Origin of the sequence: Phreatobacter sp. (genome assembly GCF_022843985.1) — a bacterium.
GTDB lineage: Bacteria > Pseudomonadota > Alphaproteobacteria > Rhizobiales > Phreatobacteraceae > Phreatobacter.
This window is the reverse complement of the sequence record NZ_JALHMP010000005.1, coordinates 56,842-111,327: the sequence shown is the minus strand read 5'-3', so window position 1 is coordinate 111,327 and position 54,486 is coordinate 56,842. Positions and strand designations below refer to the sequence as shown.

The following is a 54,486-nucleotide window of genomic DNA, read 5'->3' as shown; positions in this document are numbered from 1 at the left end:
CTTCTTGGCAAAACAGAACCGGACGACCGAGGTGACGGGCGTCTGCGCGTAGAAGGCCGAGACGGGAATCGCCGCCACGCCATGATCGGCCACCAGCGCCTTGCAGAAGGCGACGTCGTCGTGGATTCCCGCCGGTGCCAGATCGACGTTGATGAAATAGGTGGCCGCGCTCGGCAACACGCGGAACCCCGTCTGCGCCAGCCCGGCATGGAACAGATCGCGCGAGCGCTGTAGGTCCTGGCGCATGCCGGCGAAATAGCCGTCGCCCTTGCCGAGGCCATAGGCGACGGCGGACTGCAGGTTCGGCGGCGTCGTGAAGGTCAGGAACTGGTGCGCCTTCGACAGCACCTTCATGATCGCCGGAGAGGCCACGACGAAGCCGACCTTCCAGCCGGTCAGCGAGAAGATCTTGCCGGCCGAGCCGATCTTCACCGAGCGGTTCCTCAGGGACTCGACTGCCAGCACGGAGAGGTGGCGGCGACCGTCGAAGATGACGTGCTCCCAGACCTCGTCGGAGATGCAGGTCGCACCGAAGCGCTCGCAGAACCGCCCGAGCAGTTCGAGGTCCTCGGCCGGGAAGATCGAGGCGGCGGGATTGAGCGGATTGTTGATCAGCACGACGCGGGTGCGGTCGGTAAACACCGCCGCGAGATCCTCCTCGCTGAACCGCCAGTGCGGCGGCCGGAGCGTCACGAAGCGCGGCACGCCGCCCGCCCGCAGCACCAGCGGCAGGTAGGCGTCGTACATGGGCTGGAACAGAACGACCTCGTCGCCGGGCTCGATCAGCGCCATCAGGGCGCCGGCCAAGGCCTCGGTGGCGCCGGAAGTGATCATCACCTCCTGCTGCGGGTCGACCGCCAGGCCCTGGTGGTGGCGGTAATGGTCGGCAACCGCCTGGCGGAGCTCGGGCAGGCCCATCATCGGCGGATACTGGTTCCAGCCGGAGACCACCGCATCGGCCGCCTTCTGGCGCACGTCCAGCGGTCCCGGATCATCCGGAAAGCCCTGTCCCAGATTGATGGCACCGGTCTCGCGCGCCATCTGCGACATGACCTCGAAGACGGTGGTGGGCAGGTCGGCAAAGATCGGATTCATCAGGTCACCGGCACAGACGCGTTCTGTTGAAAGAACGACATGATCGGTATGCCGAAACCGACCCCGCGAGTCAAACCGCGGGCTTGGCGACGAAGGTCATGCGATGCGGCGTGAGGCCGAGATTGGGCCGGTGACGCTGCGCCACGAAGCCGTGCCGTGCCATCAGGGCGATCATGTCCGCCTCGGCATAGGTCGAAAGGCCGATCTCGCTGCGGATCCTGCGATAGGGCGACACGGCGGTCGCCACCAGGCCGATCAGGGCAGCCGGAAGATAGCCGTGCTTGAGGGCGTTGCGCAGCAGCGAGGCCACATCCGCCACCATCCCGGCATCGGGCGGGATGACGTCGGCGACGACCAGCCGGCCCCCGGATTTCAGCAGGGTGCGGAAGCGGTCGAGAAGTCCGGCGAAATCCTCGGCTGCCAGATACTGGATGAGCGAGGAGACCACGACGAGGTCGGCCGTGCCGCCCGCCAGCACCTCGTCGAGTTCCTCCGGCAGGGCGAAGGCGAGGTTCGCGAGGCCCCCGAAGCGCTCACGCAGCTTGGCCACCACCGACGGCGCACCGTCGCACAGCACCAGCCGACCAACTGCCGCGGCAACGCGCGGGGTCTCCAGCGCCTCGCCGCAGGCATAGTCGAGCACGACCGCATCCCGGCCGAGACCCGCTGCCGCGACATGGGCGAGAATGCCATCGGCGATGGCGCGATAGTGCACCGCCTTGTGGCGGTCGCTCACATAGATGGCGTGCTCACCATCCCAGAAGGACCGCCAGTCGGCCATCACTTGGACGAGCCGGCGAGCTTGTCAGTCAGCGCCAGGAACACGCCGGACGCCACGAAGGTCACATGGATGACGACGAGCCAGATCATCTCGCGATCGGTCATGGCGCTGATGTTCATGAAACCCTTGAGGAGATGGATCGCCGAGATGGCGACGATGGAGGCGAGCAGCTTCAGCTTGAGGGCCGAGAAGTCGATCGAGCCCATCCACTCCGGACGGTCCTTGCTCGTTACATGCGCCATCCTGGAGACGAAATTCTCGTAGCCCGAGAACACCACCATGATCACGAGATTACCGGCCAGCGACAGGTCGATGAGGGTCAGGATGCCGAGGATGACATCCGCCTCCTTGGCGGTCGGCACCTTGATGATGAAGCCGACGAGGTCGCGCACGAAGACCACCATCAGGGCGAGGAGGCCGATCATCAGCCCGACATAGAAGGGCACCATCAGCCAGCGGCTGGCGAACAGGCCCCGTTCGAGCACGCGCTCGATCTTCTCGGAAGCGTTGTTGCTGTCGGAAACATTGCTCATGGCGCGGCTCATCGCACGGTGTGGCAGACGGAGGCAAGCGGCGGGCCGCCTACTCGCCCTCGCCGAACCGATCGGCCACGAGGGCCGCGAGCGCCTCGACCGCCTGGGCCGCCTCCGGCCCGCGGGCGGCCAATGTGATGGAGGTGCCGATGCCGGCGGCCAGCATCATCAGCCCCATGATCGAGCTGGCATCGACGGTCTCACCGGCGCGTGACACCTTGATCGAGGCATTGAAACGGTCAGCCAGGGCGACGAACTTGGCCGAGGCGCGGGCATGAAGACCGCGCTTGTTCAGGATGGGCAACTCGCGCACCAGCATGTCGGCCGTCACCGGGGCCTCCGCGGCGTCACCCCCCTCGTCCTGCGCCATGGCGACCTTCCTTGCGATCCTCCCCGCCATCGAAATGACAGGAATGCCTCGAATGCGGGCATGTCGCCGGCATTCTAGACATCGAGCCGATTCAATCTCAATGACCTGGACGGATCAAAACCCGCCGATCTCAATGTCCTGCGAGGACGCGGCTGGCGATGTTGATATATTTCCGCCCCGCCTCCTGGGCATGGAGCACCGCTTCGGCCAGCGGCTTTTCGGCGCGCACCGTGGCGAGCTTCACCAGCATGGGCAGGTTGATGCCGGCGATGACCTCGACGGGGCGGCCGCTCATCACCGAAATGGCGAGGTTGGACGGCGTGCCGCCGAACATGTCGGTGAGAACCGCGACCCCGTCGCCGGAATCAACCTGGTCCACCGCGGCGATGATGTCGCGACGGCGCTGATCCATGTCGTCGCTCGGACCAATGGCAATGGTCTCCACCTGGCGCTGGGGACCCACCACATGCTCCATCGCCTGCCGGAATTCGACGGCCAGTTGGCCGTGCGTCACGATGACGAGACCGATCATCAGGCACTCCGCGCGCGGCTGACCGCGCGCCTGCTCACTCGGGAGGAAGTCATCTTGACCATGTGGCCGGCTCGCGCAAGGGCAGGTTGTTCAAGAATACCGATAGGGGTGCATTGCAGCAAGGAGCGGATTTGTCGAGGAACACCATGAGGATCGGGCGAGCACCAGCGGCAGCGCATCCGCGCCGCGCACAAGGGGCAGGCGCGGCAATGTGACGCCGTACAGGGTCGTTGATGTGCTTTCAGGCTCCGGCATCCGGCTCGCATCGGCCGCATCAAGGTCCACGATCAGCCCGACGACGGCACAGGATTCCGCCGGCTGAGGCACGATCCCCTGCCCGCGGCGCTCCACCAGACCTGCAAGCGAGGCAGGGGCGGCTGCCACCAGCCGGTCGCCGTGGACCGACAATGCGACGCGGTCGTCGGCCACCAGACGCGCGAAATGGATGAGGCCGGCCTCTCCCATGGCGATCAGGGCGAGGGCGAGGCGCGACTTGCCGGACCCCGACGGACCTCTGACCAGAACGGCCTTCGACCCGATCAGCACGGCGGTCGCATGGATCGTCGCCATCACCTGTCGCCTCAGACGGCCGGCAGGCGGACGACGAATCGCGCACCGGCCGGCGCGGGCTGGCCATCCTCGTCGGTCCGGCCGGGACGGTTCTCCGCCCAGATGGTGCCGCCATGGGCCTCGATGATCTGCTTGGAGATCGACAGGCCGAGGCCGGAATTCTGCCCGTAATCCTGATGCGGACGGTCGGTGTAGAAGCGCTCGAAGATGCGCTGGAGCGCATCCTCGCGGATGCCTGGACCGTCGTCCTCGACGAGGATCTCGATCAGGCCCTTCAGCTTGCGGGCGGTCACCCGGACCTCGCCGTCCGTGGGCGAGAAGGAGCGGGCATTGTCGATCAGGTTGGTGACCACCTGACTGATCCGCCCGTCATGGCCCGGCACGACGAAGTCCGAGGGCTTGCCGCCTTCGAACGTCAGCCGGACGGGAACCTGGCCCTGCTTGCGCACCTCGTTGGCGATGGTCACGAGGGTGCCCAGGAGTTGGGTAAGGTCGATCTGCGTCGATTCCTGCCGCTGCAGTTCGGCGTCGAGCCGGCTGGCGTCGGAAATGTCGGTGATGAGGCGGTCGAGGCGGCGGACATCGTGCTGGATGACCTCCAACAGACGCCCGCGCGAGGCCTCGGTCTTGGCCAGCGGCAGCGTCTCCACCGCCGAGCGCAGCGACGTCAGCGGGTTCTTGAGTTCGTGGGCGACGTCGGCGGCGAAACGCTCGATGGCCTCGATGCGGGCATAGAGAGCATCCGTCATGTCGCGCAGCGACCGCGACAGATGACCGATCTCGTCGCGCCGCTGGCTGAAGTCGGGAATCTCCTCGCGCGAGCGGTGGCGCCGGCGCACCTGTTCGGCGCCCTCGGCGAGCTTGCGGACAGGTCCCGCGATGGTCCGCGCCATCAGTATCGACAGGACGACCATGACCAGGGCGGCGACGAGGAAGACCCGCAGCACCTGGAAGCGCTCGGCATCGAGCACCGCGTCGATCTCGCCGCCCCGGGTGTTCAGCAGCAGCACGCCGAGAACGCCACGGAAGCGCTGCACCGGAATGGCCACCGAAACGATCAGTTCTCCGCGCTCGTTGACGCGGACCATGCTGACCTTCTGCCCGTTCAGCGCCTGGCTGACCTCCGGATAGCTGCGGCCGTTGCGCAGCCCGAAATCACGGTAGAGCGGGAAATTGCCGCCACCGCGCAGGAACCGGCGGACCTCGTCCCACCACTTCTCGTAGAAGGGCGGCTTGGTGCCGATCGGCGGCAGGTCGAGCGTCTGGATGTCGCCGCGTCCGTAGAGGTTGCGGTTGTCGAGGATGAGATTGCCCTCGCGGTCATAGACACGGGCCTGGGTGCCGGTCGGACCGGTCAGCCGCCTGAGCACCGGCGCCACACGCTCGGGGTTGATCGGGAAATCGAGGAGGGCGCCGAAATCGTCGACGGGTGAGGCGGCGCCGCCGAGCTGCAGTTCGAACAGCTTGTCCGGGTCGATGGGGATGACCGGACCGTCGACGGAGGCCGAGGCCGCAATGGCGCCGGCGATGATCTCGCCCTGGACGAGGAGGCTCTGCGCCCGCGATTCGATCAGGCCCTCGCGGAATTGCGACAGCCAGAGAATGCCGGAGACCAGGGCGACCAGACCGACGAGGTTGAGCAGGACGATCCGGCGCGTCAGGCTGGAGAAGGACCGGTTCACCACGGCGCGCGCGGCACGGCCGAGAACGCGCACGAACCGGGCCCACGGCCGCAGCGGACGTGATGGGGGCGCAGGCGCCTGCGCAGCCGCAGTCTGGTCGTTCGTCCGGTCCAGCATGGTGACGGTGAGGCGCCGGGGCGTCCTCACTCCTTGAAGCGGTAGCCGACGCCGTAGAGCGTTTCGATCATTTCGAAGTCGTCGTCGACCACCTTGAATTTCTTGCGCAGCCGCTTGATGTGGCTGTCGATGGTGCGGTCGTCGACATAGACCTGGTCGTCATAGGCCGCGTCCATCAGCGCATTGCGGCTTTTCACGACACCCGGGCGCTGGGCCAGCGCCTGCAGGATCAGGAATTCCGTCACGGTGAGGGTCACCGGCTCGCCATCCCAGGTGCAGGTGTGGCGCTCGGGATCCATGCGCAGCTTGCCGCGCTCCAGTGCCTTGGCATCCGCCTTGGCATCGGCGGCAGGGTCCTTGGCGGCCGCCCGGCGCAGCACGGCCTTGACCCGCTCGACCAGCAGGCGCTGCGAGAACGGCTTCCGGATGAAGTCGTCGGCGCCCATCTTCAGGCCGAAGAGCTCATCGATCTCCTCGTCCTTCGAGGTCAGGAAGATGACCGGCATGTCGGTCTTCTGCCGCAGCCGGCGCAGGAGCTCCATTCCGTCCATCCGCGGCATCTTGATGTCGAGAATGGCGAGGTCGGGCGGCGTCTGCTTGAAACCGTCGAGAGCCGACGCACCGTCATTGTAGGTGACGATGCGATAGCCTTCGGCTTCGAGCGCGATGGCGACCGAGGTGAGGATGTTCCGGTCGTCGTCGACGAGAGCGATGGTCGGCATGACAATCCTTCCAAGGAGGGAAGAGGCGAAACTCATCCGTTCCAAATGCGCCAAGCGTGGCAAAAATGCGACTCGGCAAGGATAATGTGTTGTGGCGCCGCTGTCATGAGCGAGATTTCGCCGCCGGGCCGGGTGAGCCATGCCCGCGCAGGGCCGCGAGGACGATGCCCGATGCCGCCGCATGGACGGCCCGCCGGTCGACCCCCGGGGGATCGGCGAAGATCTCCGGCATCACCCGCAGACCCAGCCGCGTGCCTTCGCCCAGCAACTGGTAATGGCCGACCGCCGGTCCGAGCGAGCATAGGGTGCAATGCGGCAGGAGGTCCCGCAGCCAGACGGAACAGGCGTCGAACGGCGCCTCGTCATCCGCCTCGCCGGTGGCGATGGTGACGGCGACCCGGGCCAATCCGCCGAGGCTGGCCGCGCTGAAGCTGCGCACAGGCGGCGCCGGGGCGAGCGCGACCACCCTGGCGACCCGCGGATCGCCGAGCGGCTCCGACTGGCGTTCCCATGCGGCACGGAAGGCGGCGCTGTCGCGCAGCAGCGGGGCGACATGATCGGCGATGTCGGGAAACTCACGCGGCCCGCCGAGGGCCGCGCGGTCGGCGGCCCAGTCGTTGAACAGCCGCATGTCGGTGATGGCACCGGCGAGCGACAGCACCGTGTGACCGCCAATGGAGAAGCCCACTGCGGCGACGCGGTCGAGATCGAGGCGTCCCGTAAAGCGCGGGTCGGTCGTCATCAGGTCGAGGATCGCGGTGAGGTCGCGCGGCCGGTCCCACCAGCACAGAAAGGCTTCCGGCCGATAGGGTTCGGATGCGGTATTGCCGTGATGGTCGACGCCGATCACCACGCACCCGTCCGCCGCGAGCCGGCAGGCGAGCCAGCCGAGGCTGGCGGCCGTCCCCCCGGTACCGTGCGACAGCAGGACCACGGGATAGCCTGGCAAGTCCGGGCTGAGGTCGGCGCCCGGCGCGACGGACCCCATCCAGAACAGCGGGGCGGCCGGCGGCACGCCGAACGGGCTTTCGACCGCACTGTGAACCGCCGGATACCAAGCGGACCATCGCAGCGGCCGCGGGCCATCGCCCGACCAGTGCGGGCGGTGCGCATCGACAGCCTGTCCGGTTTGGAAGCCGACCTTATACATGGCGAGGTCCAGAAACGCAGAAGGCCGGGCACAGGCCCGGCCTCTGTCAACACCGGGGACGTGCCGGTTACTTCGGTACGTCGACCGGGTTGTCCGACTGCTCGCGCAGATAGGCCATGAGGTCAGCGCGCTGCTGTTCCGAACGGATGCCGGCGAAGGCCATGGACGTTCCCGGCAAAGCGGCGCGGGGATTGGTGATGAAGGCGTACATCTCCTCGAGCGTCCAGGGCTGGCTCGCCTTGGCCCTCATCGCCGCGGAATAGTTGAATCCCGAGACCGCGCCGTGATTGCGGCCGACGACGCCCCAGAGGTTCGGGCCCGCGCCATTGGCGCCACCCTTGTTGATCGTGTGGCAGGTGGCGCACTGGCGATAGACCGCCTGGCCATTGGCGGCGTTGGCGGAGGCGAAGACCTCAGCCATCGACTTGGCCGGCGCAGCCGCGGCAGCGGCCGTCTGCTGACCGGCAGGCGGAGCGACCGCCACCTCGTAGCCGGGCTTGGCCGGTTTCTTCGGCCTGAACAGCTCGGTGGTCAGAATGCTGCCGCCGAGGGTCGCCGTGCCGACGAGCAGCACGGCCATCATGACCTTGTTGAATTCCAATCCGTCCATCGGGACCAGCTCCAGAGATCGGCGGCGCCTTGCGATGAGGTGCGCGGGGGCACGCGGGGATCGGCCTGCCGATTTGGGGCGGACACTATCCAATTTGCTCCCCGTGAGGCAACCCGTATATGCACGCCTCTCGCATGCTACTTTTTGCCGCCTCCAAACTGGCCGTCACGCCCGCAAACAGCCCTCCATGACCGAATCCATCGTTCTCGTTCCCGCCCGCATGAGTGCCTCCCGGCTGCCCGGCAAGCCCCTCGCCGATATCGGCGGAATCCCGATGATCGTCCATGTCCTGCGCCGGGCCGAGGCAGCGGGCCTTGGTCCCGTGGTGGTGGCGACCGATTCGCCGGACATTCTGGCCGCTGTCCAACAGGCGGGCGGGCGGGCCGTCATGACCCGCGCCGACCATCCGACCGGCTCGGACCGCATCCAGGAAGCCGCTGACCTCGTCGATCCCGAGAGGCGCTACCAGCGAATCGTCAATGTCCAGGGCGACCTGCCGACGATCGAGCCCGGCATCGTCCGGGCGGCGGCCGACCTGCTCGATGATCCCGCCGTCGATATCGGCACGCTTGCCGCCGTCATCAGCCGCCAGGAGGAAATCACCAATCCCAATGTGGTGAAGGTGGTCGGCACGCCCCTCTCGCAGACGCATCTGCGGGCCCTCTATTTCACCCGCGCCACCGCCCCTACCGGCGAGGGGCCGCTCTATCACCATATCGGCCTCTATGCCTATCGCCGCGCCGCGCTGGAGCGCTTCGTCGCCCTGCCGCCCGCCCCGCTGGAGAAGCGCGAGCGGCTGGAGCAGCTTCGCGCCCTCGAGAACGGCATGCGCATCGACGTCGCCGTGGTCGATGCGGTGCCGCTAGGCGTCGACACCCCGGCCGATCTGGAGCGCGCCCGCGCCCTCATCGCCAAAGCCTGATCCTTCCGCTAAACAGGCCGCCCCATCGGAGTGACGCGTCCCATGATCCTCGCGCCCAAACGGATCGCCTTCCAGGGCGAACTCAGCGCCTTCTCGCACCAGGCGGCCAATGCCGTCTTCCCGCAGGCGGAAGTCCTGCCCTGCCCGAGCTTCGAGGACGCCTTTGCGGCCATCCAGAACGGCGATGCCGATCTCGGCATGATCCCGATCGAGAACTCCATCGCCGGCCGCGTCGGCGACGTGCACCACCTCTTGCCCACCGCCGGGCTCAACATCATCGGTGAGTTCTTCCTGCCGATCCGGTTCCAGCTGATGGGTGTCAAGGGTGCGTCCCTTGCCACGGTGAAGACCGCCCGCAGCCACATCATGGGGCTTGGCCAGTGCCGGCAGATCATCCGCAAGCTCGGCCTCAAGCCGATTGTCGCAGCGGATACGGCGGGCTCGGCCCGCGAGGTCGCCGAGATGAACGACCCGAGCCAGGCCGCCATCGCGCCCCGCCTCGCGGCGGAGGTCTATGGCCTCGACATCCTCGCCGAGGACATCGAGGACGCCGCCGACAACACCACCCGTTTCGTCATCCTGTCGCGCCAGAAGATCTGGGCAGCGCCGGGCCAGAACTGCCTGACGAGCTTTGTCTTCCAGGTCCGCAACGTGCCGGCGGCCCTCTACAAGGCCATGGGCGGCTTTGCCACCAACGGCGTCAACATGACGAAGCTGGAGAGCCACATGATCGGCGGCCGCTTCGTCGCCACCCGCTTCTATGCGGAGATCGAGGGCCATCCGGACGACCGCAACGTGAAGCTGGCACTGGAGGAGCTCGCCTTCTTCGCCAAGGAGCTGACCATCCTCGGCGTCTATCCCCAGCATCCCTGGCGGAACGAGGTCGAGAAAACCGTGGCGGAGTAAAGGCCTCGCCCGATCGCCGCGAATCGCGGCACCCTGGCGCCATGGATCTCCCCCCTCTCGAACTGGACGCCCTGCGGATCGCCATCGGTCTCGCCGATACCGGCGACCTCACGGCGGCCGGTGCCCTTCTCGGCGTCGGGCGGCGCACCGCCGCGGCCCGCATCGCCCAGTTGGAGCGGCGCATCGGGGTGGTGCTCTTCGACCATGCCGGCAAGTCCGTCCGGCTGACGGCAGCAGGAGACGCCTTCGTCGCCGAGATCAGGCTCTCGCTCGCCGCCGCCGCGCGGGCGGCGCGCCTCGCCCGGGAGGTCAGCGACCGCGCTGAGACCATCGGCCTCGGGGTCACCGACGAGGCCATGCTCGGTCCGCTGCGCGATCTCTTCGAGGATCCCGCCTGGAGCGAGGCCAGCTTCCAGCCGCGGCTCCTTCATGCCCCGCTCGACCGCCAGATGGCGGCGCTCGCCGAGGGCCGCCTCGCCATGGTCTTCACCACCCCGCCCCTGCCGGCCCATCCGCGCATCCAGCACAGGCCGGTGGCGACGTCGAAATGGTCGGCCCTGGTACCGGACGCCGAGGCGCGTCTGAGGAAGACCGCCAGCCTGTCGAATCTGGCGCGCAAGCCGCTGGTCATGCTGGCGCGGGAAAAGGCGGCGCTCGCCCATGACGGGGTGCTGGCGGCGCTGCAGGCGACGGGAACCGTTCCCCATGTGGCGCAGGTGGCCGACAGTTGGACCGGCGTCGCCGCCATGGTCAGTCTCGGGATCGGCTCCGCCCTGGTGCCCTCGGTCGTCACCAAGCGCCTCGCCGTGGCGGGCGCGACGGTCCTGCCGCTCGTCGAGGCCGAGGGCCTGCCGGCCTGGACGATCTCCTGCCTGTGGTTGCCGCAGCCGGCGGGCACGGCGGCCGCGGAGGCCATTGCGCTGGTGAAGACGCGGCTCGGATGAGCCGACCCGCGCCGGAACAGCCTCAGCCCGTCTTGCCGTCCACGAAGGCCCGGATCAGGTGGTGCGCAATGGCGAGCGGCGGCGGACAGGAAAGCCGGCCCGGATGCTGCTTCGCCAGCATCATCCAGCACTCCTCGCGCGTGAACCAGCGCGCGTCCTCCAACTCCTCGGTGTCGATCTCGATGTCGCGGCTCTCCGCCTCGGCGAGGCAGCCGATCATCAGCGAGGCCGGGAAAGGCCAGGGCTGGTCGCACAGATAGGTCACCTGCCCCACCTTCACGGCCGCCTCCTCCATGATCTCGCGGCGCACGGCGTCGGCAATGGTCTCGCCCGATTCGAGAAAGCCGGCGAGGGCCGAATACATGCCCGGCGGGAAGCGGCGCTGCCGCCCGAGGAGGCAGCGGTCGCCGTCAACCGCCAGCATGATGACCACCGGGTCGGTGCGCGGGAAATGCTGCGCCCCGCAGGACGGGCAGTCGCGCCGCCAGCCGGCCTGCGACAGCTTCGACTGCGCCCCGCACTTGCCGCAGAAGCGGTGCGTCGCATGCCAGTGCATCACCGACTTGCCCTGGGCCATGGGGCCGAGATGGTGCGGCTCGACCACGCCGGTCATGGCGATGGTGCGCATGTCGGTGATCAGCAGGGTCGGGTCGTCGACCTTGATCTCGGCGATCCGGTAGGCATTGGGATCGGTCTTGGCCAGTTCCGGCACCAGGCGGGCGAAGCGCGGCGCGCCATTGGCGAGGCCGAGGAAGGCAGTCTCCAGCGGCTCGCCGAAGGCTTCCGCCTCCTTCGCCGTGAACAGCGGATCCCCCCGCTCGCCATTCCGGCGCAGGATCGGCGTCTCTCCCGCGAAGACATAGAGCCGGGTGCGCGGATCGGTGAAGGTGGCCTCGAGCCAGGCCGCGTCGCCGCGCTTGGCGCTCATCCGGTCGAGTTCGTTCTCGGTATAGCCGAGCGTGATGGGCGGCAGCGGCGGCAGGGCGTCGGACATGGCGAGGGGGCTTTCCGAGGAAGAGGGCGGCGACGCTCGCATGACCGGCGCGCCTGAGCAACGCACTCAACCGGCGGAGAGCCTTGCCCTCAGCGCGGCGATGAACCCCTCGCGCGAGGCATCGGCATAGGGCCGCGCCGGCGCCTTGCCCCAGACCGGACCGGGCCAGGCAGGGTCGCCGGCGAAACGGCCGATGACGTGGACATGGAGCTGCGGCACCATATTGCCGAGCGCCGCGACATTGAGCTTGTCGCAGCGGGTCATGGCGCGGAGCACATCCGAGACGGTCGCGATCTCCTCCATGAGCTGGACGCGATCCTCGCCGGCGAGGTCGACGATCTCCACCGCTCCCTCGCGCCGGGGAACGAGGATCAGCCAGGGATAGGTCGCATCGTTCATGAGGCGCACCGCCGAGAGCTGCAGGTCGGCGACGGCGAGCGTGTCGGCGGCGAGGCGGGAATCGAGGCTGAAGGCGGCGGTCATGGTCGATGTCTCTTGCAGGCTGGCGGCAGTCTAGCTGCCACCGGCGATTCTGTCCGGCCGGCCCCGGGGACCGACACGCCACGCAGGCGGCTTGCGTCCAGCCCGCCTTCCCGCCATATAGCCGGTGGGAGGTTGGCGGTGGACGAGACTCTCGCCAACCCGGTCAGGTCCGGAAGGAAGCAGCCGTAACGAGCCCGTTTCGGGTCGCGTGTCAGCCTCCCACTTCATCCCCGCGGATGGTTGCCCTCGCGCGCGCGGCGCGCGACATTGGCCAAGCCCTTCGCTTCAAGCCCCGAGCAGGACTGCCATGGATTCCTCGCCCGAGACCGAACCCGGGTTCGCTCTCGGGACCCCGGAACCCGCCGCCAAGGCCACGCCCTATCGGGTGCTCGCCCGCAAGTACCGGCCGCAGCACTTCTCCGACCTGATCGGCCAGGAGGCCATGGTCCGCACCCTGTCGAACGCCTTCGACACGGGCCGCATCGCCCAGGCCTATCTGTTCACCGGCGTCCGCGGCGTCGGCAAGACCACCACCGCCCGCATCCTCGCCCGCGCGCTGAACTACGAACTGCCCGGCGAGGTCGACCGCCCCTCCATCCATCTCGACCGGCCCGGCACTCACTGCCAGGCGATCATGGAGGGCCGCCACGTCGACGTCATGGAGATCGACGCCGCCTCTCACACCGGCATCGACGACGTCCGCCAGATCACCGATGGCGCCCGCTATGCGCCCGTCTCGGCCCGCTACAAGGTCTATATCGTCGACGAGGTCCACATGCTCTCGGAGAAGGCGTGGAACGCCTTCCTGAAGACGCTGGAGGAGCCGCCGGCCCATGTGAAGTTCATGTTCGCCACCACCGAGATCCGCAAGGTTCCGGTGACCGTGCTCTCGCGCTGCCAGCGCTTCGACCTGCGCCGTGTCGAGGCCGACGTGCTCGTGAACCATCTCGCCGGCATCTGCGACAAGGAGGGCGTCACCATCGAGGCGGATGCCCTCGGCCTCATCGCCCGCGCCGGCGAAGGCTCGGTGCGCGACAGCCTCTCCATCCTCGACCAGGCCATCGCCCACGGCGCCGGCGAGGTGACCTCGGAGAACGTGCGCCGCATGCTCGGCCTCGCCGACCGCGCCCGCATCATCGACCTGTTCGAGCACGTCATGAAGGGCGACGTCGCGGCCGCCATGGCCGAGTTCAAGAGCCAGTACGACGACGGCGCCGACCCGGAGATCGTCCTCGGCGAACTCGCCGAATTCGTCCATTTCGTCACCCGGGTGAAGGTGGCGCCGGCGGCGGCCGACGATGTCGCCTTCTCGGAGACCGAACGCACCCGCGGCCGCGATTTCGCCGCCCGCCTCTCGCACCGGGTCCTGGCCCGCGCCTGGCAGATGCTGATGAAGGGCATCGAGGAGGTGGCGCGCTCGCCCAAACCGCTGGCCTCCGCCGACATGGTCCTTGTCCGCATCGCCTATGCGGCTGACCTGCCGACCCCCGACGAGGCCCTGCGCATGCTCGCCGACGGCTCCGGCACCGTGGGCGCGGGAGCCGCCCCCCGCCTGCCCTCCGGCGGCTCCGGCGGCGGCGCATCTGGCCAGGCCGCTTCCGCTGCGGCCCCCCCGCGGCTGAGCGCCGTCGCCAGGCCCGAGGGCGCGCCGATGGCGATGCGCGAACAGGCGGCGCCGCAGGCCCCACCGCATCTGGTCCTCGCCAGCTTCGCCGAGGTCATCAAGCTCGCCGCCGAGAAACGCGATGTCCGGCTGAAGCAGCAGCTCGAGGGCGACATGCACCTGGTGCGCTGCGAGGACGGCCGCCTCGACTTCCGGCCGACGCGCAACGCCGCGCCGACGCTTGCCGGCGACCTGCAGAAGAAGCTCACCGACTGGACCGGCCGCCGCTGGGTCGTCACCATCTCCTCCGAGGAGGGCGAGCCGACCTTGCGCGAGCGCCTCGCCGCCGAACAGGCCGACCGCGAGCGCGGCGTCCTCGCCCATCCCTCGGTCCAGGCCGTGCTGGCGAAGTTTCCGGGCGCCGAGATCGTCGCGGTGCGCCCCCTCGACGGCACGGGCGAACCCGTCCCCGCAACGCTGCAGCCGGCCGACGACGACGATGCGGACGGCCATTGGGAACCCGTCGATCCCTGGGACGACGATTTCTGACGATCACGAAGGATGTCGCCATGAAGGACATTATGGGCCTGATGAAACAGGCGCAGGCCATGCAGGCCAAGCTCCAGGAGGCCCAGGCCGACATGGAGCGCACCGAGGTGCAGGGCACCTCCGGCGGCGGCATGGTCTCCGTCAGCCTCACCGTGAAGGGCGATCTCCGGAGCATCTCCGTCGACCCGTCGCTGCTGAAGGCCGACGAGAAGGAAATCGTCGAGGACCTCATCGTCGCCGCCCATGCCGATGCCCGCCGCAAGGCCGAGATCGTCATGCAGGAGAAGATGAAGAGTGTCACCGGCGGCCTGCCGCTGCCGCCCGGCATGAAACTGCCGTTCTGAGGCTTCCATGTCGCCGCGCCGCGTCGCCATCGCCGATATCGCGCCTTTCGCCTATGCTTTCGAGGCGGGCATCGGCGGCACCATGACCGATATCGGCCGCTCGCTCGGCAGCGACACGATCGGCCTCCTCGTCCAGACGGTGAAGCCGGGCATGCGCTCCTCGCGCCGCCACCGGCACCTGTTCCAGGAGGAGATCCTGGTGGTCATGGCGGGCGAAGCCGCGCTCATCCACGGTGAGGAGCGCCTGCCCGCGACGGCCGGTGAGGCCTTCTGCTACCGCGCCGGCGATCCAGAGCCGCATTGTTTCGAGAACACCGGCACCACGGACCTCGTCATCTGGGCCTTCGGCAACCGCTTTCCCCACGAGGTGTGCCTCTATCCCGACCAGGGCGTCGCCTTCGTCGAAGGGCTCGGCGCCGAAGTGCCGCTGGACACCGTGCGGCAGAGCGACTGGACCGAAAGCCGCCGCAAAAGCTGACGGAGCGGCAGGATGGCCGATGCGGGCGTCGCCCTGTCCGTCATGGCCGGGCTTGTCCCGGCCATCCACGACTTGACCACCGGGGCTGACAAAAAGTCGTGGATGCCCGGCACGAGGCCGGGCATGACGGAGGGGTTGAGGAACCGGTCGATGATTCCTCCGGAGAGGTAGCCCATCCATGTCCAAGAGGGTCACGGGCCCCGAGATCGAGCGGCTGATCCAGCTCCTCGCCAAGCTGCCGGGCCTCGGGCCCCGTTCGGCGCGGCGCGCCGCGCTGCATCTGGTCAAGAAGCGCGAGAGCCTGATGCAGCCGCTGACCGCGGCCATGGCTGAGGCCCTCGACAAGATCGTCATCTGCCGCGTCTGCGGCAATGTCGACACCTCCGATCCCTGCACCATCTGCACCGATCCGCGCCGCGACGGCGGCGTCATCGTCGTGGTCGAGGACGTCTCCGACCTCTGGGCGCTGGAGCGCGCCGGGGCGATCAATGCCAAGTACCATGTGCTCGGCGGCACGCTGTCGCCGCTCGATGGCGTCGGGCCGCAGGACCTCAATATCGAAAGCCTGGTCAACCGGGTCCGCGAGGGCGGCGTGCGCGAGGTGATCCTCGCGGTCAACGCCACGGTCGACGGCCAGACCACGGCGCACTACGTCACCGACCTCCTCGCCGGCACCGGCGTGGCCGTCACCCGCCTCGCTCACGGCGTGCCGGTCGGCGGCGAACTCGACTATCTCGACGAGGGCACGATCTCCGCCGCCATCCGCTCGCGCACGACGTTTTGAGGCGCGCGGGAGCCCTGCAGAACACAAGTGCGTCCTTCGAGGCTCGCCGCCGGAACCTTCACCGTCATGCCCGGCCTTATGCCGGGCATCCACGACTTCCCTTCGGACGGCAGTGTTCAAGTCGTGGATGGCCGGCCCAAGCCCGGCCATGACGGAGGGGGCCGCACCGCGGTCTCTGCGCAGGGCGGAGGGCCCGCCTCTCACAACCGGTAGGCTTCCTTGGCCAGCCGGTAGGCGAGATCGACGGCGAGGTCCTGCGCCTCGTCCTCGTCGAGCCGGCCGTCGCAGACGAGCTCGGCGAGATGGGCGCAGTCGACCCGCCGCGCCACGTCGTGGCGGGCCGGGATGGACGGGAAGGCGCGCGTATCGTCGTTGAAGCCGACCGTGTTGTAGAAACCCGCCGTCTCGATCGCCTGGCTCTTGAAGCGCTTCATACCCTCGACCGAATCGAAGAACCACCAGGGCGGCCCCAGCCGCAGCGCCGGATAATGGCCGGCGAGCGGCGCGAGCTCGCGCGAATAGGCCGTCTCGTCCAGGGTAAAGAGGATGATGGTGAGCGAGGGCTCGTTACCAACAGCGTCGAGCAGCGGCTTCAGGGCGGCGACATAGTCCGTCGGGCCGGGAATGTCGGCGCCCATGTCGCGGCCGAAGCGGGCGAAGATTCCGGCATTGTGGTTGCGCCGCGAGCCCGGATGGATCTGCAGCACCAGCCCGTCATCGAGGCTCATGCGCGCCATCTCCGTCAGCATCTGGCCGCGGAAAAGGTCCGCCTCCACTGCCGTCGCGGTGCCGGCGACGACCTTTGCGAAGAGCACCTCGGCCTCCACCGGAGACAGGTTCGCCGTGCGCGCCGACGGGTGGCCGTGGTCGGAGGCCGTGGCACCATGCGCCTTGAAGAAGGCACGGCGCTGGCGATGGGCCGCGAGATAGCCGGCCCATGTCGCCGTGTCCTCGCCGGTCAGTTCGCCGAACCGGACGACATTGGCTCCGAACCCCTCGAAGTCCGGGTCGACCACCGCATCGGGCCGGTAGGTGGTCACCACGCGACCGCCCCAGCCGGAGGCGGCAATGGCGGCATGCGACTTGAGATCGTCGAGCGCCCCCTCCGTCGTCGCGATCACCTCGATGCCGAAGGTCTCGAACAGCGCGCGCGGACGATAGGCCGGCTGCCGCAGCGCATGGTCGATCAGGTCATAGACGCGGTCGGCATTGGCCGCCGACAGCCGCGCGTCGAGGCCGAACAGGGCGGCGAAGGCATGGTCGAGCCACAGCCGCGTCGGCGTGCCGCGAAAGAGATGGTAATGTGCCGCGAAGCGCCGCCAGATGGCCCGCGGGTCTGTCTCGACCGGCGTGCCATCCTTTGTCGGCACGCCGAGGGATTCCAGGCTCACGCCCTGCGCATAGAGCATGCGGAAGACATAATGATCGGGCACGACGAAGAGCGTCGCCGGATCGGGAAAGGCGGCGTTCTCGGCATACCAGCGCGGATCGGTATGGCCATGCGGCGAGACGATCGGCAGGTTGGCGACGCTGTCGTAGAGCCGCCGCGCCACCGCCCGGGCCGTGGGATCGAGCGGCAGGAGCCGGTCGGGGGCGCAGATCCGGCTCGAGGGCGATGGCAGCCGCGACGGGGTCATGGATCCTCCCGCTCCGGATGGCCGCTTGATGTCGTGCCTTTCCTCCGATAGCCGCAGCAAACTAGTATGGTAGTTTGCGAAGTCAACGTGTCAGGGCTTGTCGCCGTGCCGGCAATGGGGCACGCAGACGGGATGCGCGCCATCACGCTCGTCGGCATCGGTGCCGGCCATCCGGACCACCTTACCCTTCAGGCGGTCGAGGCCATCGGCCAGGCCGAGGTCTTCTTCATCATCGAGAAGGGCACCGCCGCCGATCAGCTCGTCGGCCTGCGCGAGTCGATCCTCGCCCGCTTCGCGCGGAAGCCCGGCTGGCGGCTTGTCCGCATCGCCGATGTGCGCCGCGCGGCCGCGGGCGACTACGGCGCCGCGGTCGCCGACTGGCATGCCGCCCGCGCCCGCCTTTTCGCCGAGGCGATTGCCCGGGAACTGCCCGACGGGAGCCATGGCGCCGTCCTCGTCTGGGGCGACCCGGCGCTCTACGACAGTGCCATCCGGATCCTCGGGGCGGTGGCGGCCGACGGCCTGGCGTTCCGGCTCGACGTCATTCCCGGCATCAGCGCCCCCCAGGCCCTCGCCGCGGCGCACCGCATCCCGCTCAACCGGATCGGCGAACCGGTCCACGTCACCACCGGCCGGCGCATCGCGCAGGGATTACCGCCGGAGGTCGATTCGACCGTCGTCATGCTCGATGACGGCACGGGGCTCGCCTCCATCAATCCACGCGGGCTCGACATCTGGTGGGGCGCCTATCTCGGCACGCCCGACGAAGTGCTGATGGCAGGCCCGCTGACGGAGATCCGCGAGACCATCCTGGCGCTGCGCGCCGAGCGGCGGGCCGCTATCGGCTGGATCATGGACACCTACCTGCTGCGCCGGTCTCAGGCTTGATCTCACCCGGCCAGCCGCGCCATGGCATGGAAGAACGACCCCGACACCTGGCCGCGCACATGGCCTACCGGTCCGAGCAGGGCGCCCTCGGCGTCGCGCGCCGTCCCCAGAGCTCCCTCGGCCGCCGCTTGCGTGATGGTCGCATAGTGGAACTCGTGACCGGACAGCGCCGTTCCCGCCGGCCCCAGGGCGCTGGCCTGCTGCGTCGTCACCAGCCGGTAGCCGAGCGACATCCTGCGCCTGGCGAAGCTCGTCGTCACCGGCAGCAGCACCGCCATGGGATGGGCGATGCCCTCGGCATCGACCAGCGCCTCGCCGAGGACCATGTAGCCGCCGCACTCGCCATGGACCGGACGCGTCGCCGCAAAGCGGCGGAGCCCCGCCATGAAGCCGCCCGCCGCAGCCAGCCGCGGCGCATGCAGTTCCGGATAGCCGCCCGGCAGCCAGCAGGCGTCGCAGTCCTCCGGAGGCGCCTCGTCGGCGAGCGGCGAAAATGGCACGAGCACTGTCCCGGCGGCACGCCAGCCCGCCTCGACATGGGGATAGATGAAGGAGAAGGCAGCATCGCGCGCCACCGCCACCCGCCGGCCGGGCGGCGGCACCGGCGGCCCGGTGACCGGCGCCGCCTCGTGCGTGACACCGCCGGCGGCCGCCAGCAGCGCGTCGAGATCGACCGCCGCCGCCACGGCTTCGCCCAGCCTGTCGAGGCGGGCCTGGAGATCGGTGGTCTCGCCGGCCTGGACGAGGCCGAGATGGCGTTCGGGGAGGATCAGCCCGGCCTCGCGCGGCAGCGCCCCGAAGACCCGCGTGCCGATGCGTTCCATGCCATCGGCGGCGAGCCGGCGGTGGCGCTCGCTCGCCACCTTGTTGAGGATGACGCCGGCAAGGGTGATGCGCGGGTCGTAGCGCTGGAAGCCGAGCGCCACCGCCGCCGCCGACTGGGCCTGGCCGGAGACATCGATCACCAGAACCACCGGCCAGCCGAGCCTAGCGGCGATGTCGGCGCTGGCCCCGGTCCGGCCGGCGGCGGCCCTCACGCCGTCGAAGAGGCCCATCGACCCTTCGGCGATGACGATGTCGGAGCCGGTCGCGGCCTCGCGCGCGAGGGCGGCGACCAGACCGTCCGGCATGGCGAAACTGTCGAGGTTGCAACTCGGCGCTCCCGTGGCGGCGGCATGGAAGGCGGGATCGATATAGTCGGGTCCGCACTTCACGCCGCGCACCGCGAGACCACGCGCGCGCAAGGCCCTCTGGATACCGAGGGTGACGGTGGTCTTGCCGGAACCGGACCGCGGCGCGCCGATCAGGAGGCCGGGGGCGCTCATGCCGTGGGCTCCACCGCTGCCGTGGTGAGATGGGGCAGGATATCCCGACGCAGCGCCGCGATGGCGCCGACCGCGACGATGGCAGGCGAGCGGATCTGGCCGCTCCGCGCCATCCCGGCGAGGTCGCAGAGCCGTGCCTCGGCCACCTCCTCGCGCTCTGTCGTCGCCCGGTGGACGACCAGCACCGGTGTCTCCGCCGCAAGCCCGCCGGCGATGAGCTCGGCGGAGATCGGGCCCATGGTCGACACCGCCATGTAGAGGACCAGCGGCTGGCCGCAGCGGGCGAGCGCCCGCCAGTCCATGGCGGCATCCCCGGCCAGGTGGCCGGTCGCCAGGATCACGGCATGGTTGGTGTCGCGGGCGGTCGCGGGAACGCCGTGGAGCGCCAGGCTCGCAAGGCCCGACGAGACGCCGGGCACGACACGGAAGCCGATCCCGGCGGCGGCCAGGGCCGTCGCCTCCTCGTGGCCGCGGCCGAAGATGAAGGGGTCGCCGCCCTTCAGCCGCAGCACCCGCCGGCCGGCCTGCGCCTCGGCGACGAGGCTGGCATTGATGTCGACCTGACGCGGCGAGGGCTGGTGACCCCGCTTGCCGGCATTGACCAGGCGGGCGCCGGGCCGCGCCAGCATGAGGATCCGCGCATCCACCAGGGCGTCGTGGACCACGACATCGGCCTGGCCGAGCCCGTGCAGGGCTGTCAGCGTCATGAGGCCGGGATCGCCGGGACCGGCCCCGACCAGCCAGACGGTACCGGGCGCCAGATCCGGCAGGAAGGAGAGCGGCTTCGACAGGGCGCTCATACCGCATCTCCACCGCCGGGCCGGAACCTGCGGTCATAGCCGGTGGCATAGAGGGCGCTCTCGCGAAAGTCGCGTGCCGACAGCGCCGGCCCGACGAGGATCAGCGCGGTGCGTTCGACGCCCATTGCAGCGACCGCCGCGGCGAGGCTGCCGAGCGTCGCGCGGATCACCTGTTCGTCAGGCCAGGAGGCCCGAAAGACCACGACGGCCGGGCAGTCGGCTCCGTAGAAGGGCATCAGCTCCGCGACCACCCTGTCGACCACGTGGATCGACAGATGGATGGCGAGCGTCGCACCCGTCGCCCCGAAGGCCGCCAGCGTCTCGCCCGGCGGCATGGCCGTGGCGCGACCCGAGGTGCGCGTCAGCACCACCGACTGGGCGACCTCCGGCAGGGTGAGCTCACGCGCCAGCACCGCCGCCGCGGCGGCGAAGGCCGGAACGCCGGGTGTCACCGTATAGGCGATGCCCGCCGCATCGAGCCGGCGCAACTGCTCGCCCATGGCGCTCCACACCGAGAGGTCGCCGGAATGGAGCCGCGCCACGTCCTGGCCCGCCGCGTCCGCCGCGACGATCTCGGCCATGATGGCGTCGAGGTCCAGCGGGGCGGTGTCGACGATCCGCGCCTGGGGCGGGCACCAGGCGAGCATGTCGCGCGGGATCAGTGAGCCGGCATAGAGACAGACCGGACAGCGGGCGATCAGATCACGGCCGCGCAGGGTGATGAGGTCGGCCGCACCCGGTCCGGCACCGATGAAATGGACGGTCATGGCCGCTCCTGTCGCGGAGGTTTGCGGGCGAGCGCACAGGTGACGGGCCCGAGGGCGATGCGGGTGACGATCAGCACGGCATCCGGGCCCGCCGCGGCCAGTGCGGCGGCCTCCGCCACGGACCCGACGCCATGGAGAGCGACGACACGGGCGGAGCGCGTGACGCAGCCGGCATCCATGCCGGCCAGAGCCGCCTCGGGCAGCCCGAGCAGCGGCAGGCCGAGCCGCCCGGCGAGCGCCGCCAGGCCCGGCTCCGCGACACGGTTGGAGACCGTTGCCAGACAGCCGAGATCGCCGGGGCCAAGCGACAGCCGCGCGAGAGCGAGGTCGAGACAGGCGCGGATGGCGGCCTCGCCGGTGCCGGGCCGCAGGCCGAGGCCGGCAGCGATCATCGCGGGCCCGCTCATGGCTTGCCGACCCGCCACTGTGTGACGGCCATGGCCGGCCGCCAGCCATGCATGGTTCCCACCGCGTCGAGGCGCGACACCTGGATGCGGCGCATGGTGCCGCCATGGCTGAGGAACAGGGCTGCCAGCCGCGCCTCGCCCTCCAGCGACACGGCGTTGGCGACGAGACGGCCGCCGGGCCGCAGCGCCTCCCAGGCAGCGCCGAACAGGCCGGGCGCGCCGAGGCCGCCGCCGATGAACACGGCATCGGGCGCCGGCAATCCGGCGAAGGCGGCGGGCGCCACGCCGCCGATCACTGTCAGCTGCGTGACGCCGCAGCGCGCGGCATTGCGGCCGATACGACCGGCCCGCTCGGCCCGCGCCTCGATGGCGATCACCCGGTTGTCCGGATGGGCCAGCGCCCATTCGATGCCGACCGAGCCGGAGCCGGCGCCGATATCCCAGAGGCATTCGCCCCGCCGCGGCGCCAGCGCCGCCAGCGTCACCGCCCGTACCTCCGATTTCGTCAATTGCCCGTCGCTCTCGAACAGCGCATCGGGGAGCCCCGGCACCAGAGGCAGGACATCGGCGGCCTCGTCGGCAACCACCGCGACGGCGAGCGTGTTGAGCGGGTCGACATCGGTGAGGTCGAAGGTCGCAGCCCTGACCTGACGCAGCCGCTCACGCGGCCCGCCCATGGCCTCGAGCACGGTCAGGCGCGAGCCACCCATGCCGCGGGAGGCCAGCAGGGCTGCGACCTGTCCCGGCGTCGACCCGTCCCACGAGAGAGCGAGAATACGCGCACCGGGCTGCAGGTGCGGGATGATCCGCTCCAGCGCCCGGCCATGCAGCGAGACCAGCGCGCAGTCCTGCTGCGCCCAGCCGAGCCGCGCGCAGGCGAGCGCATAGGCCGAGGGCTGTGGAAAGACCTGCATCTCCTCCGGGGAAATGAGCCCGGCCAATGACACGCCGACACCGTGGTGGAAGGGATCGCCGGTGGCGAGCACGCAGACCCGCCGGCCGCGATGGGCGAGAATCTCCGGAAAGGCCGCATGGAGCGGGCTAGGCCAGGCCAGCGTCCGGGCCGCGAGCGGCGCCGCCAGTGCCAGGTGGCGCTCGCCGCCGACGACCAGATCCGCCGCATCCAGCGCCGCGGCGGCGGCCGGGGCGAGCCCCGCCCGCCCGTCCTCGCCGATACCGACCAGCGCAAGCCAGCGCGCCGTCCCCCCGCTCGACAGCGGCGCCGTCATCCGCGACACATCAGCCATGGCCATGCCTCCCGCCGAACCAGACAGAACGCTGCTCATCCTGGGCGGCACCACCGAAGCCGCCCAGCTCGCGGCGCGGCTCGCCGCGGCATATCCGGGTATCGCCGCGACCGTCTCCCTCGCCGGACGGACGCAGGACCCGCGCCCCCTCGCCCTGCCGATGCGGACCGGCGGCTTCGGCGGCGCAGCAGGGCTCGCCGACTATCTCGCGGCCTCCGGCACGAGAACCGTGATCGACGCCACCCATCCTTTCGCCGCCGTCATGCCCTTCCATGCCGACGTCGCCTGCCGCGCGACGGGCACCGCCCTGCTGGCGCTCACGCGCCGCGCATGGCAGGCCGCGGACGGCGACCGCTGGATCGGCGTCGACACCATGGCGGAGGCCGCGGCGGCGCTGGGCAAGGTCCCGCGCCGGGTCTTCCTGACGATCGGCCGGCAGGAGCTCGGAGCCTTCGCCACGGCACCCCACCACACCTATCTCGCGCGGGTCATCGATCCACCGGACGGGCCCTTGCCGCCGAACCTGACGCTGCTTCGCCACCGCGGCCCGTTCGACACCGAGGCCGAGACCGAGTTGATGCGGCGCGCCGCCATCGACATCGTGGTGGCCAAGAATGCCGGGGGCGAAGCCACCATTGGCAAGGTCATGGCGGCGCGCCGGCTCGGCCTTCCGCTGGTCATGGTCTCCCGCCCGGCAAGGCCCGCCGTGCCGACGGTCGCGACGGTGGAGGAGGCGATGGACTGGCTCGGCGCTCACGGCTGCCTCCCGACACGGCGCGGCGTGTAGAGATGCGAGGCGCCGTCGGCGCCCGTCACCCGCCGGGTCGCCGTGGCACCGACGAGCACCAGCGTTGCCATGTCGGCGTAAGGCGCGCGGTCCACGGCCTCCGGCAGCGTCATGACCGCGACGCTCTCGTCGGGGCGCCCGACGGCCCGGGCGAAGGCGACCAGCGTCTCCGCCGGCTTGATCTCCGCCGCGAGCGCCAGCGCGGCACCGAGCTGCCAAGGCCGCGCCCGCGATACCGGATTGTAGAGGGCGACCACCAGATCGGCTGCCAGGACGGCGCGTAGCCGGCTCGTTACCACGTGCCATGGCTTCAGATTGTCGGACAGGGACAGGGCGCAGAAATCGGCGCCAAGGGGAGCGCCGAGCCGCGCCGCCGCCGCCAGCATGGCGGTGATTCCGGGCTCGATGGTGACGCCGACCCCGTGCCAGCCCGGTCGTGCCTCCTCCAGCGCCTCGAACACCGCCGCCGCCATGGCGAAGACGCCGGGATCGCCGCCCGAGACGACGGCCACCGCGCGTCCCGTTGCCGCGAGATCGAGCGCATGGCGGGCACGGTCGCCTTCGACCCGGTTGTCCGACGGATGGCGGGTCAGCCCCGCACGCTCCGGCACGCGGTCGAGATAGGGGCCGTAGCCGACGAGATCGCTGGCCGCGGCAAGGGCCTCGCTGGCGGCGGCGGTCCAGTAGCGCGGGTCACCCGGTCCGAGGCCGATGACGGTGAGGGTTCCGGTCACAGCCGACGGCCCTCCCCCGGCACCAGCACCATGGCGAAATAAGGTGCATCGTCGTCCAGCTTGTCCTGCAGCGGCAGGATCACCTGACCCGCCATGGCGGCGCGCTCCACATAGATGGCTCGCTCGAGCAGGCCGGCAGCGGCGAGCGCCCGTCGCACCTTGGCGAGGTGCCGGCCGAGCTTCATGACCACCGCCGCATCGGTCCCCGCAAGGCGGCGGATGAGGTCGTCTTCCGCCAGGGTGCCGGGGAGGACGGTGAGCACGTCGTCGCCCCAGGTGATCGGGGCATTGGCCAGCGTCCAGGCGCCCGACATGCCGGTGATTCCGGGAATGACCTCGAAGGGATAGCGCGGCGCCAGCCGGCGCCACAGATGCATCAGCGACCCGTAGAAGAAGGGGTCGCCCTCGCAGAGGATGGCGACCGTTCGCCCCGCCTCGGCCTCGGCCGCGAGCCGCGCCGCGCTTTCGGCGTAGAAGACGGCGATGGCGCCGTCATAGCCCGCCTCGCCGACGGCAACCTCTGTCGTCACCGGATAGACGAGCGCAATCTCGCGGGCCGGATCGGGGCCGAGGATGCGGTCGACGATGGTGCGCGCATGGCCGCGCTGGCCGCGCTTGCAGAAGTGGACGAGACGGTCGGCCGCATCGAGCACGGCCCGCGCCCGCAGCGTCAGATAGGACGGATCGCCCGGGCCAAGCCCGACGCCGTAGAAGACCGGGGTGGACTTGCAGGTCATGTCTCACTCCTGCGCACTGGCGAGGGCATTGACGGCTGCCGCAGCCATCGCCGATCCGCCGCGCCGACCGCGCACGATGAGGAAGGGCACGCGTCCGTCGGCGGCCAGCGCCTCCTTCGATTCGGCCGCCCCGACGAAGCCGACCGGAACTCCGATCACCGCCGCCGGAAGCGGTGCCCCCCCATCCAGCATATCGAGAAGGTGGAAGAGCGAGGTCGGCGCATTGCCGATGACCACGAGGCTGCCGGCCATCTCCTCGCGCCAGAATGCCATCGCCGCCGCCGAGCGCGTGGTCGCAAGCGTCCGGGCGAGCCCCGGCACCCGCGGATCGTCGAGGGTGCAGATGACCCTGTTGCCCGCCGGCAGCCGCGCCGGCGTCACGCCGTTCGCCACCATTTTCGCGTCACACAGGATCGGCGCGCCCCGCGCCAGCGCCGCCTCGGCCGCTGCCGCGAAATCCTCCGACATCACCACGTCGCCAGCGAGATCGGTCATGCCGCAGGCATGGATCATGCGCACCACGACACGTTCTGCGACCCCCCGGAAGGGGGCGAGATCGGCCTCGGCCCGGATGATGGCGAAGGACCGCGCATAGATGGCGGCGCCGTCCTTGATGTGATCGGAACGGGTTGCGGGAGTCATCGGCGCGGCCTTCTGAAAAGTCTCGGCGGGATTGCCGGCCTGCGCCAGCAGTCTGGCGACCGTGGAGGCGTCGAGCCGCAGGCTTGGCGGATCGGATGCGCGCCCGCCGAGAACGATGTCGTAGAGCCCGTCGCGGCCGACCAGCGTGACATCGGCGCGCGCAGGCCGGGCACAGCCCTTGGCGCAGCCGGAGACGTGAAGAGACATGCGCGGGTCCCTGTCCGGGCCCAGGGCGGCAGCGAAACGGGCGGCGTCGTCCTGGGCCGGCATGACGCCGCGGGCGCAGGCCGGCGCGCCGGGACAGGCATCGACAGCCAGGCGGCTGTCCGACGCGTCGACGATGAAGCCGAGACCGGCGAGGTCCACCAGAACCCTTGCCGCGTCAGTCAGGCCCGTCAGCGCCACGCCACGACACGGCGTCAGCCTCAGGTCGAAGACGCCGTGCCGGCGCATCAGCGCGGCGAGATCCGCCAGGCTGTCGGCGGAAAGACGACCGAAGGGCGCGGCGGCGAGAGCGGCCACGGTACCGTCCTGTTCCGCAACGCAGCCGATACCCTTCTGCATGCGGCGGACCTGCGGCACCACGGTCGCCGGCAGGCCGAGGGATGCGACCAGGGCGGCGATCTCACCTGCACCGACATCCTTCAGCCGGCGCACCCCCGGATTGGCCCGATGACGGATGGCCAGCCGGCCGAGCAGCACCGCCACGGCTTCGGCAGCTTCGCCGATGGTGACACGATAGCCGCGCCCGCCCGCCACCAACGCGAGTTGATCGCTGCTGAGCGCAACCAGCCTCAGATCGGCCGAGCCGGCTCCCGGCGAAAGGCCCCCGCCGTCGATCAGGACCAGAGTCTTGGCAGGCAGCCCGGCGACGGACCGCACCCGCGCCTCCACGTCAAGCGCCAGGGCCGCGACGTCGAGGAGGTCGCCGCCATCCCGGCCGGCGAGCGGACCTGCCAGCACAGGCCGGTAGGGGCCCTCCCCTTCATCCGGCGACACCAGCCCCGCCGCCAGAAGCGCGGCGACGAGCGGAGGATGGGTTTCCGGGCGCACGCCGCGGATCTGGAGATTGGCGCGGGAGGTGATGTCGATGAGGCCGTTGCCGTGGTCGGTCGCGAGTTGCGCGAGTTGCTGCAGCGCTTCGGCCGACAGCCGGCCGCCCTGCGGATGGAGGCGCACCAGCCAGCCATCGCCCGTCTCCATCGGCATGAGAGCCCCGGGGCACCAGCCGCGGCGCAGGGGATCGGGGCCGCTCATTCCGCCGCCTCCTGGCGGGGCGCGGCGAGGGACCCCTCGACGGAATTGAGCCGGGTAACCCAGAGCCCCCGCCGCAGGGCCTCGGCGAAGCGCGCGCGGATCGCCGCCAGTGCCGGAGGGTTGGCCGCATCGAGCCGTGCCACCCGCGCGGGATCGCCGAGCCAGGCCAGGAACAGCGTGTCGAAAAGGCCCGCGGGCACCGCGTCAGTGGTCGCCGCATAGACGAACAGCGCGTCGAGTGCCTCGGCGAGTTCGGCGGCGCCGCGCCAGCCATGGGCGAGTTGGCCCTCGATCCAGCGCGGATGGGCGAGGCGGCCGTGGACGATGCGGGAGAGATCCTCGGCGAGGGCGCGGGCGCGCGGCGCCTCGGGGCGGCTCGTGTCGAGGCTGTAGGCGCGCGGCGCGCCGCCGAGGCTCTGTGCAGCGGCGACGAAGCCCCCGACGACGTCCGCGGCGCTCGACGCCTCCAGGAGGTCACGGCCGGCGACGTCGCTGACATGGATGAAGGCATCCGCCGCGGCCACCCGGCCGGCGAAACCGGCACTGGCGATCCCCATGCCTTCGGCGCCACCATAGGCATGGCCGGCTGTGGCGAGATAGGCTGCGGCGAGATCGGCGCGGCTCTGCCAGTCACCGTCGCGGGCCAGGCCTGCGACACCGGCGCCAAAGCGGCCGGGTGCTGCGCCGAAGATCCTTGACAGGTCCTCGCCGCGGCGGCGGGCGGCGGCGAGCGCATTGTCACCATCGTACTCTTCGAGCGCCGCCACGGCCCGCGCGGCGGTATCGAGGAGGGCGATCTGGTCGGGAAAGGTGTCGCGAAAGGCGCCGGAGATCCGCACGGTCACATCGATGCGCGGGTGGTCGAGCCGGGCGGCAGGCAGGATCTCGAAACCGGTGACGCGCGTCGAGGCCGGGTCCCAGGCCGGAACGACGCCCATCAGCGCCAGGACATGGGCGACGTCCTCGCCGCCCGAGCGCAGCGTCGGCGAGGCCCAAAGGTCCATGACCACCCGGCGCGGATAATCGCCCTCGTCCTGCAGATGGCGGGCGATGATGGCCCTGGCCGCCTGGGCACCGAGGGTTGCGGCGGCCCGGGTCGGGATGGCGCGGGGATCGAGGGTCGAGAGGTTGCGACCGGTCGGCAGCACGTCGGGCCGGCCGCGATGCGGCGAACCGGCAGGGCCCGGCGGCACGAAACGCCCGTCGAGGGCGGCGATCAGGCCCTTGCGCTCGCCGGCCGCCGAGGCCGGATCGCCGGAGCGGCCGAAGACATGCAGGCCTTCGCGGAACGGAAGATCGGCGAGGTCGCAGAGATGGGCATCAAGGCGCGACAGAGCCTCGTCCATCGCCATGCCCGCGTCGACACCGGCTGCGGCCGCCAGCCCGCTCGCCCGGGCCCGCGCGCGGATTTCGTCGGCGACCAGTGCGGCACGGCGCGGATCGAGCACCTGCGCCGCGCTGTAATCCTCGACGAGGTCGCGCAGCAGGGCGCCGTCACCGGCGAGGCCGCCTTCCGCCAAGGGCGGCGGCTGGTGGCCGAGCGTCACCGCGGCGAGGCGCCGCTTCGCCGGTGCCGCCTCGCCGGGATCATCGACCACATAGGGATAGACGAGGGGCATGGAGCCGGTGACGAGGCGCGGCCAGCAGGCCGCCGACAGCGCCACGGCCTTGCCCGGCAGCCACTCGCTCACCCCATGGGTCCCGAGATGGATGAGCGCATCGATCTCCTCGCGCGCGCGCAGGGCCGCGTAGAAGGCGAGATGCCCATGGCCCGGCGGCACATCGGGATCGTGATAGGCAGCCTTGCGGTCAGGCGCCGCGTCACGCGGCGGCTGCAGGGCGACGACCAGGTTGCCGCTGCGCAGGACCGGGAAGCGGAAGGCGCCGGCGCGGCAGGCCGGATCGGTCTCCGGCGACCCGTGGGCCGCAATCAGCGCAGCGCGCGCCGCAGCGGGCAGGCGCTCCAGCACGCCGTGGTAATCCGCCAGCGGCAGGACGAGATGGTCGGAGGACGCAAGCAGCGCAGGCATCAGCGCCGCCGCCTCTGGCAGGGTGGCAAGGCCGTAGCCGGCTTCCGCCATGATGGCGTGGATCGCTGCAACGCTGGCCGGAGTGTCGAGCCCGACGGCAAATCCCGCCCGGCCGCCGCGGGCCGGATAGTCGGTCATGACCATCGCCAGCCGCCGCTCGCCTCGCGGCCGCCCGGCAAGGCGCACCCAGGCGGCGGCGAGATCGGCGACTTGGGCGATGCCCTCGGCATCGGGCGCGAAGCCCCGCCGGGTGAAGCCGGCCTCCACCAACTCCTCCTTGAAGGCGACGGGGGCGCCGGCAAGGCGGCCGTCGAATTCGGGCAGGGCCAGTTGCATGGCGAGATCGGCGGCCGAGAGCCCGCGGGGCGACGCCTCCCAGGCCGCGCGCGTGCTGCCGACCGGAATGGCCTGGATGACCGGACAATCGGCGGTGTCGAGGACGAAGCCGGCGCCCTCGCGGGCCGCGAAGGCCGTGGTGGTCATGATGACAACCGGCCGGCGCCGGGCGATCAGACCTGCGAGGGGCGCGACAGCCGCCGGATCCTTCAGGCTGGTCAGCGCCAGCACGAGGGGCGCGAGCCCTCGTGCGGCGAGGGCCTCCGCCAGGGCCGTGGCGACCGCCGTGTCCCCGGACACCACCCCCGACCGGTAGGCGAGAACGAGGGCGAGCGGCCGATCCTGAGCGAGTGCGGCAAGGGCAGCCATGGGCTCGGTGATGCCGTCCGTTCCGAGCGCCAGGAGCGAGGGCAGCGCCACCGGCGCCTCCCCTTCGCCCTCGCCCGCCAGATGGCGGCCGATGGCGTCGATGAACCGCGCCATGTTCTCCGCCCCGCCGCCGGCATGGAAATAGCCGAGCAGCCGGTCGGCGAACGCCGCCGGCACGGTGTGATAGGCGGCGAGCCTGTCGTCCGGCCGGTCGTCCCCCGGCAGCACCGCGAGGGCGATGCCGCGAGCCCGGCAGGTGGCATGGACCTGCTCGATGCCGTAGCGCCAGTAGTCGAGCCCGCCGAGACAACGGATCACCACGCAGCGGCTCGCCGCAATGGTCCTGTCCACCAGGAGATCGACCGAGAGCGGATGCCGCAGCCGGCGGAGGCTGGCGAGCGACACCGTCAGACCGCCCCGTTCCGCTGCTGCCAGCGCTGCGAGGTCGCTGTCGGCAAAGGACAGCACCACGAGGTCGGCAGCCGGCAGGGCCAGGTCGACGGCCGCCCCGCCCTCGTCCAGCGTCACCGTCGTGGTCGGCAACAGATGCATGCTCCGGCGTTCCCTCAGGCCGCGAGTGCAGCGGCGACGGCGGCGCGGTCGAAGCCCTTGAGGCCGGTGACCACGAGCGTGCCGTCGCGCGCCTCGCCGGGGGCGAAGGGCCGGTCATAATGGTGGCTGAGCCGGCGGCCGACGCCCTGGATCACCAGGCGCATCGGCTTGTCAGCGACGGCCGCGAAGCCCTTGACGCGCAGCACACCCTCGGCCTCGGCGACCCGTGCGACCCGCGCCGCGAGGTCCTCGGCCGAGGCGACCTGCGGCAGGGCGAAGGCGGCGCTGTCGAAATCGTCGTGGTCGTGGTCGGCCTGGCTCTCGTGGTGCGAGGGCCGGGCGGCGAGATCGGTCTCGGCGGCGGCACCGAGCCCGATGACGAGGGCCGGCTCGACGCGGCCATGGGAGGCCTCGACGATCTTGATCGCTTTCGGCAGATGCGCGGCAATCTCGGACCGTACCCGCAGGCGGTCGGTCTCGGAGAGGGCGTCGCATTTGTTGAGCAGGATGAGATCGGCGCAGAGGATCTGGTCCTCGAAGACCTCCTCCAGCGGATTGTCGTGGTCGACAGCCGCATCTCCGGCGCGCTGCGCCGCCAGGGCTGCCGGGTCGTCGGCGAAGGTGCCGTCGGCGACGGCCGGACCGTCCACCACCGCGACGACGCCGTCCACTGTGACCCGTGCGCGGATCGCCGGCCAGTTGAAGGCGCCGACGAGCGGCTTGGGCAGGGCGAGGCCGGATGTCTCGATCAGGATATGATCCGGCGGGGCGGCCCGCCCGAGCAGCTTTTCGAGGGCCGGGACGAAATCATCGGCGACCGTGCAGCAGATGCAGCCATTGGGGAGCTCGACGATGTCCTCCTCGGTGCAGCCGGCAATGCCGCAGGCGGCGAGGAACGAGCCGTCGAAGCCGAGGTCGCCGAACTCGTTGACGAGCACGGCGAGCCGGCGGCCGCCGGCATTCTCGAGGAGATGGCGGACGAGGGTCGTCTTGCCGGCTCCAAGGAAGCCGGTGACGATGGTGCAGGGGATTTTGGCGGGCATCATGGCGGGCCTCAGCGCAACGGGGGAATGCGGGCGACGACGCCCTTGCGAATGAACTCTGGCCGCTCGCGCCAGGGCACGAGCCCGTCCGCGGTGGCGCGATACTGGTCGACGAAGGCGAGCAGCGGCGCGGCATGGGAAGCCGGGTCGACATCGCCATAGACATAGGTCCAACGGCCCGGCGCGGTGATCGAGACGGTGCAGGGACGCTTGCACACCGACAGGCACTCGACCGGCTCGACGATGACCGTGGCCGCGGCCTGCGGATCCGCCGCGACGGCCTCGCCGAGGGCGGCGAGGAGCTGGGCGCCGGGGCGGGGCGCCTCGGGATCGCCGCCGACGGCGCGGCAGCTGGTGCAGACCATCAGGCGCACGGGCTCGGGTCCGGCGTCAGCCGGATGGGCGGGAGACGGGGTCATGATGGCCTCGATGTCAGGCGAGGCTGCGGGCGGCGATGACGAGGAAGACGAGGCCGACCGCCCCCATGGCGCCCGCCGCCGCCCGGAAGGCCGGGGCATCGGCCGCGGCCGGGAACAGGCGCCGGGCCGCGACGGCGATCCCCGTGGTGATGGCCGCCTGGATGACGACGAGGCCGATCAGATGGGCGGCGAGCGGCATGGGCTCGGCGCCGATGACGGTCTCGGCCAGGGCATGGCCGTGGGCGAAGCCGCCGACGGCGAAGGCGGACCCGGTGACGGCCAGCGGCAGGGACGGATTGAACACGCCGATCAGGGCGATGACGAGGAGGCTGCCGGCGACCAGAAATTCGGCGCCCGGCAGGTCGACGCTACCCAGATGGGCGACCACGCCGAGGCCCATGGCGGCGATCCACAGCGCCGGGAGAATGAACCAGCCGCGGCCAGCCCGGGAGGCGAGAAGGCCAACGACGACGAGAGCGGCGAGGTGGTCGAGGCCGAGAACCGGATGGCCGAAGCCGGACAGCAGGCCCTCGAGGAAGGTCGTCGGGGTCGCACCTCCCGTCGGGTGGTGGGCAAAGGCGGGATTGATGGTGAGGACAGCCGCAAGGGCGGCGAACATGGCCAGGCGAACGATGGTCGGCATCGTGGCAACTCCGTCAGCGGCCGGACGAATCCGGCAAAGCTCCCACAGACGGAGCCGGACGCCATGGACGTCCGGACACAGCCGCCAGCGGAACACCCCGTCCGATGGGCCTATGAGAAGCACGGGTGACGGCAGGTCTCCTGGCTCGCGGCTCAAACCCTCGCTCCACCTTCCCGGGCTTTGGGCCCAGTGGCATCCGGCGCGAGGAATCGCCGCTTACAGTTGCGGGGGCAGCCGCGGTATCGCACCGCGTTCCCTTTTCACCCCCCGGGGGAGGCACCGTCACGCGATTAGGAGTATCGAGGCTGCGGGAGATTTGCAATGGAGCCGTTTGCATGGGACCCCGCGTCGGGCGATATCCCCGTCCATGAGCCTGTCCCCGACACCCCTTCCGCCCCTGACCCTGGTTCTCGGCGGCGCCCGTTCCGGCAAGAGCCGCCATGCCGAAAGCCTGATCGAGGCGACACCCGGGCCCTGGACCTATATCGCCACGGCCGAGGCCTTCGACGCCGAGATGCAGGCGCGCATCGCCACCCACCGTGACCGCCGCAGCAGCGCGTGGCATACGGTGGATGCACCGCTGGACCTCGCACCGGCGATTCGCGCCGCACCGCCCGGCCGCGCCGTGCTGGTCGATTGCCTGACCCTTTGGCTTACCAACGTGCTCCTCGCCGACCGCGATGCCACCGCCGCATCGGTGGCGCTGGTCGCCGCCTGCCGCGAGGCGCCGGGGCCGCTGGTTCTCGTCGGCAACGAGGTCGGGCTCGGCATCGTCCCGGACAATGCGCTCGCCCGCCGGTTCCGTGATGCGGCCGGCCGGCTGCATCAGGACCTTGCCGCCGTCGCCGACCGCGTGGTCTTCATGGTGGCCGGCCTGCCGCTGCAGGTGAAATGAGGATGACCATGCCCGCCGATGCCGACGAGGCCGCCCGCCACAAGGCGAAGATGGAGAAGCGCAAGGCCGTGCAAGATGCCGAAGTGGCCTCCAAGACCCTCGAAAAAGGGTTGCTCATCGTCCATACCGGCCCGGGCAAGGGCAAGTCGACCGCGGCCTTCGGCCTTGTCCTGCGCGCCCTCGGCCACGGCTGGCGCGTCGGCGTGGTGCAGTTCATCAAGGGCGCCTGGGACACCGGCGAGCGCCGCGCGCTGGAGGTCTTCGGTGATCGCGTCGCCTGGCACACGATGGGCGAGGGCTTCACCTGGGAGACGCAGGACAAGGCGCGCGACATCGCCGCGGCGGCCCGGGCCTTCGACAAGGCCCGCGAACTGATGGCCGATCCGACCATCGGCCTGGTCGTGCTCGACGAGCTCAATATCGCGCTGCGCTACGACTACCTGCAGCTCGATTCCGTCGTCGCCGCATTGTCCGGCCGGCGCGACGGCCTGCACGTCGTCGTCACCGGCCGCAATGCGAAGCCGGAGATCATCGCCGCCGCCGACCTCGTCACCGAGATGGGACAGGTGAAGCACCATTTCGCCGCCGGCGTGAAAGCGCAGAAAGGCATCGAGTTTTGACACCCGCCCTGATGATCCAGGGCACCGGGTCGGATGTCGGCAAGTCGCTGATGGTGGCCGGCCTCGCCCGCCTCTTCGCCCGGCGCGGCCTGAAGGTGCGCCCGTTCAAGCCGCAGAACATGTCGAACAATGCCGCCGTCACCGCCGATGGCGGCGAGATCGGCCGGGCCCAGGCGCTGCAGGCGCGCGCCGCCTTCGTCGCTCCGTCTGTCCACATGAACCCGGTCCTGCTCAAGCCCCAGAGCGAGACCGGGGCCCAGGTCGTCGTTCAGGGCCGGCGCATCGGCAATGCCGGCGCACGCGCCTTCCAGGACTGGAAGCCGCGGCTGATGGAAGCCGTCCTCGACTCCTTCGCGCGCCTCTCGGGCGAGGCCGATCTCATCCTCGTCGAGGGCGCCGGCTCGGCCTCGGAGGTCAACCTGCGCGCCGGCGACATCGCCAATATGGGCTTTGCCCGCGCCACGGGGACGCCGGTCGTTCTCCTCGGGGACATCGAGCGCGGCGGCGTCATCGCCAGCCTCGTCGGCACCCGGGCGGTCATCGACCCGGCGGACGCCGCCATGATCCGCGGCTTCATCGTCAACCGCTTCCGGGGTGACCCCACCCTCTTCGCCGAGGGCATGACCTTCATCGCCGCACGCACCGGCTGGGCGCCCATCGGCCTCGTTCCGCATTTCCCGGAGGCGGCACGCCTGCCCGCCGAGGACATCATGGGCCTCAAGGCCGGCCTCGGCTCCGGCGAGGGCGGATGCCCGGTCATCGCCGTTCCGGTCATGCCACGGATCGCCAATTTCGACGATCTCGACCCGCTGAAGGCCGAGCCCGGTATCGCCGTGCGGCTGGTCGAAGCCGGCACGCCCCTGCCCGCCGGGGCGGCGCTGATCCTCCTGCCCGGCTCCAAGGCGACCATCGACGATCTCGCCTTCCTGAGGGCCCAGGGCTGGGACATCGACATCGCCGCCCATGTCCGCCGCGGCGGACGCGTCCTCGGCATCTGTGGCGGCTACCAGATTCTCGGACGCACCATCGCCGACCCTGAAGGAATCGAGGGCGAGCCGCGCGCCGTCCCCGGTCTCGGTCTCCTCGACGTCGAGACCGTGCTGACGGCCGACAAGCGCCTGACGCCGGTCACCGGCACGGCGGCAGGCGTCTCCTTCGCCGGCTATGAGATGCATGTCGGCGTGACACGAGGTGCTGCGACGGAACGCCCCTTTGCCATCCTCTCGGACGGCCGCGGCGACGGTGCCGTCTCGCCCGACGGGCGGATCGCCGGCACCTATGTCCATGGGCTGTTCGGGCAGGATGCCATGCGGCGCGCCTTCCTCGACGGGCTCGGTGCTGCCCCCTCCGACCTCGCCTGGGAGGCCATGGTGGAGACGGTCCTCGACGGACTCGCCGCCCATCTGGAGCGCCATCTCGACATCGACCGGCTCTGGCAGATCGCCGCGAGCGTCAGAGGCTGAGGGCGAGGGCGACCAGCGCCGCGACCAGGGCCCAGCCGAGGGCGAGCGCCCGGCGATAGAGCCTCAGCGCCGCCCGGATGTCGCCGGGATGGGCCTCGATCCGCCCGTCGCCCATGTAGGCGTCCGTCACCAGTGTGGTGCCATAGACGCGCGGGCCGGCGAGCCTGAGGCCGAGCGCCCCAGCCATGGCCGCTTCGGGCCAACCGGCATTGGGCGAGCGGTGGCGCTTCGCGTCCCGCCTGACTGACCGCCAGGCCCGGCGCGCCGGCTCTGGCCCGTCGAGCGCGGCCGCCGCGATGATCAGCCCGGCGGTGAGCCGCGAGGCCGGCAGGTTGACGAGGTCGTCGAGACGCGCCGCCGCCCAGCCGAAGGCCTCGTGGCGCGGATTGCGGTGGCCGATCATCGAATCGGCCGTATTGATCGCCTTGTAGAGGACGATGCCGGGCAGGCCGAGGAGGCCGAGCCAGAAGGCCGGGGCCGTCACCCCGTCCGAGAAGTTTTCCGCCAGGCTCTCGATGGCGGCGCGCGACACGCCAGCCGCGTCGAGCCGGTCCGGATCCCGGCCCACGATCATCGACACGGCCCGCCGGCCGGCCTCAAGCCCGCCCGTTTCCAGCGCCTCCGCCACCGCCGCCACATGGTCGTGCAGGCTGCGCTGGGCGAGGAGGGTCGAGGCGAGGATTGCCATGAGGATGCCGCCAAGGATCGCCAAGGGGGCGAGAATGGTCTCGATCAGCAAAGCGACGCCGCCGGTCACGGCCAGGAGTACGAACAGGGCCACCATCCCGGCGCGGCGGCGCGCATCAGGCGGCTGGTCCTCCCTGTTCATCCCGCGGTCGAGAGCGCCTATAAGACGGCCGATCCACGTGACAGGATGCCCGATGCGGCGGAACAGACCCTGCGGATAGCCGGCGACGGCCTCGATGACGAGGGCGAGGGCAAGGACGGCGAGAGGCGAGACGGGCGACATGAGCGAGCCAGAACCCCTGTGGCACGGCGGTGATCTCGGCGAGACGCGCCGGCTGTTCCCGGAGGCGCCCGAACCGCGGATCGACCTGTCGACCGGGATCAATCCGGTTCCCTACCCGCTTCCCGCGCTGCCTGCCAGCCTCTGGCAGCGCCTGCCGGCCGCCGCCGACGAGGAGGCTCTGCTGATGGCGGCGCGGCGGGCCTACCGCGTCCCCGACCGAGCCGGCCTTGTCGCCGCACCGGGCACGCAGATCCTCATCGATCTTCTGCCGCGCCTCGTTGCCCCGGGGACCTGCGCAGTGGTCGGGCCGACCTACGGCGAACATGCCGCTGCCTGGCACCGGGCGGGCCACGCCGTGCGAGAGATCACCACGCCCGGTGACACCGGCGATGCTACCGTCGTCGTCGTGGTCAATCCCAACAATCCCGATGGGCGTGTCGTCGCGCCGGAGGCCCTCGCCACCCTCGCCGCCGGCCTCGCCCACCGCGACGGGCTGCTGGTGGTCGACGAGGCCTTCGCCGACTTCACACCGGCGATCAGCCTCGTTCCTGACCTGCCGCCCGCCACCCTGGTGCTGCGCTCCTTCGGCAAGACCTATGGCCTCGCCGGCCTGCGCCTGGGCTTCGCCATCGGCGATCCCGTCCTCGCCGCCCGGCTGAAGGAGGCCCTGGGACGCTGGCCTGTGGCCGGACCTGCCCTCGCCGTCGGCGCCCTCGCCCTCGACGACGGGGCCTGGCTGGCGGCGGCTCGGCAGGACCGATCCCGCGATGCCGCGCGGCTCGACAGGCTCCTTGCCGACATTGGCACGGTGGTCGGCGGCACGCTCCTCTACCGGCTCGTGGACACGCCGGAGGCTCCCGCCTGGTTCGCCCGGCTCGGCGCGGCAGGCCTGCATGTGCGCCGCTTCGCCGGCCGGCCGCATCTCCTGCGATTCGGACTTCCGGGCGACGAGGACGGCTGGCGGCGCCTCGCGGCGGTCGTCAAAAGCCGCTGACGGCGGGCACAAGGGTCAGGTCCGTCTCGACCGAATCAGCCAGCTGGCAGACCATGACGGTCGATGATCACCCTCGCGACAGCCGCCCAGCGCGCCACCATCAGCCTCACCGGCGCCGAACTGAAGGCCTGGTCGGTCGGCGGCCATGAGCTCCTCTGGCCGGGCGATCCCGCCTGGTGGAACCAGTCCGCGCCGGTCCTCTTTCCCATCGTCGGCTGGGCCCGGGACGGGCGCATCCGCGTCGACGGTACCGAGCGCCCGATGGGCGTGCACGGCTTTGCCGCCACGCGCCTTTTCCGCTGCTTGGCCGCGGACGAAGCCTCCTGCAGCCTTGAACTGGCCGCGGATGCGGCGACACGGGCGCTCTACCCCTTCGCCTTCCGCCTGACCGTCACCCATGCGCTGACCGACGAGGGCCTGGTCACCACCCTTTCCGTCGCCAATGACGGCAACCGGCCCATGCCCTACGCGATGGGCCTGCATCCCGGCTTCCGCTGGCCGCTGAGCGGGGAGCGCCGCGAAGGCCATGTCATCCTCTTCGCCGAGGCGGAGGGCCCCACCGTACCGGTCATCGCGGCCGGCGGGCTGTTCTCGGATGACCGGCGCCCGGTACCGCTCGACGGCACCCGCCTTGCCCTCGGCGACGCGGTCTTTGCTGCCGAAGCCCTCTGCTTCCTCAAGGCCCGCAGCCGCTCATGGGCCCTGGAGGCTCCGGACGGGGCGCGGCTGACCATGGCGCTCGACGGCTTTCCGCATCTGGCGCTGTGGTCGAAGCCGGGTGCACCCTTTCTCTGCATGGAGGCCTGGACGGGCCATGGCGACCCCGTCGGCTTTGCCGGCGACCTCGCCGACAAGCCGTCGATGCGGCTTCTCGCCCCCGGAGCCTGCGACACCGCCCGGATGCGGCTCGCCTTCACGCCGCGCTGACGCCTGTCTCGACAGTCCGCCCACCGGCGAGGTCGATACGGCGCAGCGGCCCGAGGCCCTGCGGGGCGCGGTGGGCGATCACGAGGAAGGCGGTCTGCGGCAGCGCCGCATGCAGGGCGGCGAAGACCATCGCCTCGGCCTCGTGGTCGAGGGCGCTGGTCGGCTCGTCGAGCACCGCCCAGTCCGGTCGGTGCACCAGCAGCCGCGCCAGCATCAGTCGCTGCCGCTCGCCCCCCGAGAGCCCAACTGCGCCGGCCGCCGCGTCGAGGGTGTCAGGCGCCGCGAGGCGCGCAAGGCCGACCGCCCGCAAGGCCACCTGGATGGCGTCATCGCCGATATCATCGCGATGGGCGGGATAGGCGATGGCGTCGGCAATGCTGCCGAGCGGCAGGTAGCTCTGCTGCGACAGGAACAGGATCGAACCCGGCGGCGTCGCGACCTCGCCCGCGCCATGGAGCCAGAGAGCCGCCACGGCACGCACCAGGGTCGTCTTGCCCCAGCCGGAGGGCCCATTGAGCCATACGACCTCGCCCGGTGCCAGGACGATGTCGGGGATCGCTGCGATGTCACGCCCGTCGGGAGCGCTGAGGCTGAGATTGCGCAATGTCAGCCGGTCGCCCGTATCCCGGGTCCGGATCACGCCGCCGGCCGGGACGGCGGCGGCCTCGCAGGCATCGAGGAAGCCGTCGAGACGCCGGGCCGTCGCAACGAGTTCGGCAAGGTCCCGGTAGGAGAAGATGAACCAGGAGAGGGTGGTCACCACGTTCTGGAAGGCCGAGGCGATCTGCATCAGTCCGCCGAAGGTCAGCCGCCCGGCGAGATAGGCGGGCAGGGCGAGGAAGAGCGGAATGCGCAGCACCGTCTGCATGTAGGGCCGGGTGAAGAGGCCGAGGATGAGCTCGCGGTTCATCAACTGGCGCCAGTTGCCGGCAACCGCGGCGAAGCGCGTATCGAACAGCCGTCGCTCCGCCGGCTCCCCGCGCGCGAAGGCGACGGGCTCGCCGTTCTCACGCAGGCGCGCGAGCGCGAAGCGGAAGTCCGCCTCGGTCTTCTGCTGCGCGACGTTCAGGGCGATGAGCGGCCTGCCGAGCCAATGCGTCACGCCACTGGCGATTGCCACATAGAGCGGCGCCGCCCAGACCATGTAGCGCGGAATGGAGACCTCCATACCGAAGAGGCTGAAGGCCAGCGGAAAGGTCGACAGCGACCACAGGATCGCGCCGTAGGAGACCAGCGCGACGACGTTGGTCATGAGTTCCAGCGCCTCCGTCGTCAGCCGGTAGACGAAGATGCGGCAGTCGTCGGCGATGCGCTGGTCGGGATTGTCGAGCCCGTTCTCCTGCCGCTCCCGCAGGTGCCAATAGGCCTTGCCCCTCAGCCAGGCGTCGAGCGCGGCATCGGTCAGCCCCTGACGCCAGCGGATCTGCAGGAGCTTGCGCAGCCAGCCGGCTGACAGGTTCAGGGCAGCGCTGATGGCCACCAGAACGAAGAACACGCCGATCTGCTGCGTCGCCGCCGGCACATCGAGCTTCTGCAGCGCCGTGAAGAAATCATTCGTCCAGCGGATCAGCCGCACGGTGACGTGCACCCCGGCGAGGCCGAGGGCGAAGATGGTCGCGAACAGGACGATGCCGAACCGGCCGCCGGGCCGCCAGGCGCAGAGGACAGCGAGCCGCCAGATCTGCTTCAGGCTGGTGCGCACAGCGAAACCGCCGGATCACAGGACAGCGGCCGGCCCGGTGAGGGTCAGGCCGAGCGGCAAGCCGCCAGTGTCGAAAGCCTCCAGCCTTGCCGCCCCGTCCGTCTCGACCCGCGCCCAGCGGGCGACGGCGCCCGCCTTCAGGTGCAGGTGGAAGTCGGGCTGGATGATGTTGATGAATCCCATGGCTGGCCTGAGGTCGGCGACCGTCCCCTGCCAGCGCTGGACCAGACCGGGTGCCGCAAGGGCGATGCCGATCGTTCCGGCATGCGCCTTCGCTGCCTGGAGCGGCAGCGCGCCCGGATCGGTGTCGGACACCTCGGTGGACGCCTCGCCGGACGGCGCCTGCCGCTCCTTCTCCGGCAGTGCCAGCCCGGTGGCCAGGCCCGCGACCGCCCCCTCGAAGGGTTCGAGGCCGTCGAGCGCGATCATCGCGAACAGCGTCTCCCCCGCCGCGTTCTGGAACTCGATGCGCGGCATGACGCGGTCCTTCATACGGCCGGACCGGTCCGCCACCAGCCCGGTGACGACGGCGAGGTCGATCCGGGCGTCGTGGGCACCGCCGGCGAGCCGGACATGCCCGTCCTCCAGCAGCACCTCGCTCACTGTCCCGATCCGCTCGTGGGTCGCCCCGTTGGCGGCGGCGGACAGCATGACGCGGCCCATGGCACGGGTCGCCTGGGCGGCCTCCAGGACGGAACAGGCGAGCCGCTGGCGGATCGGCGGGAGGGGGGTCATGGCGGAAATCCTCTGGGGTCCATGGAAGACGGGGGCAGGCGGCCGATCCCGGGAGGGAGATCGGCCGCCTGGCTGCTCCACCGGGGCACCGGCGGGGCTCAGGAGGTCAGAAGTCGATGGTCAGGCTGGTCTTGAAGGTGCGACCGGGGGCAACCTGCAGCTCCAGCGGGTTCTGCTGGGCGACGGCGGTCGTCGGCACGATCGCATAGGTCGTGCCGGTTCCGAGGTTCTGGAAGTAGCGGGCGTCGAGGATGTTCTGCACGCCGGCGCGCAGCGTCACGTTCTCCCGCGGCTTCCAGTTGACGAAGGTGTCGAGGGTGAACCAGCCGCCCGGCTTGTAGAGCGTCGCGGCGCTCGCCCGCGACACCGGCGCGGAGAAGCGCGCCAGGATCTCGCCGTCGAGGTTCCACGCGCGCTTGAACCAGCGCAGGCCGATGACACCATTGAACGGGCTCGCCGCGTCGAAGGCGGTGACAGCCGAGGTCGGTGTCGCCCGCTGGTTGCCGAACTGGTAGGAGAAGCCGGCATTCAGGATCAGGTCGTCGTTGAGGCGATATTCGGCAGAGCCCTCGATGCCCCAGAGCACCACGGAGGACAGGTTCAGCGAGGTGAAGTTGTTGGTCCCCGGCACCTGCTGCAGGCTGGCGATGAAATCCTTGTAGCTCGAGTGGAAGACGCCGAGCGAGAACCAGCCGCGCTCGAAGCGACCACGGAAGCCGGCCTCCCAGGTCCGCGAACTCTCGGGCTTCAGATCAGGGTTGGGGATGAGATTGAACGTGGTGCCGGGCAGCGACATGTAGAGCTGCTGCGCCGTCGGCATCTTGAAGCCCTCGGCATAGCGGGCATAGACCGCGTAGACGTCCGTCAGCTTGAAGATCGTGCCGACCTGCGGAATGAAGCGGCTTGAGTTCAGCTCGCGCGGCGGGGCGACCGGGCTCACCACATAGCCGGCGCCGATGCGCGGGGTGATCCGGTAATTGGCAAGGCGACCGCCCGGCGTGACGGTCCAGCGCCCGTCGAGGAGCTTGATCTCGTCCTGCAGGTAGAAATCGGCGCGCAGCGTCGTCGCATTGGCGAAGTTGAAGCCGCTGGCGATGGTCGTGGTGGAGACGTTGGTGGTCAGGTTCGTCGTCGTGCTCTGGCGGAAATAGTCGGTGCGGGCGATGTCGCCCTGGAAACCGTAGGTCAGCGTGTGGACCGAGGGACCGAGATTGAAGCGCGAGGTGAACTGCACGTCGCCCTGATAGAAGGTCTCGGAATAGTTCAGGATGTCGCGCACGGTCCGCGTCTGCCCGGCATTGGCCGTTCCCGTGGCCCCTGTCTGGGTGCGGGTGCTGTCGAGGTCGCGGCGCTGCGGCGACCAGGTGAGGTTCCAGCGGACAGCGTCGATCCAGCCCCAGCCCGGTGTCCAGGCGTGGGAGAAGGTCAGCCGCTGACGTTGGAGGTCCTGCACACGGGGATAGGTGCCATTCACCCAGCCTGCCGAGGTCAGGCCGAAATCCCACATCTGATGGGTGGTCGTGGTCTTGGTATAGTGCTCGTAGGCGAGGCGGAATTCGTGGTCGTCCAACGGGGTCCAGACCAGCTTGCCAAAGCCGTTCCAGCGGTGGGAGCGGAAGGGATCGGTGATGTTGCAGGGGATGGAGCGGATCGCCGGGCAACCCCAGAGGCCGCCATCGGCGCGCGCGGTGGAGAAGGTCGGCTGCAGCGCCGTCGTGTGGCTGAGCGAGACCAAAGCCTGCAGCACCGGCGTAACCTGTACCCCGGCCATCCCGGTCTTGGCGATGGAGCGGTCGAAACTGTCGAAGCTCGTGTGTAGCCGCACGGCCCATCCCCGTGGATTGCCGCGGATCAGGTCCTGCGGGTCGAGGGTCCGGAAGGCGACCAGGCCGCCGAGGGCATCGGCACCCCAGAGCACCGAGGCCGGGCCACGCATGATCTCCACCGAGCGCATGTAGGGCAGGTCGATGAGGTCGCGGGTGCCGTCGCTGATGCGCTCGATGGTGCGGGCGCCGTCGACGGTGATGGCAACGCGGTTGCCGGTCATGCCGCGCACCGTGAAGCCACCGAGATTCTTCCAGGGATCCACACCCGAGGTGACGCGCTCGACCGAGACGCCGGGCGTGTAGCGCACCACATCCTGGATGTCGCGAACCTGGCGCTCCTCCATCTGCCGGCGGGAGATGACGTCGACAGTCGCCGGCACATCAAGCCTCTGGCGCTCCTCCCGCGTCGCCGTGACGGTGATTTCGTCACCGCCCGAAGCCTCCTGCGCCAGTGCGCCCGCGGCCCCCACCAGCATGGCGACGAGCGAAACCGATGCGCCGAAAGGCGCCAACCCTTTGCGAGACATGAGCCCACACCCCAAACCGACCTGAACAATGGCTGGCTGGCGTGAGACGAAGGCGTTCAGCTGGCTGGCGCGAAAGCCACGCACCGCGAGCGGAGGGGCCGGAACCGTGATTAGTTATGTTGACTTTATCTGTCAACATAACTTCGCCTCATGGCAGATCAATTCCCGCCATGATCGCTACGCGGCGACGGACTCTGGAATCATTCAGAAAAACACGCGTGTCCTGACGAAATCAAGCAGGGTCGCATCAGGCGCAGCAAGCACCGCCCGACCCAGTCGCTCCGCCCAGTAAGGCTCGGAGCCATAGCGCAGCCGGCCGCGGCGCAGGCGATCGGAGAGGAGGTGCAGGTCGAGTTCCTCGGTCATGCCGATGGCGCCATGCACCGCATGGGCGATGGCGGCAACCTCCATGGCTCCCTCGCCGATGGTGACCTTCGCGGCCGCGACGGCTTCCATGCTGCCGGGTGCAGCGGCGGCGAGATGGGCGGCGGCCCGCGCGCCATGGACCAGTTCAGTCATCACGGCGAGTTGCTGCTGCACCGCCTGGAACTTGCCGATGGGCTTGCCGAACTGCGCACGGTCATTGGCATAGCGCAGGGTGGTGGCGCACAGCGCCTCCATCGCCCCGACCATTTCCGCGGTCTCAATCCGGGCGCCGCAGAGCAGTGCGTCGAAGCCGGGGAGCCGCGGGCCGTTGGCGGCGCGCCAGCGCATCCGGCAGAACGTGCCCTCGCCGGTCGCCTCGCGGTGCGCCGCATCGGCAGCCAGCAGGATCGCGCCGTCGCCGTCAGGTACCAGGACCATATCGGCGAATTCCCCTGCCGGAACCTGGGCGACCAGGGCGCCGTCATCCGCGCGGGCCGCGGCGGCGATGGCGATGATCCCCTCCGGGATCGTCTCCCTGGCCGCCGCGATCGCCGTCCGCGCCGCCATGGTGGCGGCCAGCGGCAGGGGCAGGGCATGCCGGCCGGCGGCGAGCAGCACGGGCAGCGTCTCGGCCGCGGAAAGGCCCGCGCCGCCCTGCGCTTCGGCGACAAGGGCGTCGAGAAAGCCGGATTCCGCGAGTTGCATCCATACCGGCGCGGCCGAGGCGCGGTCCTTCAGGCCCCGCACCGCGGCGGGGGTGACGACCTCGGCCATCAGGCGATCGGCGCTATCGGCGATGAGGCTGTCGGTCATGGCAGGCTCACCGCAGGCCGATGCCGCGGGCAATCATGCCGCGCAGGATCTCGCGCGTGCCGCCGCGCAGGGAGAAGGAGGGGGCCATGCTGACCGTATAGGCCAGGGTCCGCAGGAGGGCATCCGGCGGCGATGCGCCGGGATCAGCCGCGATGGCGGCGGCGATCGCCTGCGGGATCATCTGCTCGTAGGTGGTGCCGAGGTCCTTGACCAGGGCGGCATGGACCACCGGGCTGTCTCCCGCGACCAGCCGCGCGGTGACGCTCAGTGACAGGGCCCTGAGCGCGGCGAGATGGGCCGCCAGCCGGCCGACCAGCACGATGTCGTCGCGGCCATGGGCCGGAAGGCTCTTGAGATAGCCGAGCCAGGTATCGACCAGCACCATTGACGAGAGGATGCGTTCCGGACCCGAGCGCTCGAAGGCGAGTTCCGCATTCACCTGCTCCCAGCCGGCGCCCTCCTCGCCGATCAGGGCCTCGGCTGGCATCAGGACGTCGTCAAAAGTCACCTCGGCGAAATGCGCGTCGCCCGACAGGTCGCGGATCGGGCGGATGGCGATGCCCGGCTGCCGGAGGTCGATGATGACCTGCGACAGGCCCTTCTGCCGGTCATCGGGAGTGCCGGAGGTGCGCACGAGTGCGATCATGTAGTGGCAGATCGCCGCATTGCTGGTCCAGATCTTCCGCCCGTTGAGGCGATAGCCACCGCCTGGCAGCGGCTCGGCGCGGGTGCGCACGCTGGCGAGGTCCGAGCCGGAATTCGGCTCGCTCATGCCGATGCAGAAGAAGATCTCCCCGGCCGAAATCTTCGGCAGGTAGAATGCGCGCTGCGCCTCGGTCCCGTAGCGCAGGATCAGGGGTCCGGACTGCCGGTCGGTGATCCAGTGGGCCGCCACCGGGGCCCCGGCGGCGAGCAGTTCCTCGGCGATGACAAAGCGGGCGAAGAAGCCGCGCTCGGCGCCGCCATAGCGCTTCGGCAGGCTGAGGCCGAGCCAGCCGCGCTGGCCGAGCGCCCGGCTGAAGGCCGGGTCCGAACCCATCCACGAGCGCGCCCGGCGTTCGGGCGGCATATCCTCAAGCTGTTTGGCGAGGAAGGCCTTGACCTCAGGGCGCAGGGCCTCGTCCTCGGGCGGGATGGCGGCTGGGGGTAGCGAAGCGAGGCTCGTCACGGCTGAAGCAGATCCTGATCGTCACCCGTCCTCTAGGAACAGGTGCAGCACTGGTCGATGTCATCTCGTCATTTCAATGAATGAAATGGCCTTTCGGGCATCCGAGCAGACCATGCTGCCGAACCGGCGGTCAAGCAAGGCAGCCCGATCTGTTCGGGGGATGGAACAGCCCGTTCGGCCCCTCATGCGTTCCTACGCGGCGCGGAGGCGATTGGTCCTGCTCAGGCAGCATAGCGGCTCATCGCGAAATCGCCGGTGTCAATCTCCGGCCGGCGCGCCGAGAGCATGTCAGCCAGGATGCGGCCCGAACCGCAGGCCATGGTCCAGCCCAAGGTGCCGTGGCCGGTATTGAGGTGCAGGTTGGCGTAGCGCGTCGGACCGATGACCGGCGTGCCGTCCGGCGTCATGGGGCGCAGCCCGGTCCAGAAGGTCGCCTCGCTCAGGTCGCCCCCGTGCGGGAACAGGTCGCCGACCGAATGGGCGAGGGTGGCCCGCGGCCCGTCGCGCAGGGTCATGTCGAAGCCGCCGAGTTCGGCCGTTCCGCCGACGCGGATACGGTCGCCAAGGCGGGTGATGGCCACCTTGTAGGTCTCGTCCATGACGGTCGAGACCGGTGCGGCCGCCGCATCGGTCACGGGCAGGGTCAGCGAATAGCCCTTCACCGGATAGACGGGGATCGAGATGCCGAGCGGCCGCAGCAGGAAAGGCGAGTAGCTGCCGAGCGCCACCACATAGGCATCGCCCGTGATGGTTCCGGCGCTGGTGCGCACGCCCGTCACCTGGCCGGCGTGCGTGGCGATGGCCTCGATCGGCGTCCGGTTCATGAAGGTCACGCCGAGGTCGGCGGCAAGTGCGGCGAGGCGCTGGGTGAACAGGTGGCAGTCCCCCGTCTCGTCGCCGGGAAGCCGCAGCCCTCCGGCGATCCGGTCGCGCCGCAGGCCGAGGCCGGGCTCCGCGGCGACGCACCCGGCCGCATCGAGGACCTCGAAGGGCACGCCGCTGTCGTGCAGCACGGCGATGTCGGCGGCGGCGCCGTCGACCTGGGCCTGGGTCCGGAACAGTTGCAGGGTGCCCTGCTGGCGTTCGTCATAGGCAATGCCGGTTTCGGCACGCAGGGCCTTGAGGACGTCGCGGCTGTATTCGGCCAGGCGCACCATGCGTCCCTTGTTCAGCACATAGCGTGCCGGGGTGCAGTTGCGCAGCATCTGGAGGATCCAGAGCCACATCCGCAGATCGGGGTTGGGGCGAATGACCAGCGGCCCGTGCTTCATCGCGAGCCATTTGATCGCTTTGAGCGGCACGCCGGGTGCGGCCCAGGGGGCGGAATAGCCGGGCGAGATCTCGCCGGCATTGGCGAAGCTGGTCTCCAGGCCGGCGCCGTCCTGCCGGTCGATGACCACGACCTCATGGCCGTCGCGCGCGAGGAAATAGGCGGTGGTGACACCGATGACGCCGCTACCGAGAACGATGACCTTCACAGCAGACCCCTCCCGCCGCGCCGGGAGCCGCTGGCATGCCCAGAAGGATAGACACAACAATCATGTGCATCATTGCAAAATGAGGCATATTCTTGCTTGAAATTGAAAATATTGAAGTAGTCTGGCGTCTTGACGCAAGGATCCGCCACATGGACCTCGACGCCTTTGACCATCGCATCCTGCGCGTGCTGCGGGTCGACGGCCGCATCAGCAATGCGGCGCTGGCGGCCGAGGTCGGCCTGTCGCCGTCGGCCTGCCTGCGGCGGCTGCGGGCCCTGGAGGCGGGGGGCGTCATCCGCGGCTATGCCGCCCTCGTCGACGACCCCACAGAAGCCCTGCCGACGGTCGTCGTCATCCAGATCACGCTCGAGCGGCAGACCGAGGACCACCTCAACCGCTTCGAGGCGGCGGTGAAGCGGTGTCCCGAGGTGCGGGAATGCTACCTGATGGGCGGCGCGGCCGACTATCTCCTGCGGGTCGAAACCGACGGCACCGCCGGCTACGAGCGCATCCACAAGGAGGTGCTGTCGCGCCTGCCGGGCGTGGCACGCATCCATTCGAGCTTTGCGATCCGCACCATCGTCAGGGGACGCGGCACGTCCTGACCGCCTATTGCACCAGCTTGACCGGCTTCTCCAGCACGGCCAGCACGCGCCGCAGATCATGTCCGCGCTTCAGGACGAGGCCGGCCGTGTTGATCACGGCATAGGGGCCCTGCTTCGCCTCGGGGTTCTTCTCGACGCGATAGAGCGGCATTTCCGAAGCACGCCTGAAGATGGCGAAGACCGCCTTGCCCTTGAGGAAATCGATGGCGTAATCACGCCATTCCCCCGCCGCGACCATGCGCCCGTAGAGCTGAAGGATCGCCTGCAATTCGCGACGGTCGAACGAGACCCGGGAGGGGGCGGCGCCGACGTTCAGGGGAACGACGGTGCCGGTCATAAACGGCTCGCTGTCGGACATGAGGCTCCTTCCGGCGCTCCGGCTCGCGTCACGGTCCGGTCATGATCGACCGGGTCGGGGCGATTGGCAAGACGGGGACCGCCGACCGGTCCGGCGGGCTCAGACAGGCTTGGCCGTCCGCTCGAACAGCGGCAGGGTCTTGTACTGGCCCTTGGGCGTCAGGAGCCCCTCCTCCACCATCTTGTCATGCTGGATCTTGGCGATGTCATAGGCATAGGAGCCGGCATAGAAGGCGACGGTCCCGCCCGGTCTGGTCTGGCCGACGAGGAGCTTCACCATCGCATAGTCGGTCAGTCCGCCATAGGCGTCGTTCGCCTCGGTGCGGAACTCGCCCACATGGAACAGGGTGACAATGTCGAACATCGGCAGCAGCCGCGCATCGAGCTGGTAGATATCGCCGAAATAGGCCTTGTAGCCCCAGCCAAGCTCGGGATTCTCGACGATCATCGTCTCGTAGGTGCGGATCTCGCCGGGCGAGGCGGTGATGCCGAGAATGACATTCTTGCGGTCCTTCTCGACATTGTGCAGGCCGAGAATGTGGTGGCCACCGGTGCCGAAATGGAAGATGGCCTTGCCCGAGATCTCGTTCTCGTCGAGCCAGTCACAGAAGTGGACGTCGCAGGGGCATTCCTTGACCCGGAGGTCCCAGAAGTGGTCCCAGATGTGCAGTGACATGGTTTTGGTCCTTGTGACGTCGCGATCGCGGCGATGGGCCTAGGGTGAGGAAGTCGCCACCGCCACCGGCGGCCTGAGGGCGACGGAGGCGAGGTGGGCCCCGTGGTCGCTGCGCGACAGCTGCAGCTTGCGGTCGTGCAGGGCCTCGAGCCCCGGCCGCAGACCGACACTGATCAGCGTCGAATGGTCTAGAGCGGCGACCAGGGTCGCCATCAGCCGCGCCTCGCCACCCTCGTCGAGCGCGCTGGTGGCGCCGTCGAGAATGACGAGGTCGGGACGCTGGACCAGCAGGCGTGCAATGGCGAGGCGCTGGCGTTCGCCGTTGGACAGGGTCTGGTCCCAGCGGTCGACCTCGTCGAGGCGGCGGCTGAGATAGCCGAGCCCCGCCTCGGTCAGTGCCTCGCTGAGGACGGCGTCGTCGACGGCGAGGCTCTGGGCGGGATAGAGCAGCGCGTCGCGCAGCGTCCCGGCGGGCAGATAGGCCCGCTCCGGAACGAAGGCGATGGTGCCGCCGGCCGGCAGGGCGATGGTGCCGGCCCCCCATGGCCACAGGCCAGCAAGCGCGCGCACCAGCGTCGACTTGCCGGTGCCGCTCTCGCCCGAGACCATGACCTTCTCGCCGGCCTCGATCCGGGCATTGGCCTGGTCGATGAGCACGCGCCCCGAACGGTCGGCGATTGTCAGGGCGTCGAGCCGCACCGCGCCGGACGTGGACGGGGTGAGGACGACGCCGCCCTGGCCGCCTTGACGGTTGCGATCGAAATCGCCGTCGATATCGTCGATGGCATTGGTCAGTTCGGTGACGCGCTGCATCGACGCATAGCACTGGGCGAGCGCACGGAAATTGTCGACCAGCCAGGCGATGGCCACCTGGACCTGCAGGAAGGCGCCGGCGAGCTGCGTCACCTGGCCGAGGGTGAATTCGCCCGACAGATATTTCGGCGCCGCCAGCAGCAGCGGCAGGACAGGCACGAAGACGCCGCTGCCGTTGGTCAGCCAGGTGATGTGTCCATGCCGGCGCACGACGCCGAGCCAGCGGCGCACGAGCTCCTGATAGGTGGTGCCGAGGGCCCGACGTTCATCCGCCTCGCCGCGGATCAGCGCGACGCTCTCCGAATTCTCGCGCAGCCGTGTCAGCTCGAAGCGCAGCTTGGCCTCAGCCTCGTTGCGACGGGCCACCGCGCCGGGCAGACGATGGCCGACCCACAGCATCAGGAGCGACATGGAGATGCCATATACCAGGGCCGCCAGCACCATATAGCCGGGGATCCACAGCGTTGCGCCGCCGACCTGGACCGTCAGCGCCCCGCCCACCACCCAGAGGACGCCGACAAAGGTGAGGGCCGAGACGATGGAGGAGAGCAGGCCGATGGCGAAGTCGACGATCGGTTCCGTCGCCAGGCGGGTATCGTCGGCGATGCGGTATTCGGGATTGGCCGGCTCGGTCCGCGCCAGGCCCATGCGGTAATAGCGCTGACCGCCGATCCAGCGGTCGATCAGCGACCCGATCAGCCACTCGCGCCAGCGCACTTGCAGCGTCTCGCGCGACAGGACGATGCCGACGCCGATGGCGGCAGCGCAGACCACGAGGCCGAAGAAGACGATGACAGCCCAGAACACCGTCTGGGTGTCGGTATTCTCGAGGGCGTCAAAGAACCGGCGGTTCCAGGTATTGACTGCGAAATTGATGCCGACATTGACGATCAGGCAGGCGGCCAGCGCCGCCGTCAGGAACCAGGCCCGACGCGCCGTCGCTCCCGTCCACCAGCCCGCGGCGAGGACGAAGAAGTCACGGAAGACCTTGCGGTCGAGACCGTCAGCTGCGGAGGCGGGTGTGAGATTCAACGCTGGGGCACCCGCGAACGGCTGAACACGAAATCGTGAGCGTCACAATCCACCATCCGGAGACCTGACGCAATTCCCCCGATTTCGCCTTGCGGCGCATGAACTGGCGATGAACCGTCTCAGCCGATACCGAGCACCCGCAGCCAGACGAGTGACGTCAAAGCCGACAGCAGGGTGGACAGCGCCACCGTCGTCGAGGCGATGCCGACGCCCTGCCCGTAGCGCGCCGCGAACAGATAGGCGTTGATGCCCGCGGGCATGGCGGCGAAGAGCACGACGGTCCCGGTCCAGGACGGCGGCAGCGCGAAGACGTGATGGGCGACGACATAGGCGATGGCGGGATGCACCAGAAGCCGCAACAGGCAGATCATCAGCGCCACCGGCACGTCGGCGCGTACACCATAGGTCTTCAGCGACAGTCCCAGCGCGATGAGGGACAGGGGGATGGTCGTGTTGGCCACCATGTCGAGCATGGTTGCCGCGACGCCGGACGGGCGAATGCCGAGAAACTGGAAAGCGACACCTGCTGCCATGGCGATGATCAGGGGATGGGTTGCCAGCCCCCGGCCGAGCTTGGCGAAAAGCGCGCCGCCGGTGGCAGCCCGGGTGCCCTCCAGCATCAGGGTCGCCAGCGTCATGGTGATCGGCAGGTTGACCGCCAGCAGCATGGCAATGGGGAAGGCTGCCTCATCGCCATACGCCTTGAGGATGATCGGGATGCCGATCAGCACGGTATTGGCCTGGCCTGCGGCAAGGCCGGCGATCACTGCATCGCCGCGGGAGCGGCGGAACAGGCCGGCAGCCAGGACCGTCGCGAGGCCCCAGACGAGGGCCATGCCGGCATAGTAGGCGATCCAATAGCCCCAGGGGAAAACACCGGGAAAGACGGCGGCGGTGAGCAGCTTGAACATCAGCGCCGGAGCACCGATGACGAAGAGATAGGACGTCAGGCCTTCATTGGCCCGCTCGCCGATCAGCCCGGCCAGGGCCGCCGCGTAGCCGAGGGCGACGAGCCCGAAGACCGGGGCGACGAGCAGCAGGAGTTCGACCATGGGGATGCGCAACTCCCTGAACGGAAACCGCGCAATAAACCATTTCTTCGTCATTCGGCGTTAGGGCTGTCGCATGCCCGCCATGCCCGCCGGAAAAGCCGCGACCGCCGCGAGGGGACCGTCCCTGAAGGTTCTGATCGCCGATGACCATGCCTTCTCGCGCGAGGTCGTGGCACGCATTGCCAGCGCGCTCGGGCATCAGGTGACCTCGGTCGAAGGCGGTCATGCCGCCCTTGAAGCGGCCGCCGCCAACCATTTCGATGTCGCCGTCATCGACCGCCGGATGCCCGACATGGACGGCACCGCCGTCGCCCTGGCGATGCGGGCCCATCCCCGCCATCCCCGCCTCGTGGCGCTCTCCGGCGACGATCCTGCCGACATGCTGCCCGGCCTTTTCGACATCGTGCTGCAGAAACCTGTCGAGGCCGCTGTCCTGGCCCGGGCGCTGGCAGGCTGAGCGTCCCTCTGTGACAGTTGTGCAACGCACATCTGCCATTTGTTCAGCCATCTTTAAGCAAGCCCATCATTTCATCACACTGACGGCCGTTGATCAGGCCCCGAGGTGATTCCGCGCCATGTCCGTGCGTCCCCTGTTGCGACCCGACGCGACGATTTCCGGACCGCTGGTGCCGGTCGTGCAGAAACGGTCGGTGTCCCGCGCCGGTCGACCGAAGGACATCCTCATCGTCCTGCACCAGGAGCATTCGACGCCCGGCCGGGTCGGCCGCCTGCTTGAGGAGCGCGGCTTTCGCCTCGACATCCGCCGGCCGCGTTTCGGCGACCCGCTGCCGACCGACACGCGCAGTCTCGCCGGCGCCGTCATCTTCGGCGGTCCGATGAGCGCCAATGACCCCGACGACTTCATCAAGGCCGAGACCGACTGGATCGGCGTCGCGCTGAAGGATGAGTTGCCCTTTCTCGGCATCTGCCTCGGCGCGCAGATGCTGGCACGCCATCTCGGCGCCAAGGTCGCCTTCCACCCCGAGGGCCAGGTCGAGGTCGGCTATTATCCGCTCCACGCCACCGAGGCAGCGCAACGGGAACTGCCCTGGCCGGACCATGTCTACCAGTGGCACCGCGAGGGCTTCGACGTGCCGGCGGGCGCCGAACTGCTCGCCACCGGCGACTGCTTCGCCAACCAGGCGATCCGGGTCGGCAAGGCGGCCTATGGCATCCAGTTCCACCCCGAGGTGACGCACTGGATGATGAACCGCTGGACGACGCGGGCGCATGAGCGGATGGCATCCCCCAATGCCCGCCCCCGGCAGGACCATTTCGACGGGCGCTATCTCCATGACCCGGGCGTGCGACTCTGGCTCGACGCTTTCCTGGATCACTGGACGGCGCTGAAGGTCGCCTGATCGATCGGCGCCATGACCGCGTCATGGTCATGACATCGAGCGGGACGAGCGTCACACTCGACGGGTCCCGCAGCCGATTCGCCGGGGGCCGCGTCGCCGGACGGTTTCGCCGGGGGCGCGCCCGCGGCGGCGGTCGGGAACGAAGGGTTGCGCCGCCCGCAAGGGCGGCGACGTGCAGCGCAGGGAGGTCGCCATGCCCCGCATCTTCACCGGTCTCGAGGTTCCCGAGGCCTTGCGCGAGGATCTGGCGAGTTTGCGCGGCGGCCTGATGAGCGCCCGGTGGATAGAACCGGAGGACTATCACCTCACCCTGCGCTTCGTCGGCGACGTCGATGAGCGCACCGCCAACGAGATCGCCGATCTGCTCTATGCCGTGCGCAAGCGCTCCATCGAGGTGACGCTGACCGGGCTCGGCGCCTTCGGCGGTGACCGTCCGCGCTCCATCTTTGTCGCGGTCCGGCAGACCCAGCCGCTGATGGAACTGCAGGCCGAGCACGAGCGCATCATGCGCCGCGTCGGCCTGTCGCCCGAACCGCGGAAATTCGTGCCCCACATCACGCTGGCGCGCCTCGGTCGCGACGCCACCGCCCGCACCGTGGCCGACTGGCTGGCGCTGCGCGGCCTGTTCATGAGCCGCACCTTCATCGTGCCGAGCTTCGCGCTCTTCTCGTCGAAGGAATCCGTCGGTGGCGGCCCCTATCTCGTCGAAGAGACCTATCCGCTGGCGGCGTGACGGGGTAGCCGGCCCGCAGGCCGCCTTGTCATGACTTTGAACAGAAGGAAACCGCTCAGTTGCGGGCGGACCCCTGGTTCGCCACCTGCGGCGCCACCTGCTGCTGGGCCGGCGCAGTCTCGGCATTGCCGCCGCCAAGCGCGCCCATGGCACGCGAAAACCAGTTGCCCTGGGGCTGTGCCGGCTGAGCCACCGGCTGGACGGGAGCGAAGGCAGAGCCCGGCAGCACTTGCGACGCCTCACCGCTGCTCTGCCGCTGGGCGATCGTCGTGCGCATCGGCGAGGGCTGCGGCACCGGCGCGCTCATCATGGTCGTGGCGATGGAGGCTTCCAGGGTCACCGGCGTCGATGTGGCGGCAGCAAGGGCGGGGGCCGCAGCCCCAGCGGCCGGAGCGGGGGCCGGTGCCGCCTCCGCAACGATCGGCGACCGTGCCGAGACCAGCGTCACCGGCTGGCTCTGCTGGCTGGCAAGCGAGAAGTGCGGCTCCGACGAGCCGACGCGGATCTGGCGATGAGCAAAACGGTCCGCGAAGGTGCGATGCGTGCCGCCATCGATGCCGGAGCGAGCCGGGGCGGCCGGCAGC

Annotated in this window: 55 protein-coding genes, 1 other RNA gene, 1 pseudogene and 1 riboswitch (2 of these 58 cut by a window edge); of the genes and pseudogenes, 19 read left to right on the top strand and 38 right to left on the bottom strand. The window is 69.9% G+C overall.

Translation table 11 applies throughout. From position 1 onward, the window contains the following. The 10 genes from Q0C57_RS05070 to Q0C57_RS05025 all read right to left on the bottom strand — a co-directional run. Positions 1-1,095, bottom strand: the 5' portion of a protein-coding gene (locus tag Q0C57_RS05070; protein WP_296572947.1) for an aminotransferase. 60 nt of this gene lie to the left of the window's left edge; the window shows 1,095 of its 1,155 coding nt (coding positions 1-1,095); it begins with the start codon at positions 1,093-1,095; the stop codon falls past the left edge of the window. Positions 1,096-1,165: 70 nt separating this feature from the next. Continuing rightward, the gene (locus Q0C57_RS05065) at positions 1,166-1,876 is read right to left on the bottom strand and encodes a methyltransferase (RefSeq protein WP_296572945.1); all 711 of its coding nucleotides are present in this window, start codon (positions 1,874-1,876) and stop codon (positions 1,166-1,168) included. Beyond that, a complete protein-coding gene (locus tag Q0C57_RS05060; protein ID WP_296572942.1) occupies positions 1,876-2,409 on the bottom strand; it encodes a TIGR00645 family protein in 534 nt (177 codons plus the stop codon). Before Q0C57_RS05060 ends, Q0C57_RS05065 begins: the two co-directional genes overlap by 1 nt. A 49-nt stretch (positions 2,410-2,458) precedes the next feature. Continuing rightward, entirely contained in the window at positions 2,459-2,779 is a 321-nt protein-coding gene (locus Q0C57_RS05055; protein ID WP_296572940.1) for an HPr family phosphocarrier protein, read from the bottom strand. Between the two features lie 130 nt (positions 2,780-2,909). Beyond that, positions 2,910-3,311 carry a PTS sugar transporter subunit IIA gene (locus tag Q0C57_RS05050; RefSeq protein WP_296572938.1) on the bottom strand — a complete coding sequence of 134 codons (402 nt, stop codon included), beginning with the start codon at positions 3,309-3,311 and terminating at the stop codon, positions 2,910-2,912. Positions 3,312-3,401: 90 nt separating this feature from the next. Next, the gene (locus tag Q0C57_RS05045; protein WP_296572935.1) at positions 3,402-3,881 is read right to left on the bottom strand and encodes an HPr kinase/phosphorylase; all 480 of its coding nucleotides are present in this window, start codon (positions 3,879-3,881) and stop codon (positions 3,402-3,404) included. Between the two features lie 11 nt (positions 3,882-3,892). Further along, positions 3,893-5,680, bottom strand: coding sequence for a sensor histidine kinase (locus Q0C57_RS05040; protein WP_296573192.1), 1,788 nt, complete (start codon positions 5,678-5,680; stop codon positions 3,893-3,895). Between the two features lie 26 nt (positions 5,681-5,706). After that, positions 5,707-6,402 carry a response regulator transcription factor gene (locus Q0C57_RS05035; protein WP_296572933.1) on the bottom strand — a complete coding sequence of 232 codons (696 nt, stop codon included), beginning with the start codon at positions 6,400-6,402 and terminating at the stop codon, positions 5,707-5,709. A gap of 103 nt (positions 6,403-6,505) precedes the next feature. After that, positions 6,506-7,552 (bottom strand): dienelactone hydrolase, encoded by a 1,047-nt coding sequence (locus tag Q0C57_RS05030; RefSeq protein WP_296572932.1) that lies wholly within the window; start codon positions 7,550-7,552, stop codon positions 6,506-6,508. A 67-nt stretch (positions 7,553-7,619) separates the two neighbouring features. Further along, the gene (locus Q0C57_RS05025; RefSeq protein WP_296572930.1) at positions 7,620-8,162 is read right to left on the bottom strand and encodes a cytochrome c family protein; all 543 of its coding nucleotides are present in this window, start codon (positions 8,160-8,162) and stop codon (positions 7,620-7,622) included. Positions 8,163-8,349: 187 nt separating this feature from the next. Here Q0C57_RS05025 and Q0C57_RS05020 point away from each other — a divergent pair, with 187 nt between their 5' ends. The 3 genes from Q0C57_RS05020 to Q0C57_RS05010 are packed head-to-tail and all read left to right on the top strand — an operon-like array spanning position 8,350 to position 10,934. After that, complete coding sequence (locus tag Q0C57_RS05020) at positions 8,350-9,084, top strand: 3-deoxy-manno-octulosonate cytidylyltransferase (protein ID WP_296572927.1); 735 nt, start codon at positions 8,350-8,352, stop codon at positions 9,082-9,084. Positions 9,085-9,126: 42 nt separating this feature from the next. After that, positions 9,127-9,990: a prephenate dehydratase gene (locus tag Q0C57_RS05015; protein ID WP_296572924.1), complete on the top strand. Its 864-nt coding sequence runs from the start codon at positions 9,127-9,129 to the stop codon at positions 9,988-9,990. Between the two features lie 41 nt (positions 9,991-10,031). Beyond that, a complete protein-coding gene (locus Q0C57_RS05010) occupies positions 10,032-10,934 on the top strand; it encodes a LysR family transcriptional regulator (protein WP_296572922.1) in 903 nt (300 codons plus the stop codon). Positions 10,935-10,956: 22 nt separating this feature from the next. On the opposite strand, the gene nudC is transcribed toward Q0C57_RS05010, so the two are convergent. Further along, positions 10,957-11,928: an NAD(+) diphosphatase gene (nudC, locus tag Q0C57_RS05005; protein ID WP_296572919.1), complete on the bottom strand. Its 972-nt coding sequence runs from the start codon at positions 11,926-11,928 to the stop codon at positions 10,957-10,959. A gap of 66 nt (positions 11,929-11,994) precedes the next feature. After that, entirely contained in the window at positions 11,995-12,411 is a 417-nt protein-coding gene (locus Q0C57_RS05000; protein WP_296572917.1) for an HIT family protein, read from the bottom strand. A gap of 126 nt (positions 12,412-12,537) precedes the next feature. On the opposite strand from Q0C57_RS05000, the gene ffs reads away from it, so the two are divergent. The 5 genes from ffs to recR all read left to right on the top strand — a co-directional run bounded on the left by ffs (position 12,538) and on the right by recR (position 16,169). Beyond that, an RNA gene (ffs, locus tag Q0C57_RS04995) (signal recognition particle sRNA small type) lies at positions 12,538-12,635 on the top strand. 83 nt (positions 12,636-12,718) lie between these two features. Then, entirely contained in the window at positions 12,719-14,563 is a 1,845-nt protein-coding gene (locus tag Q0C57_RS04990) for a DNA polymerase III subunit gamma/tau (RefSeq protein WP_296572915.1), read from the top strand. Between the two features lie 20 nt (positions 14,564-14,583). After that, positions 14,584-14,907, top strand: coding sequence for a YbaB/EbfC family nucleoid-associated protein (locus Q0C57_RS04985; RefSeq protein WP_296572913.1), 324 nt, complete (start codon positions 14,584-14,586; stop codon positions 14,905-14,907). Between the two features lie 7 nt (positions 14,908-14,914). Then, positions 14,915-15,385 (top strand): cupin domain-containing protein, encoded by a 471-nt coding sequence (locus Q0C57_RS04980; RefSeq protein ID WP_296572911.1) that lies wholly within the window; start codon positions 14,915-14,917, stop codon positions 15,383-15,385. A gap of 178 nt (positions 15,386-15,563) precedes the next feature. Further along, a complete protein-coding gene (gene recR, locus Q0C57_RS04975; protein WP_296572908.1) occupies positions 15,564-16,169 on the top strand; it encodes a recombination mediator RecR in 606 nt (201 codons plus the stop codon). Positions 16,170-16,369: 200 nt separating this feature from the next. On the opposite strand, the gene uxaC is transcribed toward recR, so the two are convergent. Further along, entirely contained in the window at positions 16,370-17,806 is a 1,437-nt protein-coding gene (uxaC, locus tag Q0C57_RS04970; RefSeq protein ID WP_296572906.1) for a glucuronate isomerase, read from the bottom strand. 132 nt (positions 17,807-17,938) lie between these two features. Here uxaC and cobF point away from each other — a divergent pair, with 132 nt between their 5' ends. Next, a complete protein-coding gene (gene cobF, locus Q0C57_RS04965) occupies positions 17,939-18,694 on the top strand; it encodes a precorrin-6A synthase (deacetylating) (RefSeq protein WP_296572903.1) in 756 nt (251 codons plus the stop codon). 2 nt (positions 18,695-18,696) lie between these two features. Here the strand turns inward: cobF and Q0C57_RS04960 are convergent, their stop codons facing one another. Genes Q0C57_RS04960 through cbiE form a run of 5 tightly spaced genes read right to left on the bottom strand, consistent with a single transcriptional unit; the run spans position 18,697 to position 23,240 of the window. Continuing rightward, positions 18,697-20,019: a cobyrinate a,c-diamide synthase gene (locus tag Q0C57_RS04960; protein ID WP_296572901.1), complete on the bottom strand. Its 1,323-nt coding sequence runs from the start codon at positions 20,017-20,019 to the stop codon at positions 18,697-18,699. Then, the gene (gene cobA / locus Q0C57_RS04955; protein WP_296572898.1) at positions 20,016-20,819 is read right to left on the bottom strand and encodes a uroporphyrinogen-III C-methyltransferase; all 804 of its coding nucleotides are present in this window, start codon (positions 20,817-20,819) and stop codon (positions 20,016-20,018) included. The genes Q0C57_RS04960 and cobA overlap by 4 nt, the downstream gene beginning before the upstream one ends. Beyond that, positions 20,816-21,586 carry a precorrin-4 C(11)-methyltransferase gene (cobM, locus tag Q0C57_RS04950; protein WP_296572896.1) on the bottom strand — a complete coding sequence of 257 codons (771 nt, stop codon included), beginning with the start codon at positions 21,584-21,586 and terminating at the stop codon, positions 20,816-20,818. The genes cobA and cobM overlap by 4 nt, the downstream gene beginning before the upstream one ends. Then, a complete protein-coding gene (locus Q0C57_RS04945) occupies positions 21,583-21,993 on the bottom strand; it encodes a cobalamin biosynthesis protein (protein WP_296572893.1) in 411 nt (136 codons plus the stop codon). The genes cobM and Q0C57_RS04945 overlap by 4 nt, the downstream gene beginning before the upstream one ends. Then, the gene (cbiE, locus tag Q0C57_RS04940) at positions 21,990-23,240 is read right to left on the bottom strand and encodes a precorrin-6y C5,15-methyltransferase (decarboxylating) subunit CbiE (RefSeq protein ID WP_296572891.1); all 1,251 of its coding nucleotides are present in this window, start codon (positions 23,238-23,240) and stop codon (positions 21,990-21,992) included. The genes Q0C57_RS04945 and cbiE overlap by 4 nt, the downstream gene beginning before the upstream one ends. Here cbiE and Q0C57_RS04935 point away from each other — a divergent pair. Then, a complete protein-coding gene (locus Q0C57_RS04935; RefSeq protein ID WP_296572889.1) occupies positions 23,239-24,027 on the top strand; it encodes a cobalt-precorrin-6A reductase in 789 nt (262 codons plus the stop codon). The two genes, cbiE and Q0C57_RS04935, sit on opposite strands and share 2 nt — an antisense overlap. On the opposite strand, the gene cobJ is transcribed toward Q0C57_RS04935, so the two are convergent. The 8 genes and pseudogenes from cobJ to Q0C57_RS04895 form a co-directional block, all read right to left on the bottom strand. Further along, positions 23,994-24,761 (bottom strand): precorrin-3B C(17)-methyltransferase, encoded by a 768-nt coding sequence (cobJ, locus tag Q0C57_RS04930; RefSeq protein WP_296572886.1) that lies wholly within the window; start codon positions 24,759-24,761, stop codon positions 23,994-23,996. The two genes, Q0C57_RS04935 and cobJ, sit on opposite strands and share 34 nt — an antisense overlap. Next, positions 24,758-25,498 carry a precorrin-2 C(20)-methyltransferase gene (locus Q0C57_RS04925; RefSeq protein ID WP_296572884.1) on the bottom strand — a complete coding sequence of 247 codons (741 nt, stop codon included), beginning with the start codon at positions 25,496-25,498 and terminating at the stop codon, positions 24,758-24,760. Before Q0C57_RS04925 ends, cobJ begins: the two co-directional genes overlap by 4 nt. Positions 25,499-25,501: 3 nt before the next feature. Further along, on the bottom strand, positions 25,502-26,140 hold the full coding sequence (locus Q0C57_RS04920) for a precorrin-8X methylmutase (RefSeq protein ID WP_296573189.1): 639 nt from the start codon (positions 26,138-26,140) through the stop codon (positions 25,502-25,504). A 144-nt stretch (positions 26,141-26,284) separates the two neighbouring features. Beyond that, positions 26,285-27,397: pseudogene (gene cobG, locus Q0C57_RS04915) on the bottom strand (precorrin-3B synthase); the annotation flags it as partial. Further along, positions 27,394-30,684, bottom strand: a complete 3,291-nt coding sequence (gene cobN / locus Q0C57_RS04910) for a cobaltochelatase subunit CobN (RefSeq protein WP_296572882.1) — start codon at positions 30,682-30,684, stop codon at positions 27,394-27,396. The pseudogene cobG and the gene cobN, both read right to left, overlap by 4 nt. A 14-nt stretch (positions 30,685-30,698) precedes the next feature. Beyond that, the gene (gene cobW, locus Q0C57_RS04905) at positions 30,699-31,730 is read right to left on the bottom strand and encodes a cobalamin biosynthesis protein CobW (RefSeq protein WP_296572879.1); all 1,032 of its coding nucleotides are present in this window, start codon (positions 31,728-31,730) and stop codon (positions 30,699-30,701) included. An 8-nt stretch (positions 31,731-31,738) separates the two neighbouring features. Continuing rightward, positions 31,739-32,146, bottom strand: coding sequence for a DUF1636 domain-containing protein (locus tag Q0C57_RS04900; RefSeq protein WP_296572876.1), 408 nt, complete (start codon positions 32,144-32,146; stop codon positions 31,739-31,741). A 13-nt stretch (positions 32,147-32,159) separates the two neighbouring features. Then, the gene (locus Q0C57_RS04895; RefSeq protein ID WP_296572873.1) at positions 32,160-32,789 is read right to left on the bottom strand and encodes a HupE/UreJ family protein; all 630 of its coding nucleotides are present in this window, start codon (positions 32,787-32,789) and stop codon (positions 32,160-32,162) included. Between the two features lie 112 nt (positions 32,790-32,901). Continuing rightward, positions 32,902-33,088, bottom strand: a riboswitch (cobalamin riboswitch). Positions 33,089-33,156: 68 nt separating this feature from the next. Between Q0C57_RS04895 and cobU the strand changes: the two genes are divergently transcribed. Genes cobU through Q0C57_RS04880 form a run of 3 tightly spaced genes read left to right on the top strand, consistent with a single transcriptional unit; the run spans position 33,157 to position 35,767 of the window. Further along, the gene (gene cobU / locus Q0C57_RS04890) at positions 33,157-33,684 is read left to right on the top strand and encodes a bifunctional adenosylcobinamide kinase/adenosylcobinamide-phosphate guanylyltransferase (RefSeq protein WP_296572870.1); all 528 of its coding nucleotides are present in this window, start codon (positions 33,157-33,159) and stop codon (positions 33,682-33,684) included. An 8-nt stretch (positions 33,685-33,692) separates the two neighbouring features. Further along, positions 33,693-34,304 (top strand): cob(I)yrinic acid a,c-diamide adenosyltransferase, encoded by a 612-nt coding sequence (gene cobO / locus Q0C57_RS04885; protein WP_296573188.1) that lies wholly within the window; start codon positions 33,693-33,695, stop codon positions 34,302-34,304. 11 nt (positions 34,305-34,315) lie between these two features. Then, entirely contained in the window at positions 34,316-35,767 is a 1,452-nt protein-coding gene (locus Q0C57_RS04880) for a cobyric acid synthase (RefSeq protein ID WP_296572869.1), read from the top strand. Here the strand turns inward: Q0C57_RS04880 and cbiB are convergent. Then, entirely contained in the window at positions 35,757-36,737 is a 981-nt protein-coding gene (gene cbiB, locus Q0C57_RS04875) for an adenosylcobinamide-phosphate synthase CbiB (protein ID WP_296572866.1), read from the bottom strand. The genes Q0C57_RS04880 and cbiB overlap by 11 nt on opposite strands. Between cbiB and cobD the strand changes: the two genes are divergently transcribed. Continuing rightward, positions 36,736-37,731: a threonine-phosphate decarboxylase CobD gene (cobD, locus tag Q0C57_RS04870; RefSeq protein ID WP_296572863.1), complete on the top strand. Its 996-nt coding sequence runs from the start codon at positions 36,736-36,738 to the stop codon at positions 37,729-37,731. The genes cbiB and cobD overlap by 2 nt on opposite strands. A 63-nt stretch (positions 37,732-37,794) precedes the next feature. Next, positions 37,795-38,658 carry an aldose 1-epimerase family protein gene (locus tag Q0C57_RS04865; RefSeq protein ID WP_296572861.1) on the top strand — a complete coding sequence of 288 codons (864 nt, stop codon included), beginning with the start codon at positions 37,795-37,797 and terminating at the stop codon, positions 38,656-38,658. Here the strand turns inward: Q0C57_RS04865 and Q0C57_RS04860 are convergent. The 6 genes from Q0C57_RS04860 to Q0C57_RS04835 all read right to left on the bottom strand — a co-directional run bounded on the left by Q0C57_RS04860 (position 38,645) and on the right by Q0C57_RS04835 (position 47,273). Next, on the bottom strand, positions 38,645-40,360 hold the full coding sequence (locus Q0C57_RS04860) for an ABC transporter ATP-binding protein/permease (RefSeq protein WP_296572858.1): 1,716 nt from the start codon (positions 40,358-40,360) through the stop codon (positions 38,645-38,647). The genes Q0C57_RS04865 and Q0C57_RS04860 overlap by 14 nt on opposite strands. A 15-nt stretch (positions 40,361-40,375) precedes the next feature. Continuing rightward, positions 40,376-41,095 (bottom strand): hypothetical protein, encoded by a 720-nt coding sequence (locus tag Q0C57_RS04855; RefSeq protein WP_296572855.1) that lies wholly within the window; start codon positions 41,093-41,095, stop codon positions 40,376-40,378. 106 nt (positions 41,096-41,201) lie between these two features. Further along, positions 41,202-43,448, bottom strand: coding sequence for a TonB-dependent hemoglobin/transferrin/lactoferrin family receptor (locus Q0C57_RS04850; RefSeq protein ID WP_296572852.1), 2,247 nt, complete (start codon positions 43,446-43,448; stop codon positions 41,202-41,204). Between the two features lie 204 nt (positions 43,449-43,652). Further along, positions 43,653-44,627, bottom strand: a complete 975-nt coding sequence (locus Q0C57_RS04845; protein WP_296572849.1) for an acyl-CoA dehydrogenase family protein — start codon at positions 44,625-44,627, stop codon at positions 43,653-43,655. Positions 44,628-44,634: 7 nt separating this feature from the next. Then, positions 44,635-45,795, bottom strand: a complete 1,161-nt coding sequence (locus Q0C57_RS04840; protein WP_296572846.1) for an acyl-CoA dehydrogenase family protein — start codon at positions 45,793-45,795, stop codon at positions 44,635-44,637. Between the two features lie 221 nt (positions 45,796-46,016). Continuing rightward, positions 46,017-47,273, bottom strand: a complete 1,257-nt coding sequence (locus Q0C57_RS04835) for a D-amino acid dehydrogenase (RefSeq protein WP_296572843.1) — start codon at positions 47,271-47,273, stop codon at positions 46,017-46,019. A gap of 149 nt (positions 47,274-47,422) precedes the next feature. Here Q0C57_RS04835 and Q0C57_RS04830 point away from each other — a divergent pair, with 149 nt between their 5' ends. Next, positions 47,423-47,878, top strand: a complete 456-nt coding sequence (locus Q0C57_RS04830) for an Lrp/AsnC family transcriptional regulator (protein WP_296572840.1) — start codon at positions 47,423-47,425, stop codon at positions 47,876-47,878. Positions 47,879-47,882: 4 nt separating this feature from the next. Here the strand turns inward: Q0C57_RS04830 and Q0C57_RS04825 are convergent, their stop codons facing one another. The 4 genes from Q0C57_RS04825 to Q0C57_RS04810 form a co-directional block, all read right to left on the bottom strand. Beyond that, positions 47,883-48,236, bottom strand: a complete 354-nt coding sequence (locus Q0C57_RS04825) for a DUF2794 domain-containing protein (protein WP_296572837.1) — start codon at positions 48,234-48,236, stop codon at positions 47,883-47,885. Between the two features lie 99 nt (positions 48,237-48,335). After that, positions 48,336-48,911 carry a hypothetical protein gene (locus Q0C57_RS04820; protein WP_296572834.1) on the bottom strand — a complete coding sequence of 192 codons (576 nt, stop codon included), beginning with the start codon at positions 48,909-48,911 and terminating at the stop codon, positions 48,336-48,338. Between the two features lie 39 nt (positions 48,912-48,950). Continuing rightward, complete coding sequence (locus Q0C57_RS04815) at positions 48,951-50,756, bottom strand: ABC transporter ATP-binding protein/permease (RefSeq protein ID WP_296572832.1); 1,806 nt, start codon at positions 50,754-50,756, stop codon at positions 48,951-48,953. 119 nt (positions 50,757-50,875) lie between these two features. Continuing rightward, the gene (locus tag Q0C57_RS04810; protein ID WP_296572827.1) at positions 50,876-51,808 is read right to left on the bottom strand and encodes an AEC family transporter; all 933 of its coding nucleotides are present in this window, start codon (positions 51,806-51,808) and stop codon (positions 50,876-50,878) included. Positions 51,809-51,881: 73 nt separating this feature from the next. Between Q0C57_RS04810 and Q0C57_RS04805 the strand changes: the two genes are divergently transcribed. The 3 genes from Q0C57_RS04805 to thpR all read left to right on the top strand — a co-directional run bounded on the left by Q0C57_RS04805 (position 51,882) and on the right by thpR (position 53,902). Continuing rightward, a complete protein-coding gene (locus Q0C57_RS04805; protein ID WP_296572825.1) occupies positions 51,882-52,265 on the top strand; it encodes a response regulator in 384 nt (127 codons plus the stop codon). Between the two features lie 118 nt (positions 52,266-52,383). Beyond that, complete coding sequence (locus Q0C57_RS04800; protein ID WP_296572821.1) at positions 52,384-53,169, top strand: glutamine amidotransferase; 786 nt, start codon at positions 52,384-52,386, stop codon at positions 53,167-53,169. Positions 53,170-53,362: 193 nt separating this feature from the next. Continuing rightward, positions 53,363-53,902, top strand: a complete 540-nt coding sequence (gene thpR / locus Q0C57_RS04795; protein ID WP_296572818.1) for an RNA 2',3'-cyclic phosphodiesterase — start codon at positions 53,363-53,365, stop codon at positions 53,900-53,902. Between the two features lie 55 nt (positions 53,903-53,957). On the opposite strand, the gene Q0C57_RS04790 is transcribed toward thpR, so the two are convergent. Beyond that, positions 53,958-54,486 carry the 3' end of a murein L,D-transpeptidase family protein gene (locus Q0C57_RS04790; RefSeq protein ID WP_296572816.1) on the bottom strand. Its footprint extends 1,130 nt past the window's final position, so only the last 529 of its 1,659 coding nucleotides appear in the window; its start codon lies beyond the right edge, outside the window; it ends in the stop codon at positions 53,958-53,960.

Bases quoted from the DNA above. Each gene is read 5' to 3' on its own strand.
- Q0C57_RS05030 (WP_296572932.1), bottom strand. From the start codon at position 7,552: ATGTATAAGGTCGGCTTCCAAACCGGACAGGCTGTCGATGCGCACCGC.
- cbiB (WP_296572866.1), bottom strand. From the start codon at position 36,737: ATGTCGCCCGTCTCGCCTCTCGCCGTCCTTGCCCTCGCCCTCGTCATC.
- Q0C57_RS04820 (WP_296572834.1), bottom strand. From the start codon at position 48,911: ATGTCACTGCACATCTGGGACCACTTCTGGGACCTCCGGGTCAAGGAA.
- thpR (WP_296572818.1), top strand. From the start codon at position 53,363: ATGCCCCGCATCTTCACCGGTCTCGAGGTTCCCGAGGCCTTGCGCGAG.
- Q0C57_RS05035 (WP_296572933.1), bottom strand. From the start codon at position 6,402: ATGCCGACCATCGCTCTCGTCGACGACGACCGGAACATCCTCACCTCG.
- cobD (WP_296572863.1), top strand. From the start codon at position 36,736: ATGAGCGAGCCAGAACCCCTGTGGCACGGCGGTGATCTCGGCGAGACG.
- Q0C57_RS04920 (WP_296573189.1), bottom strand. From the start codon at position 26,140: ATGACTCCCGCAACCCGTTCCGATCACATCAAGGACGGCGCCGCCATC.
- cobU (WP_296572870.1), top strand. From the start codon at position 33,157: ATGAGCCTGTCCCCGACACCCCTTCCGCCCCTGACCCTGGTTCTCGGC.
- Q0C57_RS04900 (WP_296572876.1), bottom strand. From the start codon at position 32,146: ATGACCCCGTCTCCCGCCCATCCGGCTGACGCCGGACCCGAGCCCGTG.
- Q0C57_RS05020 (WP_296572927.1), top strand. From the start codon at position 8,350: ATGACCGAATCCATCGTTCTCGTTCCCGCCCGCATGAGTGCCTCCCGG.
- Q0C57_RS04990 (WP_296572915.1), top strand. From the start codon at position 12,719: ATGGATTCCTCGCCCGAGACCGAACCCGGGTTCGCTCTCGGGACCCCG.
- cobM (WP_296572896.1), bottom strand. From the start codon at position 21,586: ATGACCGTCCATTTCATCGGTGCCGGACCGGGTGCGGCCGACCTCATC.
- Q0C57_RS04805 (WP_296572825.1), top strand. From the start codon at position 51,882: ATGCCCGCCATGCCCGCCGGAAAAGCCGCGACCGCCGCGAGGGGACCG.
- cobA (WP_296572898.1), bottom strand. From the start codon at position 20,819: ATGAGCGCCCTGTCGAAGCCGCTCTCCTTCCTGCCGGATCTGGCGCCC.
- Q0C57_RS04865 (WP_296572861.1), top strand. From the start codon at position 37,795: ATGATCACCCTCGCGACAGCCGCCCAGCGCGCCACCATCAGCCTCACC.
- Q0C57_RS05025 (WP_296572930.1), bottom strand. From the start codon at position 8,162: ATGGACGGATTGGAATTCAACAAGGTCATGATGGCCGTGCTGCTCGTC.
- Q0C57_RS04825 (WP_296572837.1), bottom strand. From the start codon at position 48,236: ATGTCCGACAGCGAGCCGTTTATGACCGGCACCGTCGTTCCCCTGAAC.
- Q0C57_RS05045 (WP_296572935.1), bottom strand. From the start codon at position 3,881: ATGGCGACGATCCATGCGACCGCCGTGCTGATCGGGTCGAAGGCCGTT.
- Q0C57_RS04935 (WP_296572889.1), top strand. From the start codon at position 23,239: ATGGCCATGCCTCCCGCCGAACCAGACAGAACGCTGCTCATCCTGGGC.
- Q0C57_RS05060 (WP_296572942.1), bottom strand. From the start codon at position 2,409: ATGAGCAATGTTTCCGACAGCAACAACGCTTCCGAGAAGATCGAGCGC.
- cobO (WP_296573188.1), top strand. From the start codon at position 33,693: ATGCCCGCCGATGCCGACGAGGCCGCCCGCCACAAGGCGAAGATGGAG.
- cobF (WP_296572903.1), top strand. From the start codon at position 17,939: ATGCGCGCCATCACGCTCGTCGGCATCGGTGCCGGCCATCCGGACCAC.
- uxaC (WP_296572906.1), bottom strand. From the start codon at position 17,806: ATGACCCCGTCGCGGCTGCCATCGCCCTCGAGCCGGATCTGCGCCCCC.
- Q0C57_RS05015 (WP_296572924.1), top strand. From the start codon at position 9,127: ATGATCCTCGCGCCCAAACGGATCGCCTTCCAGGGCGAACTCAGCGCC.
- Q0C57_RS04845 (WP_296572849.1), bottom strand. From the start codon at position 44,627: ATGACCGACAGCCTCATCGCCGATAGCGCCGATCGCCTGATGGCCGAG.
- Q0C57_RS04850 (WP_296572852.1), bottom strand. From the start codon at position 43,448: ATGTCTCGCAAAGGGTTGGCGCCTTTCGGCGCATCGGTTTCGCTCGTC.
- Q0C57_RS05055 (WP_296572940.1), bottom strand. From the start codon at position 2,779: ATGGCGCAGGACGAGGGGGGTGACGCCGCGGAGGCCCCGGTGACGGCC.
- Q0C57_RS05040 (WP_296573192.1), bottom strand. From the start codon at position 5,680: ATGCTGGACCGGACGAACGACCAGACTGCGGCTGCGCAGGCGCCTGCG.
- recR (WP_296572908.1), top strand. From the start codon at position 15,564: ATGTCCAAGAGGGTCACGGGCCCCGAGATCGAGCGGCTGATCCAGCTC.
- Q0C57_RS04980 (WP_296572911.1), top strand. From the start codon at position 14,915: ATGTCGCCGCGCCGCGTCGCCATCGCCGATATCGCGCCTTTCGCCTAT.
- Q0C57_RS04985 (WP_296572913.1), top strand. From the start codon at position 14,584: ATGAAGGACATTATGGGCCTGATGAAACAGGCGCAGGCCATGCAGGCC.
- Q0C57_RS04810 (WP_296572827.1), bottom strand. From the start codon at position 51,808: ATGGTCGAACTCCTGCTGCTCGTCGCCCCGGTCTTCGGGCTCGTCGCC.
- Q0C57_RS05050 (WP_296572938.1), bottom strand. From the start codon at position 3,311: ATGATCGGTCTCGTCATCGTGACGCACGGCCAACTGGCCGTCGAATTC.
- Q0C57_RS05000 (WP_296572917.1), bottom strand. From the start codon at position 12,411: ATGACCGCCGCCTTCAGCCTCGATTCCCGCCTCGCCGCCGACACGCTC.
- cbiE (WP_296572891.1), bottom strand. From the start codon at position 23,240: ATGGCTGATGTGTCGCGGATGACGGCGCCGCTGTCGAGCGGGGGGACG.
- Q0C57_RS05010 (WP_296572922.1), top strand. From the start codon at position 10,032: ATGGATCTCCCCCCTCTCGAACTGGACGCCCTGCGGATCGCCATCGGT.
- Q0C57_RS04855 (WP_296572855.1), bottom strand. From the start codon at position 41,095: ATGACCCCCCTCCCGCCGATCCGCCAGCGGCTCGCCTGTTCCGTCCTG.
- Q0C57_RS05065 (WP_296572945.1), bottom strand. From the start codon at position 1,876: ATGGCCGACTGGCGGTCCTTCTGGGATGGTGAGCACGCCATCTATGTG.
- cobW (WP_296572879.1), bottom strand. From the start codon at position 31,730: ATGATGCCCGCCAAAATCCCCTGCACCATCGTCACCGGCTTCCTTGGA.
- Q0C57_RS04895 (WP_296572873.1), bottom strand. From the start codon at position 32,789: ATGCCGACCATCGTTCGCCTGGCCATGTTCGCCGCCCTTGCGGCTGTC.
- Q0C57_RS04960 (WP_296572901.1), bottom strand. From the start codon at position 20,019: ATGAGCGCCCCCGGCCTCCTGATCGGCGCGCCGCGGTCCGGTTCCGGC.
- Q0C57_RS04945 (WP_296572893.1), bottom strand. From the start codon at position 21,993: ATGAGCGGGCCCGCGATGATCGCTGCCGGCCTCGGCCTGCGGCCCGGC.
- nudC (WP_296572919.1), bottom strand. From the start codon at position 11,928: ATGTCCGACGCCCTGCCGCCGCTGCCGCCCATCACGCTCGGCTATACC.
- Q0C57_RS04800 (WP_296572821.1), top strand. From the start codon at position 52,384: ATGTCCGTGCGTCCCCTGTTGCGACCCGACGCGACGATTTCCGGACCG.
- Q0C57_RS04830 (WP_296572840.1), top strand. From the start codon at position 47,423: ATGGACCTCGACGCCTTTGACCATCGCATCCTGCGCGTGCTGCGGGTC.
- Q0C57_RS04925 (WP_296572884.1), bottom strand. From the start codon at position 25,498: ATGACCTGCAAGTCCACCCCGGTCTTCTACGGCGTCGGGCTTGGCCCG.
- Q0C57_RS04880 (WP_296572869.1), top strand. From the start codon at position 34,316: ATGATCCAGGGCACCGGGTCGGATGTCGGCAAGTCGCTGATGGTGGCC.
- cobN (WP_296572882.1), bottom strand. From the start codon at position 30,684: ATGCATCTGTTGCCGACCACGACGGTGACGCTGGACGAGGGCGGGGCG.